Source organism: Winogradskyella aurantiaca (genome assembly GCF_003362725.1).
Classification (GTDB): domain Bacteria; phylum Bacteroidota; class Bacteroidia; order Flavobacteriales; family Flavobacteriaceae; genus Winogradskyella_A; species Winogradskyella_A aurantiaca.
On sequence record NZ_QKTV01000005.1, the window covers coordinates 57672 to 115342 of the forward strand.

Annotated in this window: 66 protein-coding genes and 1 tRNA gene (1 of these 67 only partly in view); 40 read left to right on the top strand and 27 right to left on the bottom strand. The window is 36.7% G+C overall.

The genetic code is table 11. The features are described from left to right. Together nusB and DN064_RS09425 are read right to left on the bottom strand one after the other, a co-directional pair. On the bottom strand, window positions 1-642 hold the 5' portion of the coding sequence (nusB, locus tag DN064_RS09420) for a transcription antitermination factor NusB (protein ID WP_115462612.1). It extends 270 nt beyond the left edge of the window; only the first 642 of its 912 coding nucleotides appear in the window; the start codon lies at window positions 640-642; its stop codon lies off the left edge, out of view. Window positions 643-764: 122 nt separating this feature from the next. After that, entirely contained in the window at window positions 765-1868 is a 1104-nt protein-coding gene (locus DN064_RS09425; protein ID WP_115462399.1) for a Glu/Leu/Phe/Val family dehydrogenase, read from the bottom strand. 132 nt (window positions 1869-2000) lie between these two features. On the opposite strand from DN064_RS09425, the gene DN064_RS09430 reads away from it, so the two are divergent. The 3 genes from DN064_RS09430 to DN064_RS09440 all read left to right on the top strand — a co-directional run bounded on the left by DN064_RS09430 (window position 2001) and on the right by DN064_RS09440 (window position 6794). Beyond that, window positions 2001-3752 (top strand): ABC transporter ATP-binding protein, encoded by a 1752-nt coding sequence (locus DN064_RS09430; protein WP_115462400.1) that lies wholly within the window; start codon window positions 2001-2003, stop codon window positions 3750-3752. Between the two features lie 69 nt (window positions 3753-3821). Further along, window positions 3822-4202, top strand: a complete 381-nt coding sequence (locus tag DN064_RS09435) for a PUR family DNA/RNA-binding protein (RefSeq protein ID WP_115462401.1) — start codon at window positions 3822-3824, stop codon at window positions 4200-4202. 84 nt (window positions 4203-4286) lie between these two features. Next, window positions 4287-6794 carry a M14 family metallopeptidase gene (locus DN064_RS09440; protein WP_115462402.1) on the top strand — a complete coding sequence of 836 codons (2508 nt, stop codon included), beginning with the start codon at window positions 4287-4289 and terminating at the stop codon, window positions 6792-6794. Here the strand turns inward: DN064_RS09440 and DN064_RS09445 are convergent, their stop codons facing one another. Both DN064_RS09445 and DN064_RS09450 read right to left on the bottom strand, forming a co-directional pair. Beyond that, window positions 6795-7127, bottom strand: a complete 333-nt coding sequence (locus DN064_RS09445) for a tRNA-binding protein (RefSeq protein WP_115462613.1) — start codon at window positions 7125-7127, stop codon at window positions 6795-6797. It lies immediately after the preceding gene. A 9-nt stretch (window positions 7128-7136) separates the two neighbouring features. Continuing rightward, window positions 7137-9452, bottom strand: a complete 2316-nt coding sequence (locus tag DN064_RS09450; protein WP_115462403.1) for a patatin-like phospholipase family protein — start codon at window positions 9450-9452, stop codon at window positions 7137-7139. A 117-nt stretch (window positions 9453-9569) separates the two neighbouring features. Between DN064_RS09450 and DN064_RS09455 the strand changes: the two genes are divergently transcribed. Continuing rightward, entirely contained in the window at window positions 9570-10130 is a 561-nt protein-coding gene (locus tag DN064_RS09455) for a thioredoxin family protein (protein ID WP_115462404.1), read from the top strand. Between the two features lie 58 nt (window positions 10131-10188). Here the strand turns inward: DN064_RS09455 and DN064_RS09460 are convergent, their stop codons facing one another. Further along, on the bottom strand, window positions 10189-10914 hold the full coding sequence (locus DN064_RS09460) for an energy transducer TonB (protein ID WP_115462405.1): 726 nt from the start codon (window positions 10912-10914) through the stop codon (window positions 10189-10191). A gap of 92 nt (window positions 10915-11006) precedes the next feature. Continuing rightward, window positions 11007-13157: a TonB-dependent receptor gene (locus DN064_RS09465; RefSeq protein ID WP_115462614.1), complete on the bottom strand. Its 2151-nt coding sequence runs from the start codon at window positions 13155-13157 to the stop codon at window positions 11007-11009. Window positions 13158-13285: 128 nt separating this feature from the next. Here DN064_RS09465 and DN064_RS09470 point away from each other — a divergent pair, with 128 nt between their 5' ends. The 3 genes from DN064_RS09470 to DN064_RS09480 are packed head-to-tail and all read left to right on the top strand — an operon-like array spanning window position 13286 to window position 15136. Then, on the top strand, window positions 13286-13972 hold the full coding sequence (locus DN064_RS09470) for a lysoplasmalogenase (protein WP_115462406.1): 687 nt from the start codon (window positions 13286-13288) through the stop codon (window positions 13970-13972). A 33-nt stretch (window positions 13973-14005) separates the two neighbouring features. Continuing rightward, a complete protein-coding gene (locus tag DN064_RS09475; RefSeq protein ID WP_115462407.1) occupies window positions 14006-14500 on the top strand; it encodes an RNA polymerase sigma factor in 495 nt (164 codons plus the stop codon). A 3-nt stretch (window positions 14501-14503) separates the two neighbouring features. Next, on the top strand, window positions 14504-15136 hold the full coding sequence (locus DN064_RS09480) for a hypothetical protein (protein ID WP_115462408.1): 633 nt from the start codon (window positions 14504-14506) through the stop codon (window positions 15134-15136). Here the strand turns inward: DN064_RS09480 and DN064_RS09485 are convergent. Continuing rightward, a complete protein-coding gene (locus tag DN064_RS09485) occupies window positions 15133-15942 on the bottom strand; it encodes a lysophospholipid acyltransferase family protein (protein WP_115462409.1) in 810 nt (269 codons plus the stop codon). The genes DN064_RS09480 and DN064_RS09485 overlap by 4 nt on opposite strands. Window positions 15943-15986: 44 nt before the next feature. After that, window positions 15987-16550: an NUDIX hydrolase gene (locus DN064_RS09490; RefSeq protein ID WP_317047367.1), complete on the bottom strand. Its 564-nt coding sequence runs from the start codon at window positions 16548-16550 to the stop codon at window positions 15987-15989. A gap of 62 nt (window positions 16551-16612) precedes the next feature. Here DN064_RS09490 and DN064_RS09495 point away from each other — a divergent pair, with 62 nt between their 5' ends. After that, window positions 16613-17338, top strand: a complete 726-nt coding sequence (locus DN064_RS09495) for a peptidylprolyl isomerase (protein ID WP_198659432.1) — start codon at window positions 16613-16615, stop codon at window positions 17336-17338. On the opposite strand, the gene DN064_RS09500 is transcribed toward DN064_RS09495, so the two are convergent. Next, a complete protein-coding gene (locus DN064_RS09500) occupies window positions 17335-17946 on the bottom strand; it encodes a trimeric intracellular cation channel family protein (RefSeq protein WP_115462412.1) in 612 nt (203 codons plus the stop codon). The genes DN064_RS09495 and DN064_RS09500 overlap by 4 nt on opposite strands. Before the next feature lie 14 nt (window positions 17947-17960). After that, on the bottom strand, window positions 17961-18674 hold the full coding sequence (locus DN064_RS09505) for an RDD family protein (protein WP_115462413.1): 714 nt from the start codon (window positions 18672-18674) through the stop codon (window positions 17961-17963). A 36-nt stretch (window positions 18675-18710) separates the two neighbouring features. On the opposite strand from DN064_RS09505, the gene DN064_RS09510 reads away from it, so the two are divergent. The 7 genes from DN064_RS09510 to DN064_RS09540 all read left to right on the top strand — a co-directional run bounded on the left by DN064_RS09510 (window position 18711) and on the right by DN064_RS09540 (window position 25405). Continuing rightward, entirely contained in the window at window positions 18711-19691 is a 981-nt protein-coding gene (locus DN064_RS09510) for a stage II sporulation protein M (protein WP_115462615.1), read from the top strand. A 10-nt stretch (window positions 19692-19701) separates the two neighbouring features. Continuing rightward, window positions 19702-20589 (top strand): hypothetical protein, encoded by an 888-nt coding sequence (locus tag DN064_RS09515; protein WP_115462414.1) that lies wholly within the window; start codon window positions 19702-19704, stop codon window positions 20587-20589. Beyond that, a complete protein-coding gene (locus tag DN064_RS09520) occupies window positions 20590-21324 on the top strand; it encodes a DUF4129 domain-containing protein (RefSeq protein WP_115462415.1) in 735 nt (244 codons plus the stop codon). Beyond that, complete coding sequence (locus tag DN064_RS09525) at window positions 21321-22523, top strand: DUF4350 domain-containing protein (protein WP_115462416.1); 1203 nt, start codon at window positions 21321-21323, stop codon at window positions 22521-22523. Before DN064_RS09520 ends, DN064_RS09525 begins: the two co-directional genes overlap by 4 nt. Beyond that, window positions 22523-23524 (top strand): AAA family ATPase, encoded by a 1002-nt coding sequence (locus DN064_RS09530; RefSeq protein WP_115462417.1) that lies wholly within the window; start codon window positions 22523-22525, stop codon window positions 23522-23524. The genes DN064_RS09525 and DN064_RS09530 overlap by 1 nt, the downstream gene beginning before the upstream one ends. 11 nt (window positions 23525-23535) lie before the next feature. Continuing rightward, window positions 23536-24870 carry a DUF58 domain-containing protein gene (locus DN064_RS09535; RefSeq protein ID WP_115462418.1) on the top strand — a complete coding sequence of 445 codons (1335 nt, stop codon included), beginning with the start codon at window positions 23536-23538 and terminating at the stop codon, window positions 24868-24870. Between the two features lie 118 nt (window positions 24871-24988). Beyond that, window positions 24989-25405 (top strand): DUF2141 domain-containing protein, encoded by a 417-nt coding sequence (locus DN064_RS09540; RefSeq protein WP_115462419.1) that lies wholly within the window; start codon window positions 24989-24991, stop codon window positions 25403-25405. Window positions 25406-25434: 29 nt separating this feature from the next. Here DN064_RS09540 and DN064_RS09545 read toward each other — a convergent pair whose 3' ends face one another. Next, entirely contained in the window at window positions 25435-25914 is a 480-nt protein-coding gene (locus DN064_RS09545) for a Dps family protein (RefSeq protein ID WP_115462420.1), read from the bottom strand. Between the two features lie 108 nt (window positions 25915-26022). Between DN064_RS09545 and DN064_RS09550 the strand changes: the two genes are divergently transcribed. Beyond that, window positions 26023-26961, top strand: coding sequence for a hydrogen peroxide-inducible genes activator (locus DN064_RS09550; RefSeq protein WP_115462421.1), 939 nt, complete (start codon window positions 26023-26025; stop codon window positions 26959-26961). Between the two features lie 24 nt (window positions 26962-26985). Here the strand turns inward: DN064_RS09550 and DN064_RS09555 are convergent, their stop codons facing one another. The 3 genes from DN064_RS09555 to DN064_RS09565 all read right to left on the bottom strand — a co-directional run bounded on the left by DN064_RS09555 (window position 26986) and on the right by DN064_RS09565 (window position 28680). Beyond that, window positions 26986-27183, bottom strand: a complete 198-nt coding sequence (locus tag DN064_RS09555) for a hypothetical protein (RefSeq protein ID WP_115462422.1) — start codon at window positions 27181-27183, stop codon at window positions 26986-26988. A 134-nt stretch (window positions 27184-27317) separates the two neighbouring features. Next, entirely contained in the window at window positions 27318-28145 is an 828-nt protein-coding gene (locus DN064_RS09560) for a TIGR00266 family protein (protein WP_115462423.1), read from the bottom strand. A gap of 79 nt (window positions 28146-28224) precedes the next feature. Further along, window positions 28225-28680, bottom strand: coding sequence for a DUF4442 domain-containing protein (locus DN064_RS09565; RefSeq protein ID WP_115462424.1), 456 nt, complete (start codon window positions 28678-28680; stop codon window positions 28225-28227). Between the two features lie 147 nt (window positions 28681-28827). Here DN064_RS09565 and DN064_RS09570 point away from each other — a divergent pair, with 147 nt between their 5' ends. The 5 genes from DN064_RS09570 to DN064_RS09590 all read left to right on the top strand — a co-directional run bounded on the left by DN064_RS09570 (window position 28828) and on the right by DN064_RS09590 (window position 33323). Then, window positions 28828-29274, top strand: coding sequence for a DUF4870 domain-containing protein (locus DN064_RS09570; protein ID WP_115462425.1), 447 nt, complete (start codon window positions 28828-28830; stop codon window positions 29272-29274). Window positions 29275-29362: 88 nt separating this feature from the next. Continuing rightward, complete coding sequence (locus tag DN064_RS09575; protein WP_115462426.1) at window positions 29363-29704, top strand: PadR family transcriptional regulator; 342 nt, start codon at window positions 29363-29365, stop codon at window positions 29702-29704. After that, window positions 29701-31512: a PspC domain-containing protein gene (locus tag DN064_RS09580; RefSeq protein ID WP_115462427.1), complete on the top strand. Its 1812-nt coding sequence runs from the start codon at window positions 29701-29703 to the stop codon at window positions 31510-31512. The genes DN064_RS09575 and DN064_RS09580 overlap by 4 nt, the downstream gene beginning before the upstream one ends. Window positions 31513-31638: 126 nt before the next feature. Then, a complete protein-coding gene (locus DN064_RS09585; protein ID WP_115462428.1) occupies window positions 31639-32364 on the top strand; it encodes a head GIN domain-containing protein in 726 nt (241 codons plus the stop codon). A gap of 122 nt (window positions 32365-32486) precedes the next feature. Then, window positions 32487-33323 carry a GIN domain-containing protein gene (locus tag DN064_RS09590; protein ID WP_115462429.1) on the top strand — a complete coding sequence of 279 codons (837 nt, stop codon included), beginning with the start codon at window positions 32487-32489 and terminating at the stop codon, window positions 33321-33323. Between the two features lie 43 nt (window positions 33324-33366). Here the strand turns inward: DN064_RS09590 and trxB are convergent, their stop codons facing one another. From trxB to DN064_RS09615, 5 genes are all read right to left on the bottom strand, one after another. Further along, window positions 33367-34338 carry a thioredoxin-disulfide reductase gene (trxB, locus tag DN064_RS09595; protein WP_115462430.1) on the bottom strand — a complete coding sequence of 324 codons (972 nt, stop codon included), beginning with the start codon at window positions 34336-34338 and terminating at the stop codon, window positions 33367-33369. Between the two features lie 110 nt (window positions 34339-34448). Then, entirely contained in the window at window positions 34449-34655 is a 207-nt protein-coding gene (locus tag DN064_RS09600) for a DUF6327 family protein (RefSeq protein WP_115462431.1), read from the bottom strand. Next, a complete protein-coding gene (locus tag DN064_RS09605) occupies window positions 34655-34999 on the bottom strand; it encodes a hypothetical protein (protein WP_115462432.1) in 345 nt (114 codons plus the stop codon). Before DN064_RS09605 ends, DN064_RS09600 begins: the two co-directional genes overlap by 1 nt. Then, entirely contained in the window at window positions 35000-35335 is a 336-nt protein-coding gene (locus DN064_RS09610; protein WP_115462433.1) for a YtxH domain-containing protein, read from the bottom strand. A gap of 131 nt (window positions 35336-35466) precedes the next feature. Next, window positions 35467-35541 (bottom strand) — tRNA-Pro (locus tag DN064_RS09615). A 90-nt stretch (window positions 35542-35631) separates the two neighbouring features. Here DN064_RS09615 and DN064_RS09620 point away from each other — a divergent pair. From DN064_RS09620 to DN064_RS09690, 15 genes are all read left to right on the top strand, one after another. After that, window positions 35632-36732 (top strand): PQQ-dependent sugar dehydrogenase, encoded by a 1101-nt coding sequence (locus DN064_RS09620; RefSeq protein WP_115462434.1) that lies wholly within the window; start codon window positions 35632-35634, stop codon window positions 36730-36732. Then, window positions 36729-37151 (top strand): c-type cytochrome, encoded by a 423-nt coding sequence (locus DN064_RS09625; RefSeq protein ID WP_115462435.1) that lies wholly within the window; start codon window positions 36729-36731, stop codon window positions 37149-37151. The genes DN064_RS09620 and DN064_RS09625 overlap by 4 nt, the downstream gene beginning before the upstream one ends. Window positions 37152-37200: 49 nt before the next feature. Beyond that, complete coding sequence (udk, locus tag DN064_RS09630) at window positions 37201-37806, top strand: uridine kinase (RefSeq protein WP_115462436.1); 606 nt, start codon at window positions 37201-37203, stop codon at window positions 37804-37806. Continuing rightward, window positions 37806-38132, top strand: a complete 327-nt coding sequence (locus DN064_RS09635) for an FtsB family cell division protein (protein WP_115462437.1) — start codon at window positions 37806-37808, stop codon at window positions 38130-38132. Before udk ends, DN064_RS09635 begins: the two co-directional genes overlap by 1 nt. After that, window positions 38125-39465 carry a methylmalonyl-CoA mutase subunit beta gene (locus DN064_RS09640; protein ID WP_115462438.1) on the top strand — a complete coding sequence of 447 codons (1341 nt, stop codon included), beginning with the start codon at window positions 38125-38127 and terminating at the stop codon, window positions 39463-39465. Before DN064_RS09635 ends, DN064_RS09640 begins: the two co-directional genes overlap by 8 nt. 45 nt (window positions 39466-39510) lie before the next feature. Continuing rightward, a complete protein-coding gene (gene scpA, locus DN064_RS09645) occupies window positions 39511-41625 on the top strand; it encodes a methylmalonyl-CoA mutase (protein WP_115462439.1) in 2115 nt (704 codons plus the stop codon). Continuing rightward, entirely contained in the window at window positions 41622-42026 is a 405-nt protein-coding gene (locus tag DN064_RS09650) for a hypothetical protein (protein WP_115462440.1), read from the top strand. The genes scpA and DN064_RS09650 overlap by 4 nt, the downstream gene beginning before the upstream one ends. Window positions 42027-42036: 10 nt before the next feature. Next, complete coding sequence (locus DN064_RS09655) at window positions 42037-42915, top strand: SDR family oxidoreductase (protein WP_115462441.1); 879 nt, start codon at window positions 42037-42039, stop codon at window positions 42913-42915. A 103-nt stretch (window positions 42916-43018) separates the two neighbouring features. Then, window positions 43019-43801 carry a ParA family protein gene (locus DN064_RS09660; protein ID WP_115462442.1) on the top strand — a complete coding sequence of 261 codons (783 nt, stop codon included), beginning with the start codon at window positions 43019-43021 and terminating at the stop codon, window positions 43799-43801. Then, entirely contained in the window at window positions 43785-44687 is a 903-nt protein-coding gene (locus DN064_RS09665; RefSeq protein WP_115462443.1) for a ParB/RepB/Spo0J family partition protein, read from the top strand. Before DN064_RS09660 ends, DN064_RS09665 begins: the two co-directional genes overlap by 17 nt. Continuing rightward, window positions 44677-45264 carry a DUF5683 domain-containing protein gene (locus DN064_RS09670; RefSeq protein WP_115462444.1) on the top strand — a complete coding sequence of 196 codons (588 nt, stop codon included), beginning with the start codon at window positions 44677-44679 and terminating at the stop codon, window positions 45262-45264. Before DN064_RS09665 ends, DN064_RS09670 begins: the two co-directional genes overlap by 11 nt. Window positions 45265-45267: 3 nt before the next feature. Further along, window positions 45268-45969, top strand: a complete 702-nt coding sequence (gene dapB, locus DN064_RS09675; RefSeq protein ID WP_115462445.1) for a 4-hydroxy-tetrahydrodipicolinate reductase — start codon at window positions 45268-45270, stop codon at window positions 45967-45969. A gap of 64 nt (window positions 45970-46033) precedes the next feature. Continuing rightward, window positions 46034-47782, top strand: coding sequence for a signal peptidase I (lepB, locus tag DN064_RS09680; RefSeq protein ID WP_115462446.1), 1749 nt, complete (start codon window positions 46034-46036; stop codon window positions 47780-47782). Window positions 47783-47792: 10 nt separating this feature from the next. Beyond that, entirely contained in the window at window positions 47793-48410 is a 618-nt protein-coding gene (locus tag DN064_RS09685) for a WbqC family protein (protein WP_115462447.1), read from the top strand. Further along, entirely contained in the window at window positions 48407-48715 is a 309-nt protein-coding gene (locus DN064_RS09690; protein ID WP_115462448.1) for a DUF6122 family protein, read from the top strand. Before DN064_RS09685 ends, DN064_RS09690 begins: the two co-directional genes overlap by 4 nt. On the opposite strand, the gene DN064_RS09695 is transcribed toward DN064_RS09690, so the two are convergent. From DN064_RS09695 to DN064_RS09730, 8 genes are all read right to left on the bottom strand, one after another. Continuing rightward, window positions 48704-49726: an endonuclease/exonuclease/phosphatase family protein gene (locus DN064_RS09695; protein WP_115462449.1), complete on the bottom strand. Its 1023-nt coding sequence runs from the start codon at window positions 49724-49726 to the stop codon at window positions 48704-48706. The genes DN064_RS09690 and DN064_RS09695 overlap by 12 nt on opposite strands. A 3-nt stretch (window positions 49727-49729) precedes the next feature. Beyond that, window positions 49730-50581, bottom strand: coding sequence for a rhomboid family intramembrane serine protease (locus DN064_RS09700; protein ID WP_115462450.1), 852 nt, complete (start codon window positions 50579-50581; stop codon window positions 49730-49732). A 6-nt stretch (window positions 50582-50587) separates the two neighbouring features. Next, on the bottom strand, window positions 50588-51340 hold the full coding sequence (locus DN064_RS09705; protein WP_115462451.1) for a rhomboid family intramembrane serine protease: 753 nt from the start codon (window positions 51338-51340) through the stop codon (window positions 50588-50590). 3 nt (window positions 51341-51343) lie between these two features. Next, a complete protein-coding gene (mutL, locus tag DN064_RS09710) occupies window positions 51344-53197 on the bottom strand; it encodes a DNA mismatch repair endonuclease MutL (RefSeq protein ID WP_115462452.1) in 1854 nt (617 codons plus the stop codon). Next, window positions 53197-53478: a riboflavin synthase subunit beta gene (locus tag DN064_RS09715; RefSeq protein WP_115462453.1), complete on the bottom strand. Its 282-nt coding sequence runs from the start codon at window positions 53476-53478 to the stop codon at window positions 53197-53199. The genes mutL and DN064_RS09715 overlap by 1 nt, the downstream gene beginning before the upstream one ends. A gap of 10 nt (window positions 53479-53488) precedes the next feature. Further along, window positions 53489-53701 (bottom strand): hypothetical protein, encoded by a 213-nt coding sequence (locus tag DN064_RS09720; protein ID WP_115462454.1) that lies wholly within the window; start codon window positions 53699-53701, stop codon window positions 53489-53491. 164 nt (window positions 53702-53865) lie between these two features. After that, window positions 53866-54348, bottom strand: coding sequence for a 6,7-dimethyl-8-ribityllumazine synthase (ribH, locus tag DN064_RS09725; protein WP_115462455.1), 483 nt, complete (start codon window positions 54346-54348; stop codon window positions 53866-53868). Between the two features lie 3 nt (window positions 54349-54351). Beyond that, a complete protein-coding gene (locus DN064_RS09730; protein WP_115462456.1) occupies window positions 54352-55116 on the bottom strand; it encodes a tetratricopeptide repeat protein in 765 nt (254 codons plus the stop codon). Between the two features lie 133 nt (window positions 55117-55249). On the opposite strand from DN064_RS09730, the gene recF reads away from it, so the two are divergent. The 4 genes from recF to DN064_RS09750 all read left to right on the top strand — a co-directional run bounded on the left by recF (window position 55250) and on the right by DN064_RS09750 (window position 57639). Further along, the gene (gene recF, locus DN064_RS09735) at window positions 55250-56329 is read left to right on the top strand and encodes a DNA replication/repair protein RecF (protein ID WP_115462457.1); all 1080 of its coding nucleotides are present in this window, start codon (window positions 55250-55252) and stop codon (window positions 56327-56329) included. Further along, window positions 56326-56745 carry a lipocalin family protein gene (locus tag DN064_RS09740; protein WP_115462458.1) on the top strand — a complete coding sequence of 140 codons (420 nt, stop codon included), beginning with the start codon at window positions 56326-56328 and terminating at the stop codon, window positions 56743-56745. The genes recF and DN064_RS09740 overlap by 4 nt, the downstream gene beginning before the upstream one ends. Then, on the top strand, window positions 56742-57041 hold the full coding sequence (locus DN064_RS09745) for a DUF721 domain-containing protein (protein WP_115462459.1): 300 nt from the start codon (window positions 56742-56744) through the stop codon (window positions 57039-57041). Before DN064_RS09740 ends, DN064_RS09745 begins: the two co-directional genes overlap by 4 nt. A gap of 67 nt (window positions 57042-57108) precedes the next feature. Then, window positions 57109-57639 carry a CIA30 family protein gene (locus tag DN064_RS09750; RefSeq protein ID WP_232827467.1) on the top strand — a complete coding sequence of 177 codons (531 nt, stop codon included), beginning with the start codon at window positions 57109-57111 and terminating at the stop codon, window positions 57637-57639. Window positions 57640-57671: the final 32 nt, after the last annotated feature.

The following is a 57671-nucleotide window of genomic DNA, read 5'->3' on the forward strand; positions in this document are numbered from 1 at the left end:
AACCTGGTTCAGCACTGTTTTCCTGAAAAGTTGCTTCCCAAATTCAAGATCCTCATCATCTTTAAACAAATCTGGCAAAAAATAGGTTTCTGGTTTGCTTTCCTTAAACTTTTTAAACAGCCTGACTAAAAACGTATTAACTACCGATATATCATCTACCCATGTTAGCTTTTTATCCTCGAAATACTCATAAAGCTTATCATTTGGAGCAATGATTTCGGTAAATAGATCGATTAATAAATATTTATCCTCTTGCACACTAGAAGTTCTAGTGGCCATATAATTTTCATATAAGTCACTATCAAGAATCGCTTTAAAAAGAATTTCAACATACTCAAAATCCAGTTCCCATGAATCTAACTTCTTCTTCGTAATAGTTTCGTTAAGCAACTTATTACTTCTTAAACTTTTGAGGATAGCATTATTAATAAACTTATAACTAGGGTTCTTGTCTCCCTCTGAAGCTAATTTTTTTTGCTGTGTTTTTTCAAGATGTTCTTCCGCTTTTTTATGTACCGCTATGAGTAAGGCTAAAACATTTAAATAGAGATCATACATGCCGTTCATACTGTGCAATAAAAACGACTCGGACTTTGCTAAGTCATCCCCTTCACCACCTTCATAAGAAAAGATAGCCTGCATTACTTTGATGCGAATATGCCTGCGGTTTAACATGTTTAAGAACTTGTTTTAAGTATGTTACAAAAAAAAGGTGAAATCAACTTTCACCCTGCAAAAATAATATTTTTAGTATCTGAAAAAAACTATTGAAGGTTTTCCTTTTTACGATTTTCAATGCGCTCAGTTGCAATTCTCATGGCTGCATCATTAGTAGTGATTTGATTGGCTTTAGCACGATCTAATATCTCCAAGGTGGTATTGTAAATATTCTCTGTTTTTCTCATAATTTCCTGACGACCATAATCTTCTAATTCCGCATATACATTTATGATTCCACCAGCGTTAATTAAGAAATCAGGAGCATATACAATATTTCTTTCTTGCAGAATTAAACCATGCTTGTCCTCATCTGCCAACTGATTGTTAGCAGCACCAGCAATAACTTGAGCTTTGATTTTGTCTATCGTATTATCATTAATTGTAGCACCAAGAGCACAAGGTGCATATATATCCATCTCTTCAGAATACAAATCATGACCGTCATAGATTTTGACATCGTACTTATCGCGTATCATTTCTAGCCGCTCTCTGTTAATATCTGATATAGTTACGTTGGCACCCTCATTAACCAAATGCTCCACCAATGCTTCACCAACATTTCCAATTCCCTCAACATAAACAACTTTGTCCTCGAGAATGTCTGAACCAAACTTATACTGAGCGGCTGCCTTCATCCCCATAAATACCCCATAGGCTGTTATTGGTGAAGGATTACCAGCACCACCTTTACTCTCAGATATGCCTGTCACATAAGGTGTAACCTCACGCACCAAATCCATATCCTCAGTTTCCATACCAACATCCTCAGCCGTAATGTAGCGACCGCTTAATGAATGCACAAACTCACCGAAACGCTTCATTAACTCTGGTGTTTTTTGCGTTTTAGCATCCCCAATAATAACAGCTTTACCACCACCTAAATTTAATCCAGTAATCGCTGATTTAAAGGTCATTCCACGCGAAAGCCTTAAAACATCATTTAAAGCTTCCCATTCGTTGGAATAATTCCACATGCGAGTTCCTCCTAGTGCTGGTCCAAGTACGGTGTTATGAATTCCAATGATTGCCTTTAAACCTGTATCTTTGTCGTTGCAAAAAACAATCTGTTCGTGATTGTCAAATGAAAGTTGACCAAAAACAGGGTCTTGTTTAGTATTGTTCATTGTGCTTATTACGTCTGATAACATGAAAGATAAATAACAGGGCTGTTTGAATTATTTTTAAAAGCAGCGCGCAAAAATAAACCTTTACTAGAGGATTAGCAAAATATTAACGATTTAATAGGTTTATGACAATATTTTTGTCCAAGCCTTATTTCAATGAAATCCCTTCAGCACCTTAATAAATACTTTTTCAAATACCGCTACAGACTCTTGCTCGGAATCTTTATAACGGTAGTTGCTAAGATTTTTGCATTATTTACCCCAAGATTAATTGGAATGTCTATAAATGTTGTTTCTGAACGGTTGGAGGGCAATATAAGCGAAGAAATATTTCAGCAGCAATTAGTACTTAATATACTCTACGTGATAGGAGCTGCTGTTTTGGCTGGTGGATTCACTTTTTTAATGAGACAAACCATTATTAATGTATCCAGATATATCGAATATGATTTAAAGAACGAGGTCTATGCCCATTATCAAAAACTTTCACTGAGTTTTTATAAGGCCAACAGAACTGGTGACTTAATGAATCGAATTACTGAAGATGTTAGTAAGGTTAGAGAATTTGCTGGTCCCGCAATCATGTACAGTATTAATACAGTAACCCTTTTCGTTGTTGCTCTAATCTATATGTATCAAAGATCCCCGGAATTGACATTATATACCGTATTACCACTCCCAATTTTATCCATCTTCATTTATAAAATAAGCCAGATTATCAATAAAAGGAGTCGCATTGTTCAGGAATCATTATCTACGCTTTCGGCTTTCACTCAGGAACGCTTTAGCGGAATTTCAGTGATCAAGTCCTACGGAATTGAACCCCTTACCAATACTCGCTTTGAAGTTTTGTCTAACGATAACCGCGCCAAGCAAATAAATCTTTCAAAAATTCAAGCACTGTTTTTTCCTTTAATGATATTAATTATCGGATTGAGTAATATTATTGTTGCCTATGTTGGTGGGTTATTATTCATGAATGGTGAGATTAAAGAAATTGGTACAATTGCTGAGTTTCTTATTTATGTTAATATGCTAACATGGCCTGTCGCTGTTATCGGTTGGGTGACTAATTTGGTACAGCAGGCCGAAGCTTCACAAAAACGCATCAATGAATTTTTGAAACAGGAACCAGAGATAACTAATACAGTAACAGACCGTTTTATAATTAATGGCGAAATCGAGTTTAAAGATGTTTCATATACCTATCCAGACACTAATATCCAGGCTATAAAATCTCTAAGTTTTAAAATCCCAAAAGGAAAAACACTGGCCATCCTTGGCAAAACAGGTGCAGGGAAATCAACAATTTTAGACTTAATTGGTCGACTTTATGATGTTAACAAGGGTACGATACTAATCGATGGTCAACCGATTGATAAGGTTAATCTTTTGGATCTACGAGAGAATATTGGATATGTACCTCAGGATGCCTTTTTATTTTCAGACACCATACGTACCAATATCAAGTTTGGTGACGAAACAGCGAGTGATGAGGCAGTTATCGAAGCAGCTAAAAATGCCAAAGTTCACAAGAATATTGTTGGTTTTAAAGACGGTTATGAAACGGTCTTAGGAGAGCGGGGTATTACATTATCTGGAGGTCAGAAACAGCGAATTAGTATTGCACGAGCCATTATAAAAAACCCACAAATCTTGTTATTTGACGACTGCCTATCTGCCGTGGACACAGAGACTGAGGAACAGATTCTTAGAAATCTAAATAAGTTATCTTCAGACAGGACTACAGTGATTGTGAGCCATCGTGTATCCTCAGCTAAAAATGCCGATCAAATTATTGTTTTAGATGATGGTCAGATTATTCAATCTGGAAATCACCAAGAATTGATAAATTCTGATGGGTACTATAAAGATCTCTATCTTAAACAACTCTCTGAAAAAGACTAATCTTCGTTTGGTGGCGTTAGTTTTTTTTTACATTTTTGGATGATAATTACAAATTGAACGCAGAGAATTATGAGCGACTACAGCATGAGTGATAAAGAGGAAATATATTCGAAAGTTCTAAGAGCTGGACGACGAACCTATTTTTTTGATGTAAGAAGCACCAAAGCAGGAGATTATTACCTAACTATCACAGAGAGTAAAAAGTTTACTAACGAAGACGGATCTTTCCATTACAAAAAACATAAGATTTACTTGTACAAAGAAGATTTTGTTGAGTTTAGAGATATTTTGTCTGAAATGACTCAATACATCATTGACGAAAAAGGTGAAGAAGTCATAAGTGAGAAGCACCAAAAAGATTACCAGAAGGAGTCTGATTATAATGGAGCAGCAGTTGAAACTTCAAATTCATCAGATAGTTTTACGGATATCAATTTTGAAGATATCTAAATCTTTTAGTGTTAAATAAACATCAAATCCACTACCCCTAAGTAGTGGATTTTTTATTTTTAGCGACCAACCAAAATTTAGACCATGCGCTACATTAAAGCTTTTACCTTACTTCTGTCCATCTTAAGTTTTGGACAAGAAACAGTTTCTTTAGATTACTATTTACCACAAGGAATTACTTATGACCAAAGTATTCCCACTCCTAAAAGTGTTATTGGACATGAGGTTGGTGAATGGCACATAACTCACGATAAGTTGGTGCAGTACATGTATGCTCTTGCAAAAGTCTCGGATCGTATTTCCATAGAAAACAGAGGAAGTACTTTTGAAGGTCGTCCATTACTGTTACTCACAATAACATCACCTGATAATCATACAAATATTGCTCAAATTCAAAAGGATCACATAGCGGCCACAAATGGAGAATTAACAAACTTTGAAGATCGCCCAAGTGTGGTATATCAAGGATTTTCAATACATGGCAATGAACCTAGTGGTGCCAATGCTGGATTAGCAGTAGCCTATTATTTAGCTGCTGCTGAAGGACCTGAGATAGAAGAACTGCTGAATAATATGGTTATTCTATTTGATCCATGCTATAACCCGGACGGCTTACAGCGTTTTGCTTATTGGGCCAATACCAATAGAAGCATGAATCTCAATCCAGATCCCAATGATCGTGAATACAGTGAAGTTTGGCCTGGAGGAAGAACCAATCACTATTGGTTCGATATGAATCGAGATTGGCTTCCTGTGCAACTTCCCGAGTCCAGAGCACGAATTAAATCCTTCCATAGTTGGCTACCCAACATTCTTACCGATCACCATGAGATGGGCACTAATTCAACGTTCTTTTTTCAACCTGGAATTCCATCAAGGACACATCCATTAACGCCAAAAATGAATCAGGAACTAACCAAGGCAATTGGCCAGTACCATGTAAAGGCCTTAGATAAGATTGGATCGCTTTATTACAGTGAAGAAAGTTTTGATGATTTTTATTATGGTAAAGGATCAACCTTTCCTGATATTAATGGAAGTATTGGTATTTTATTTGAACAAGGAAGCTCTAGAGGTCATATTCAGGAAAGTATTAATGGCTTACTTACCTTTCCGTTTACCATACGAAATCAATTTACCACTGCCTTATCCACTCTAGAAGCTGGTCTTAGGTTAAAATCAGATCTTTTAGAATACCAGTTTAACTTCTACGAGAATGCAAGAAGTGAGGCAAATAAGGCTGGAAATAAGGCCTTGATCTTTGGTGATGAAAAAGATGCGGCAAAAACCTATCACCTTGCCGAAATTCTCAATCGACATCAAATAAAAATTCATGAGTTAAAGCAAGAAACCACCATTAATGGTAAAACCTACAAACCAAACTACAGTTATGTAGTGCCCAAAAATCAAAAGAACACAAGGTTAATAAACGCTATGTTTGAAAAACGTACGACCTTTCAGGACAGTTTGTTTTATGATATCTCAGCATGGACCTTTCCACTAGCTTTTAATCTTGATTATTCCGAAACCACTACCTCTGTAGCTGGTTCAGAAATAAAGGAATTGAGCAGAAAAACAAGTTCTGTATCTAGTAAAAGTAATTATGCCTATTTAATGGAATGGCATGAATACTACTCGCCTAAAGCAGTGTATGCTATTCTAAAAAAAGGTCTTAGAGCAAAGGTGAGCATGAAACAGTTCAAGTCTGGAGAGCTTACTTTTGATTACGGAACCATCATGATTCCTGTTCAAAATCAAAAATTAAACTCTAATGACATTTTTACCGAACTCAATTCTATTGCTGAGGAAACTGGGGTGAAATTTAATCCTGTTGGTACTGGCTATAATGAGGGTATTGATCTTGGCAGCAATAACTTTAGACCATTAGAGCTCCCTAAAATAGCCTTATTGGTAGGAAATGGCATTACTTCCTACGATGCGGGTGAAATATGGCATCTCTTAGACACACGTTATGATATTCCAGTAACCAAATTGGATGTAAAAAACTTTAATCGAGCCGATCTGGACAGGTATAATACCATAATCATGGTCAATAATTATTCGGCCTTATCAAAAAATCAATCCAAAAAACTAAAAGAATGGGTTGAAAACGGTGGAAGCTTAATTGCCTATAGAAATGCATTGCGTTGGCTAAAATCCAATGAGTTTTTTAAACCAGAATTTAAATCTTCTTCTTTAACGGCTAAAAATATCAGTTTTGAGGAACGAGGAAATTTTAGAGGTGCCCAAGTTATAGGTGGTGCCATTTTTGAAGCAGAAATGGACCGTTCTCATCCGGTAAACTTTGGTTATAAGAATAATAAAATAGCCATGTTTAGAAACACCACCTTATTTATGAAAGCTGATAAGAATAGTTACAACAATCCTATTAGATATTCAACAAACCCACTGCTTAGTGGTTACATATCTAAACCCAATCTCGACAGCATAGCTAATAGTGTTCCCCTTAAAATAGCTGGTTTAGGCCGCGGGACTGTTATTGGCTTTACAGATAACACTAATTTCAGGGCCTTTTGGTATGGTACCAATAAGCTCCTTATGAATGCCATTTTCTTTAGAGAAGAATTCTGATTAGGAAACCTGAGCTCCATTTGAGACCCAGCTTTCAGGTTTTAAAAGAACAACATTGTCATTATCAACAGCACCCAGCACTAAACATTCGCTCATAAAATGAGCGATTTGTTTTTTGGGGAAATTTACAACAGCCAATACCTGACGGTTGAGTAAATCTTTTTTTTCGTACAATTTTGTAATCTGGGCTGAGGTTTTATTAATTCCTAAAGAACCAAAATCTATGTGCAATTGATAAGCAGGTTGTCTAGCTTCAGGAAAATCATCAACTTGAATTACAGTGCCAATTCTTATATCAATTTTTTGAAAGTCTTCAAATGAGATTTGTGCCATAAATACCAATTATTTCTGAAGATTAATATTAAGTCCAACACCAAAATACACTTCCAATCCGGCTCGAGCACTTACATAGGCCAAATCCAAGTTTACTGGTCCTAAAAGAGAATTATAAGAAAACGTAGTACCTAATGAATAAACAAAGCTTGTCTCAGCAGCTTCTTGCCAATTGTGATTGGCCTTAAAAATATTTTCAAAAAATTCATTTACATCATCAAATCCAACCACAGCACCATCAAAATATGGGGTAGCATAGAACTTTCTAAAGGGGCTAAGTTGGTAGCCTACAAAAACACGTGCAAATTGAGAAGTTAATAAATCTCCATTAGCCAAACCTTTAAATGTATAAGCGTAGCGTTTGTTTGGGGGCAACTGCCCTCCAAGTTGATAAAAATTAAGTTGGCCATAGTTGAAATATTCAAATTGATTTTGATTCAATTTGTCTTCAAAGGTCAATCCAACTGTACCTCGCAGAATAAAGGCATCATGATTTAAAGCAAATCGTTTTTCAGCATCAATGGTAAAACGGGTAATATTATTAGTTGACCCCTTAGCATTAAGATCGGTATTTTGTTGAAATTCAACATCCATATCATTGTGCAGAGCTCGTGAAACTCTTGCTATAAGATATGTACCTCTTGTTGGAAAGAAAACCTTATTAAAAGTGTTACGGATATAATAAGCTGATACATTAAAACTTTCATACTGAGCATTTCGCAAGTCGTAGACATTATTATTCACATCCGGACTAACTATTGGTTCGGCGCTTTGATAGTTGTGAGATACATCTAACCCAAAATAATCTTTTAAAGGGTTAATATTACTGTTGATTTGTGCATATGCCTGAATGTATCTTGTCTTTAATAATTCACCCAAAAGGCCATTATCATAAAAGTTTTGCTTCAGGTTTTCAGTAAAAAACTGCAAGTTTAACCATTGCATGCGCTTGGTTCCAAAATGCTTCTGGTATTGTACCCGAAGCTTTGGCTGTTCAGCAATATCAATTCCAACTAATAGTCGCGATGCCTTTCCCAGGATGTTTCTTCCCGTATAGTTTAAAACCAACCCTACTCCTTGATAGGTATCATAATGTATGGAACCCCCGATCTGATTATTGGCCTTTTCAATACCTGTAAACTCAACTTTAGTATAATTACTATTTCCAGTTGCTCGAAAAGTCATTTGCTCAAAAATCTCAGTCCCCATTGCTCTATCCACAGCCTCCTTAAGCTCCTCTATAGAATAGTCAACACCCGTTTCCAGGTCCATTCGCGCTTTAATAAAATCTAAATTATTTTTACTAATTCCTTTATAATCTAGTGCATCAAAGCTCACTTTATCTGCAAAGTTCTTTTCGCGGGGAGTCGATTCAAATTGCTGTAAATATTCTGCTAATTCTTCAAGGTCTTTTCTACTTTGATTGGTTCCAATACGCCCTTGCTCATAAATCTCCCTAGCCTTAACAAAATCTTGGGTTGAATATGTTAAGTGCTCATTATGGGTAATTAAAACACCACATAATTCTCGGTTCGAGTCAACTTTTAAACTACTGGTCAACATCGATGTTTGAAATAAAATCGCTGGTAAATTATCAAGCTTCTCTTCTGGCAACAATCCTTCACCAACATCACTACCAATTATTATATCGGCACCAAGTCGTTTTGCTACATCAGTTGGAAAATTATTCACCACCCCGCCATCTACCAAAAGTGTCCCATTATGCTTAACAGGTTCAAATACTCCTGGTATAGATATACTGGCTCTAATCGCCGTACTCAAGGATCCACTGTCTAAAACCACCTCTTTACCATGCACCAAATCAGTTGTAACGGCCCGAAAGGGGATATAATAATCGTCAAATTTATCAATCTTATAAACCGGATAAACTAATGAAGTTAAGAATTCACGAAGGTTCTGGTCCTTTATGAGCGCATTTTTAATTTTTGGTTGGCCTTTTACAATATCTAAGTTGACAGTATATCTGCGGTATTCCGATTTTTCGGCAACCTCAACATCAGTTAAAGATGTTTCTCCTGATAGAATTAAATCCCAATTGGCTTCTTGGGCAATTTTAGCAATACTATCGCCAGAATATCCAATAGCATAAAGCCCTCCCACAGCAGAGCCCATACTTGTCCCAACAATAAGATCAGGAACAATACCTAGACTGTCTAAAGTTTGTAATAGAGGTACATGAGCAATTCCTTTTGCCCCGCCACCACTCAATACTAATGCCACCTTTGGTTTCTTTTGTTGAGCAAACATGAATTGAAAACTCAATAATGACACCATTAGAAAGCTACAAATGAGCCTTATCTGCATAAGTGAAGAAATTTTATTACAAAGTAAAACTTTATAACGTATTGAAATCAAAATAATAAAATCAATATTATCTGGATCAGTGAAGATTGGTTAATTTTAATTTTTAAAGACAATATAATGGCACTTACCCCCTCAAATATGATGGATCTTGGCACAGAAGCTCCAGAATTCAATTTACTTAATGTCCTAACAAACGAGACTAATTCATTAAGTGACCTAAAAGGAAGTAGGGCTACCTTGATCATGTTTATTTGCAATCATTGTCCCTTTGTGAAACACATTAATAACGAATTGTCCAACATTGGCAAAGATTACCAATCTTCTGGAGTTAATCTGATAGCAATTTCAAGTAATGATATTGTAAATTACCCCGATGATGCCCCTCACAAATTAGCTGCTCAGGCAAATGAATTTGACTTTGTATTCCCATATTTATTCGATGCAACTCAAGAGGTAGCAAGAGCGTATGATGCTGCATGTACGCCTGATTTTTTTCTATTTGACCATCAACTTAAACTCCAATACCGAGGGCAACTAGACGACTCAAGGCCCGGGAATGGCATTCCTGTTAGTGGTCGGGATCTTCGTAACGCTATTAAAGCTCTTATTGAGGGTTCACAACCTACTACAGTACAAAAGCCAAGTATTGGTTGTAATATAAAATGGAAGACAACATAAAAAAGGCCTTAGAAACTTCTAAGGCCTTTTCATCAAATTAGATTAGATACATAACCGACTATTGTTCTCTTAGCTGGAAATTAATAGGTAAGCTATAAGGCACACCAACCGGTTTATTTCTTTGTTTTCCAGGCTCCATTTTAGGTAATTTAGAGATGATGCGCTCTGCTTCTACCTCTAACATTCGGTCTGGACCCCGACTTTGTATTCTTGAAACGTTTCCATTTTTATCAATTAAGAAGAATACAAATACTTTTCCTTTGATCCCCATTTCGGCTGCTACTTCAGGATATCTGAAATTCTTTTGAAGGTGTTCTTGCATCTTCCTTTGGAAACAAGCTCTTAATTGATCATTATTTCCTTTACATCCAGGGAAAACAGGAACACTTTCAATCACTGCAAAGGGCACCTCTATATCCTCTTCTACTTCTTCTACCTCTACATCTTCAACAGCCACAACTCGCTCTTCTATAGCATCATCCTGGGTGATTTCAGTACTTTCAATTGCGGTTTCCTCTATTTCCTCAACGTCCTCTACAATGGTGATTGCTTCAGTAACAACTACTTTTGGTGGTGGCGGAGGCGGAAGTTCTATGTTAGTTATAGGAATATCCTCCTCAATCTGATCAGCCATCATCAAAATATCCATTTGAGTATCTGTTCTTTCGTAAGTCTTATGTTCAAGTCCAAAGTATGTTAGGACTAACATTACGTTTAAGCCAACAGCAAAATAAAGACTGCTGTTTCGACCTACATCGGCTTTTGGGTTCTTTTTGACTTCCATGACGCATAATTTTATAATATAAAGCTAACACCATCACAGGAGAAAAAGAATGATATAAATCATGTTTAAAAAATTGTTAATTCTTTTAACATTTATAGATTATTAAGTTGATTGTCGGTTCCTCGTTCACTAATAGTCCAAAAGAATCCAATAAAAAAGAATTGATCTGCGGCAGGCAATAGAGGTCGTCTTGCAAATACACCATTGTCATCCGGTGTGTTGGCATACTGATAGCCATTGATGTTTTTAAATCCTAATACATTATTAACCGAGAAGTAAAGGATTTTTTGCTGACTTATTAGGTAGGCCCAATTAAGGCTTAAACTATTAAAATTTTTTGTTCGTTCTGTTAAAAAGCCACCTTTATTTGGATCTGTATAGGGTCTTCCGGACGAAAATCCATATGCCAAGCCTAATTGACTTTTTAAGCCATCAATCCAATATTTTCCAACAACAGATAAATTATGTTTTGTGGCAAAATTGGGTTGTGCAGCCATCGGGAAGTTTAGATGATCGCGTTGGGTATCCAGATAAGAGTAACTTACCCAATAGTCCAGATTATCAATACCAGTATTATCACGCCAAAACAGATCAAGCCCCTGTGCATAGGCATAACCTGTTGAGTTAAAATCAGAATCAAAAGAAGCAAATTCCGTGTCGTACTTAACCAGATAATCATAGTTCTTACGATATAACTCAGCTCTCAATAGCTTACCATTATTCACATATTGATAATTAAAAATAAAATGCTGTGTATATTGAGGTCTCAGGTTTTGTTCAAATTTTAAAATGGCTGAACTAGGATTTTGATAAAAATCACCATAGGCTAAAGACAATTGTCCATTCGTTGATATTTTATATGCCAAGGACAGGCGCGGTGATACATTAAAACTTTTAAATATGTTGCTATACTCTCCCCGCAATCCAGCTTTTAAGGCGAAATTCTTAGAAAAAATAAAATCGGCCTCAGAATAAACTGTAGAAATTGGATTCTGGTAACCATAGGTGTCCTGGAAAAAATCGTTTTCAAAATCCTCTTCAAAATCGGTTAGAAACTGTTCCAATCCAAAACTTAATTTAAAACGACTATTGAATCGTTTTCTCAATTTCAGTTTCAAATGGGTAGAGTTTTCTGTATCCTTTATAGAATTCTCAATAACATTGACCTTAGTTCTGGCATATGTATAGCTCAAACCCGTATCAATGCTCCAATTATAATTAAGAATTCCTTTATAAGACGTATTCAAATAGAAGTTTTGATTATTGAGTTTGTAGCGTATGCCCTCCTCGATATTAATATCTTCTTGAGTCAATTCAAATCTTGTTACGTCAAACGCTCCGTAAAACTTGAGCAAACCCTTATTGAATTTCTGTCTAAATACAGCCTCACCTTGAGCTCCTTCAAAAGGTCTATGCCAATTATTTCTATCTTCAAAAACAGCTAAATATGGTGCTAGATTAATGTAATTAACATTTACACTGAGCGAATTGTTTTCCCATTTTTGGGTATTACCAACATTAGCACCGACGGTCATAATGCCTATATCCGTTTTATTTTGATCTGGTTCGTTAACTGTATTCAATAATAAGACTGAAGATAAGGCTTGACCAAACTCTGCGCTGTAACCACCTGTTGAAAATGTAATCCCATCAAACAGAAATGGGGAATACCTACCCCTGGTAGGAATGTTATTGGTTGTAGGGGTGTATGGAGTAAACACACGAATTCCGTCTATAAATATCTGTGTTTCATCGGCCGATCCACCGCGTACGAACAACCTACCATCTTCTGCTACATTTGATGTGCCGGGAAGTGTTTGTAAAGCTCCAACAAAATCCCCCAGTGCACTGGCCGTTGTAACCACATCTAAAGGCTTTAATACTGAAACCTTGCTATTATCATTGGCCTCAAAGGACCCAGCAGAAATTACAACCGTATCTAAACTATTAACATCTTCTCGTAAAATGATGTTGAGTTTATTGAGTTGGGACACCTCATTAGTAATGGTTTGAGTCTCATATGACAAAAAAGACACCACTAGAGAATGTACCCCCTTCTCCATAGTTGAGAACTCAAATTGCCCATTTGCTTTTGAGGTAGCCCCATCGTAGGTTCCATCAAGATATATATTGGCACCTTCAATAGGATCATTATTCTTATCGTGCACAAACCCTGTGATGACAGTTTGTGATAAACCTAAATAACAATTTAACGCGGCCAAAAAGAGGATTATTCTTTTCATAATGATTTGCTGTTCGTTTTTTTGATGATACAAACATCTTATGCTTCAAAAACAATCGAAAGTCTTAGTGACCGAACTGTAATATTTAAGTTCTGAATTGAATATATTTGAGTTCTATCTTATTTATCATGTTAAATCCCACCTTGAAAAAGTTCTCCATTATTTATGTTGTTATTGTCATTATTGAATTGATAACAGCTCATATTTCCCAATTAGAGTTTGCACATTATATCGCCAAACCAGCTATTGTGTTTTCGCTCATAATGTTGGTAGCCAATCAAGGGCAGCACTTAAAAATCACGCACCGATTTCTCCTTTTAATGGCTTTAGGTCTATCTGTGACCGGTGATATTCTATTAATGTTTGTACCACGATCTGAATGGTTTTTCATTTTTGGACTTATTGCCTTCCTTTTAGGACATATTTGTTACCTCATTCTTTTTTTTAGACAGCGACATAAAAAAACTAAGCCCTTTCTAGCGATAATTTGTTTGTACTTATATTCCTTATTATTTGGATATGTTATTGCAGATTCATTAGGGGACATGTTATACCCTGTAATTCTGTACGAGATTGTAATTTTACTAATGGCGTCTGCGGCATTTTTAAGAAAATTTGCAGTGTCTAAGCTCAGTTACTTGCTTGTGGTCTTTGGAGCTATTAGTTTTCTGCTTTCTGACAGTATCCTTGCAGTTAACAAATTCTATATGACCATTCCTTTAAGCGGTATTTGGATTATGGTTTCTTATGCCTTAGCTCAATATCTTATTGTTCTTGGAATTTTGAATTCAAATTCTGTAACATCCAATAACTAATCGCTACTTATAAGCCGTTAAACCAACCAACTATTGAATAAAGCGTTAGAACATAGCTTTGTAGAGCAGCTTAAAGAAAATCAGAACATCATTCATAAAGTATGTCGGCTGTATACGAATAATAAAGACGCCCATAACGATCTATTTCAGGAAATAACCATTCAATTATGGAAAGCCTATCCAAAATTCAGGGGCGATTCCAAATTTAGTACCTGGATGTATCGTGTGGGGTTAAATACTGCCATCACACTCTATAGAAAAAACAAACGCCGAATTCAAACATCAGAATTCGATGCCTTACAATTTAAAATCAAGGCAGAAGAATATGACGATACTGAGGAAGAGCAACTAAAACTCATGTATAGTGCCATCCATCAGTTAAATGATATTGAGAAGGCCCTGGTCTTTTTGTATTTAGAAGACAAGGACTATAAAGAGATTAGCGCAACTCTTGGTATCTCAGAAGTTAACGCAAGAGTTAAAATGAACCGTGTTAAAAACAAACTAAGAACCATATTAAACCCATAAAATATGGATGAATTAGAATTATTAAAAAAAGATTGGAACCGCTCAGAAACGTCGTATACAAACTACAGCGAAGCTGAGATCTACCCTATGATTAAAAAGAAGTCCTCTTCAATAGTCAAGACTTTATTCTACATAAGTATTGCTGAAATGGTCTTTTGGATCTTAATCAATGTCGTTCCCTATTATCTATCCAGTAATTATAGAAAAGAAATTGAAGAACTATCCCACCACACCTGGTACATCCTTTTAACGGTATCGGGATATTTCATAATCGCAGGTTTTATTTGGTTTTTATATAAGTCCTACACTACTATTTCGGTAACTGATAGTGCTAAGAAATTGATGGAAAGCATTTTACGAACTCGAAAAATCGTTAAGTACTACGTTATCTATAATTTATTTCTAGCGTTTATAAGTATTCCACTATCCTTCTATTTAATGCTCCAAGAAGATCAGCAATTGGCTACTGAAGTAAGTAATATGAACTCAGGTCAAATGGCCATCCTTATTGCTCTAATAACTGCGGTTACAGGACTCTTTATATTTGTATTCTGGATCTTTTATAGAATACTTTATGGTATTCTTCTTAAACGCTTAAATAGGAATTATCAAGAATTAAAGAAACTGGAAGACTAATACCCGTCCCAATCGCGTAGTTCTTTGTTAAGACGTTCTTTTTCGAGAAGATCTTCTTGAGGGACCACTTTTAGAAACGACGGATGTTGTTCTATCGCGTATTCGATTTTCTCCACAATATCCTGGATACTGTCATTCTCATAATCAATCTCAAGCGGTGCCTTAATTTCCATTGATTGATAGATATTCTTCTTTTTAACTCTCAATCCTTTTTTATCAAAGGATCGCCTGAAACCATCGATTACGATTGGTACGACTATAGGTTGGCAGGACTTGATAATATGTGCTGTACCTTTTCTTATAGGTTTAAAGGGTGTCGTGGTACCTTGTGGAAATGTGATCACCCATCCATCATCTAGAGCCTTTTTAATATTGGAGATGTCACTCATCTTAACCTGTCTATTAACATCCTGACCTTTCGCACGCCAAGTACGTTCAATACTTATTGAACCGGTATAGGCAAATATCTTAGGTAACAAACCTGATTTCATGGTCTCTTTTGCGGCTACATAGTAGATGTTCAATTTAGGATTCCACAAATATCCCACGTTTTTAATACTGTCAAGTCTTCCCTTAAGACTAGCATTAAATACGTGCAGCATGGCAATAACATCTGCAAAATAGGTTTGATGATTAGAAATGAAGAGTACATTGGTTTCGGGAAGATTCTTGATAATATCTGATCCCTCAATTTGCAATTCGTTCCAGCCTCTAAATCTGCGATGGGTAGCAACACCTAGCAATCTGATGAGCCATTTTTTTACAAAGAGAATATGTCCAAAAGGGTTTTCCTTAAATAGACTCATGATTTAATTATAGTTAGTCGACAAAGGTATCAAAAACAAGTAATTCAAAGGATTTCATTTAACACCTCTTTAATTTCACTTAGCATCATGGCCGTGGCTCCCCAGACTATAAAATTGTTTAATAGAAACGCAGGCACCTCTACCTCAACATCATAGCTTGTAGGAACATTGGTGCTAATAATAGTGCTAGGACTTAAAAAATCATTTAAACTAACTTCAATAATCTCTTGTACTTCATTAGGGTCTTTTATAAAGCTTGGTGTCTCATTTAAGATTCCCATAAAGGGATAGACTAAGAAGTTACTTGGTGGAATGTACAAGGGCGACATGGTTTTTACCACATTTATTGATTTTGTTGGAATACCTATTTCTTCTTCTGTTTCTCTTAAAGCCGCAAACTTAATCGAAGGGTCGGTGGGCTCTATACGACCGCCTGGAAATCCAACTTGAGCAGAATGCACTCCAGGATATGTATTTCTTAAAATGAGTACAAGATTGGTTAGCCCTTGAGTATTGGGATAAAACATTGCTAATACAGCTGCCCGTTTAGCAGTCTTGGATTTCTCCATCATTTTCTTTGCCAAGTGCTCACGAAAAGGTGGTGACATGATTCTATGTGCTGCTTCACCAGGTAATTTAGAGTTTTCTATTTTTGTTATTATTTCTAGAAATGAATCAAACGTCAAAATATATAGGGCTCTTACTTATTGCTACACTTATGATATGGGCCTGTGAAGATAACCAATCTAAAAAGAAGATTGAAGCGGAAATAGTAACTGAAAAGAAAGAATCTATTCCTCAACCAAATAAAGGAGCGCCAAAGAAGAAAAATACAGCAAAGTACCCGGTACTAAATGATAAATCAGCAATGGAATTCTTTTTGGAATATGACAAGCATCACAAAGAGAATAAAGTTCGAATCTATACTGATTTTGGTAACATTGACATACTTCTTTATAATGAAACCAAATTCCACCGCTCTAATTTCATCTATTTAACAAAGCGGGAGTATTTTGATAGAACTCAGTTTTATCGTGTGGTGCCAAATTTTGTTATTCAAGGAGGAAGTAGTGATGATTTCATGATTGCAAAGCGTAGGAAACGTATTGGTAAATATCTTTTACCGCCTGATACCAAGCGGGGCTTTAGTCATAAAAGAGGTGCTGTTTCCATGCCAAGTAGTGAGATTGAAAATGCCTATAAATTAGCATCACCCTATCAATTTTTTATTGTCCAACAACAAGGTGGGGCGCTTCATCTTGACGGGGAATACACCGTTTTTGGAGAAGTTATTTCGGGAATGGATGTTGTTGATAAAATAGCCCAAGTGGAAACTGATGAAGGTGAATGGCCTATAAAAAATGTCTATATCGATAAAGTTAGGATCATCGACTAATTATCCTTATACAAGCTAGGTAAGCTAATTTTAAAGGCTACTGCTAACAAGCGAATAAGGATTACTGTGAGAATTGAAATCAAAACCAACCATTGATTTCCTAAGTTGAAATAACTGAGTCCAAAATACACCACCCCCCCTGCAACGCAGGCAGTGGCATAAATTTCTTTTTGAAAAATAACTGGTATTTCGTTGCAAAGTGTATCTCTAATAACCCCACCAAAACTGGCACTCATCGTTCCAAGCGCAATACAAACAATGGGATGCAAATCTACTAAAAGTCCCTTTTGTATGCCCACAACAGTATATAAGCCTATTCCTATTGTATCAAACAGAACTAAGGACTTTCTTAAACGATTTAAATGCTTTCTGAAAATGATGGCCAGAATGGTAGTAATAATTATGGCATAGACAACCACTAGATTTTCCATCCAAAACACCGGTGTTTCCCCAATTAGAATATCTCTCAAGGTTCCACCTCCAACTGCCGTAACAAAAGCAATAATAAATACACCAAATGTATCCATTCGCTTTTCAAGGGCTTCCAACATACCTGATACAGCAAAGGCCATGGTGGCTAAAATGTCTAAAACGGTTAAATAGGACATATTTAATTTTCAGTCTATTGTTGGGTGTAATAATTATAGTCCCTAATAACTTGAGCTACAAAATCAACAGGTTTCTCTTTTGGATCAACTTCCAACAACGTTACTAATCGCGATTGTAAATGCAAAATAACGTTATGTTGGCCATTTCTAATGGCTTCATCATATAGATTCTTTACAGTTTGTAAATCTTTATCATTTAAGACTGTTACCTGAGAATACACCGGTTGGTAATTCAATGGAAGCTCTTCTAAAATAGTATCCGAAATACTAACCCTTTGGCGTTCACTGATTACGGTAGTTCCTGCCGCAATATCACCAAGTCGTTGACCATTTCCTTTAATAAGGATTGATAATACTGCTGCACCTCCGAAAGTTATTACCACATCCACTATTCTCAAAATCCAGCGCACAAAGTAATTAGAAAACCCGGGCTTAGAACCATCAAGTTTTACGACTCTGGTGCCTTGAACATATTTCCCTATTGTTTTTCCATCCCAAAAGGTCTCTAATAGTACATAGTATAAAAATGCAGGTAGTGACATGAGCAAATAGACTGCCCAGGAATCCCCAAAATCAAGATTTATCAATCCGAGCAAAATAAAAACCATAATGGTATAACCCCAAATAATGAGACTGTCAATTATATAAGCAATCATACGGTCTCCAATGTTCGCGACGTTCTGGTTAATGCCTACATTTTGGGCAGTTTCTATTTGAAATTCATTCATATTTTATTTTCTTTGAAATCCTCAAGAAGTCTGGGTATGCGTGAAGCTGCTTTCGTAAAGCAAAATAAAGATAAATGGAAACAATTTGAAATTCTTCTTACAAATAATAAGAACGTTTCCCCCGACCAACTTTCTGATCTTTATATTGAAGTAACGGATGATTTGAGTTATGCTAAAACTTTTTACTCAAACTCCAATACGGCCCAATATCTTAATCAACTAGCCTCAAAGGCTCATCAATTAATCTACAAAACAAAAAAAGAACCAAAAAACAGGCTTTTAAGCTTTTTTAAAACAGAATTTCCAGAACTGATGTATCACCATCAAAGAGAACTTCTTATTGCCTTTATGGTCTTTATTTTGTTTGTGTGCATTGGCATCTTTTCTGCGGCCAACGAGGGTGATTTTGTCAGATCTATTTTAGGGGATAGTTATGTAAATATGACAATTGAAAATATTGATAGGAATGACCCTATGGCCGTTTATAAACAACAAGGTGAATTTAATATGTTCTTAGGCATTACCATTAATAATATTAAAGTAGCGTTATTTGCTTTTGCATATGGAATTTTCTTTGGTATTGGTACAATTTATATTCTTATGCAGAATGCCATTATGCTAGGGAGTTTTCAATACTTTTTCTATGAAAAAGGCCTACTATGGGAATCTGCAAGAACCATATGGATTCATGGAACCATTGAAATATCGGTAATAGTAATTGCAGGTGCCGCAGGATTGGTTTTGGGCAATGGTATCTTGTTTACAGGAACCTACCCAAGGATTGAATCCTTTAAAAAGGGTGTGAAAAATGGTTTGAAAATCCTAATAAGTACCATTCCGTTTTTTATAGTCGCAGGATTCCTGGAAGGCTTTGTAACTAGACATACTGAAATGCCTGATTGGCTTGCCATTTTTATCATCATAAGTTCCTTAGGTCTTATTGTATGGTATTATGTCATTTATCCGCGAATTATACATCGAAGAAAACTGAATCTGACCTCAAACATATCAACATAACATTTAACTGATGCAACAACCATTTATCGAATTTAAGAGACAACGCGACTTTGGCCAAATACTTGGTGACACTTTTGGCTTCTTAAGAAATGAGTTTAAATCTTTCGTCTCAATCTACTTCAATATTTGCGGACCTGTGCTTCTAATGTTGGTGCTCTCGATTGGGTTCTACACTTATATTGTTGGAGATATGGCTGTATTCGATCCATTCAGTGATGAGACTTTTGGATTCTCAGATCCCCTGCTGTTTATTCTATCAGCCCTAGCATACATGGGTTCTGCATTAACGGCCTATGTCTTTTCAATTGGAACAACCCTCTTCTATATTAGATCTTATATAGAGAATAATGGCGAGGTCAATAAAGATGAGGTTAGAACAAATGTCCATGGTGCCTTCTGGAGTATTCTTGGTCTTAGCATTCTCAAATGGATCACGCTATTTTTTGCGATGATGCTGTGTGGTCTGCCTGTTCTTTACGCCATGGTTCCAATGGCTATCGCCTTTAGTATATATATCTTTAATCCTAGAAAGTCAGTTACCGATGCCTATAGTGATAGTTTCTATTTGGTCAATCAAGACTTCTGGTTGGTCTTTGGAACATGGATTGTTCTGGGAATTATCTATTATATTATATCGTTTGTATTTTCATTGCCAACTGTTCTCTATAGTTTTATTAAAGTGGGTATATCCGCCAATGAAATTGACCCTTCTGATTTAAGCAGCTTTTCAGATCCCTTTTATGTGTTTCTCAATGTTATGAGCTCATTTGTTCAATTTCTATCAAATATTATTATGGTTATTGGTGGGGCCTTCTGTTACTTTCACCTTAATGAAAAAAAGAACTTTACAGGAACATACGAACGGATTGGAAGAATTGGTGAGAATCTGGAGGATTAGATGGCTTTATTAAGAATCCTAATATTATTTTTTGTCATCACTACATCGTTGTGCGCGCAAGAAGAAACGGATGGGTTAGTTCTTGATGACAGTTCTTTATACAAACAAAGCATTACTGAAAAAGACTTAGAGCCCTATACAACTGATGATGACTTTAATTATGAAGCAGAGACATCTAAAGAAAATGCCTTAGACAGATTTATTAACTGGTTAAAAAATGCCCTGCAAAGTTTCTTCGAATCGATATTTGGAGTTGAAGCTGCCACGGGAATCATACTTTTTATTTTCAGGATTCTCCCCTACCTTCTTCTTGGAGTTCTAATATTCCTCCTTTTAAGATTCTTTTTAAAGGTAAACTCTAACAGTCTAATCGGTAAATCGCAGCCTCAAGGTCAGGTACTACTATCCGATGAAGAACATATCATTAAAAATGAGGATATAATAGCGCTAATAAAAACCGCTATAGCTAACCGTGATTACAGGCTAGCTATTAGGTATTATTACCTCTTAGTCTTAAAGCAACTGACTCATAACAAGCAAATTGACTGGGAACCTCAAAAAACAAATGATGATTACCTAAACGAACTTGAAAATTTAGACCTAAAAAAAGACTTTGAGACAATAACGCGAATTTATGATTACATATGGTATGGGGAATTTGAAATTGATGCCAAAGGGTTCGATAATCTAAAAATGAGCTTCGAAAATTTAACTTCCAAAATTCAAACGTCATGAGTAAGCGAAATAAGTTATACGTCTTGCTCATTGGTCTAACACTTATTGGAATTGTTTATGCTGAAATGTCTAAACCAAAGCAATTAAATTGGTTTGCATCCTATACAAACCATCATAAAATTCCTTTTGGAGCTTATGTTTTTAGTGATCTTATCGAAAGTCGGTATGACTCAGTAATAGCAGTAAATAGACCCCCCTACGAATATCTTAAAGACAATGATATTCAGGGAACGTATCTGTTTTTTAATGATGGGCTTGGTTTTGGGGAGGCTGAATTTGAACGTCTTTTGGATTGGACCTCAAGAGGCAACAACCTATTTTTAGCCTCAAGTGATTTTAGCTATAATGTTCTTGACACTCTCAACCTCGAAACCAGTTTGGTAAGTATACCAGGAAATTTCAACAATGAATTTCAATTTAAGTTAATCAACAACAGACTCCACATAGAAGATCCAATTGTTTTTGATAAGGCCTTAAGCCTTTATCACTTTTCAGAAATTGATAGTAGTACAAGTGTAGTTGGTATTTTAGATAAATACCAGGAAGGTCCTTCTCAAATAAAAGATACCTTGATTAATATAATTAAGAAGCCCTTTGGAGAAGGACAAATTATACTGTCTACAATTCCTCAAGCATTTACTAACTATTTTATCCTTGAAGGAACCAACAGGGAATACACTGCTGGTCTAATGTCCTATATCAATCCAGGTGAGCCGCTTTATATGGACAGCTATTATAAATCAGGTAAAACCTTTTATGCCTCGCCACTCTATTTATTTCTTAGTAATCCTAATTTAAAATGGGCTTATTACCTTTTACTTTTCGGTGCTTTGGTGTACGTGGTTTTTGAAGGCAAACGCAAACAAAGAGCTATTCCCATCATCGAGCCACTTAAGAACCAAACAGTTGATTATACCAGAACTATTGCAAATATGTACTATGAGCGAAGCGCTCATAATGAAATTGGGCGTCACGTTATTCAACATTTTTTAAACTATATAAGAGTTCATTTTCACCTCCAAACCGCTATTATAAACGATCTGTTTTTGCAGCAATTGGCGAGCAGAAGCAATAATACACTCGAAGACACTAAAAGGCTATTTGGTTTTATTGAAAATCTCGAAAAACAAAATTTTGTTCGAAAAGAAGAGCTTGGACGTTTAAACACGCTAATCGAAAAATTTAAATCTCAGACCTAATGGAAAACGAAGATTTCAACAATGAAGAAAATCTCAATTTTAACTCAAGAATAGATCTTGAAGGGTTAAAAAACGCAGTTGTCAATATTAAGACCGAACTAAGAAAGGTTATTGTAGGCCAGGATAATTTTGTGGAATTACTTATCGCAGCATTGTTAGCCGATGGTCATGTATTAATAGAAGGGGTTCCTGGCATTGCCAAAACAGTCACAGCCAAGCTTTTTGCTAAAGTGTTGGAAACAGACTTTAATCGAATCCAATTCACCCCAGATCTTATGCCAAGCGATGTACTAGGTACCTCGGTTTTTAATATGAAGACCTCCGATTTTGAGTTTAAAAAGGGGCCAATATTTTCGAACGTAGTCTTAATTGATGAAATTAATCGAGCCCCAGCCAAAACGCAAGCAGCATTATTTGAAACCATGGAAGAACGTCAGGCCACGATTGATGGCAAGACCTATGAGTTACATGCTCCATTCATGGTCTTAGCAACTCAAAACCCCATAGAACAGGAAGGTACTTACGCCTTACCAGAGGCACAATTAGATCGGTTTATTTTTAAAATAAAGGTAGGCTACCCTAGTTTAGACGAAGAGGTCAAGATTATTGAGTCACATCACAAACGTCAGGGAAAACTGCCTCAAACCCTTATTGAAGCTGTTTTAAATACACAATCATTGGAAGATTACAAGGCTAAGACCCAGGCAATTCTAGTTGAAGAAAAGATAATTAAATACATCGCTGAAATTGTTTCTAAAACCAGAAATCATCCGCACCTATATCTTGGAGGCTCTCCTAGAGCTTCAATTGCTATATTAAATACAGCTAAGGCCTTTGCAGCGATGAATGGAAGAGATTTTGTGATTCCTGAAGATGTTAAAAAAGCACTTAATCCTGTTTTAAATCATCGTATTATTCTTACTCCAGAACGTGAAATGGAAGGTATGACTACTGAAAATGTGGTAGACATGATTTCTCATTCTGTTGAAATCCCCAGATAACACAAGTTGAAATGCTTCAATTTCTAAAAACTTTATACATCCATCATAGATTTTACTGGGTATTATCAGGTATCGCCGTTGGATTTTTAATTTCTTTTTGGTGGAGTATTCTATTTAGTTTGAGCTGGATCGCAATTACCGTTCTTGGAGTGGCATTTGTTCTGGATATTTTATTACTATATCAAAATTCAAGAGGCATTGAAGCCAAGCGAATTGTCCCAGACAAGTTCTCCATTGGCGATAATAATCCTGTTCCAATAACCATTTCCAATTTCTACCGTTTCAATGTACTTATAGAAGTTATTGATGAATTACCTGTCCAATTTCAAGAACGAGATTTTTCTCATAGAGTCCTTATGCGAGGTGAATCATCATACCAGTTTGAATACCTGATAAGACCAACGGAACGCGGCACCTATTATTTTGGAAATCTAAATATTTATGCCTCAAGTGCTTTAAAATTAATTAAACGGAAATATCAATTTCAAAATGAAGATATGGTTTTGGTTTATCCATCCATTATTCAAATGCAGAAATATGATTTTTTAGCGCTTCACAACAATCTACTAGATTCAGGCCTTAAGAAAATTAGACGTCTAGGACATACTCAGGAGTTTGAGCAGATCAAGGAATATGTTCAGGGAGACGACTTCAGGACGGTTAACTGGAAGGCAACTGCCAAACGAAATCAGTTAATGGTTAACCAGTATCAAGATGAAAAGTCACAACCAATTTATGCCCTAATCGATTCTGGAAGGGTTATGAAAATGCCGTTTAATGGCCTTAAGTTATTAGATTATGCTATTAACGCTACTTTAGCCTTTAGTAATGTGGCTTTAAAGAAACACGATAAGGTTGGTTTAGGTGTTTTCTCTAAACAAATAGATCAATATATTCAAGCCACATCTGGGCTGCCACATTTAAATCGAATATTAGAGAGCCTTTACAACATTGATACTCGATTTCATGATAGCGATTACAGTCTATTGTATGGGCAGCTGAAACGTAAGGTAACACAACGTAGTCTATTGTTACTATTTACAAATTTTGAGCATAGCTCTGCTTTGAAAAGACAAATACCCTATTTACAAGCCATGGCTAAAAAACACATGCTGGTTGTAATTATTTTTGAAAATACCGAATTGGATGTAATTGTTTCAGAACCGGCTCAGTCACTTCAAAATATTTACCATAAAACTATTGCCCAAAAATTCTCATATGAAAAAACCTTAATGATTAAGGAACTTCAAAAACATAAAATACAATCGATTCTCACAGCACCAGAAGAGCTTACCATAAATACCATTAACAAGTATCTTGAAATCAAAGCGAGAGGTTTACTATAAAATTAGGATTCCACAATTCATCCTCAATTTATAACAATTGGGTAAGTTCTGATTTGTAGACAATGGTACATTCATGATTTTTGAAGTGTAATTAGAAACCATCAAAAAACACAGTATTATGAAAACCTTAATTTTAAAACTAGCTCTAGTATTAATTTGCTCAATCTCTTATGCCCAAAACGCTGGTCATACTATTACGGTAACTATTGATAACGTTACCAGTGACGATGGAAAAGTGTTATTTGCACTTCATACAAAAGACACCTTTATGAAAGCCGAGGGCGTGGATACCGCTGCATCATCTATTGACAATGGCAAAGTAACCATTACTTTTAAAAACGTACGACCAGGTGAATATGCAATAATGGCCCTGCATGATGCCAACGATAATGGACGTATGGATTTTCAAGAAAACGGGATGCCGCTAGAAGCCTATGGCACCTCTAACAATCCAATGTTTTTTGGCCCCCCACAATATGATGAGGCCAAATTTGAAATAGAAGATAAAGATCTTGAAATGACCATCAAGTTCTAAAACAAAAAAGACGGCTAAGCCGTCTTTTTTTATACTGTTTCATTTAACCAGGCCTTCATCATCCAGACCGTTTTTTCTTGTTCAGTTATAAAATCACTCATCATGGAATTGGTTCCCTCATCATTTGCTTCATCTGAGTGATTCAAAAGCGCCCTTTCAATTTTAAGTAGCCCCGTCAGAGAATCTACAATTAAGCGTACTGCATTCTCATCTTTTGAGACGTCTTTGCCAACCGGCACTTGCGCTTTAGACATATAATCTTCAAAAGTGTGCAATGGTGTAGCTCCTAAGGTCAATACCCGCTCTGCAATTTCATCTACTTTTATATTAGCATCATTATACAATTCTTCAAACTTAACATGTAAATCAAAGAAGGTTTTTCCTTTAATGTTCCAATGAATCCCGCGAAGATTTTGGTAATAAATCTGGAAATTGGCCAATAGAACGTTTAGATCCTTGGCCAGGTCAGCGGCTTTTTTACTGTCTAATCCTATACTATTCAAACTCATAATGTTGCGCTTTTTAAATTTATATAACAAAGATAATTTATATCGTAATTCTTTTTACTATAGTTTTTATTAATAGTTTTTATATTTTTATTGTCACAACGCATACTTATGACAATTACCCAATTAAAATATGTTCTAGCCATAGCGGAACATAAAAACTTTACAAAGGCTGCTGAAAAGTGTTTTGTTACCCAACCAACACTGAGTACGCAGATACAAAAATTAGAGGATCAATTAGATATCACCATTTTTGATCGGGGGAAGAAGCCCATTGAATTAACAGAGGTTGGAAAGAAAATAGTTAGTCAGGCTAGAAATATTGTGAACGAAGCTGACCGAATTCAGGATATCGTTGACCAACAAAAAGGATTCATTGGTGGGGAATTCAAGTTAGGCATCATTCCCACCATTATGCCAACCTTATTACCCATGTTCCTAAAGAACTTCATAAAAAAATATCCTAAGGTTAAACTAAAGATTGAAGAGCTTACGACCGAAGAAATAATTGCACGTATCAACGACGGACATCTGGATGCTGCAATTGCAGCAACACCATTAGAAAATGAGTCCATTAAAGAACGTGCACTTTATTACGAACCCTTTGTAGCCTACGTACCTAACGGCCATAGACTTTCCGAAAAAAAACAGATTGAAATTAATGACCTTGAAATGGATGATATGCTTTTATTGGAAGACGGACATTGTTTTAGAGACGGTGTAATAAATCTTTGCAAAACCTTTAAAGATCACTTAGACGATCAGTTCCAATTAGAAAGTGGCAGTATCGAAACTTTAATAAAACTATCAAACGAAGGACTAGGTATGACTCTGTTACCATACTTACACACAATGGATATGACAGAAGCTCAGAATATAAATCTAAAGCATTTTAGCAAACCCTCACCTGCTCGTGAGGTGAGCATAATTTATCACAAAAGTGAATTGAAGATGCAGATAATTACGGCGCTGCATGAGGTTATTTCAGGAATCATACGAGGAGCTATTGCTTTTCAGGATGTAGAAATTATAAGTCCTTTACCTAAATAAAAAAAGCGGCTTAACGCCGCTTTTTTATGCTTTTAAATAGATTAAACATTGATTTAGTTCCGGGTTCTGATGTATTAAAGACATAATAAAGTCTTCTAGTTCTTCCAATTCATGGGGCAATAAACGCTTTACCGCCTTTTGCACCTCCTTACAAAATAATGTTACATCAAAACTAACCTTGTCGAGTATAGTCTTAGTATACTCCAACATTGCTCTCGCCATAATTAATTAAAAGATTTAGGTTCAACTAAAAAGGTAAAGTTTGTCTATAGGCTTTGTTGATTTCCTTTCAAGATAGGAATTTTTTTTCGTACCCTAATTTGTAACGCTTAAGTTTAACGTCTTATTATGTTAAATTAGAAGTGATTGTCTCCATCTATTAAATTACCTAATCCTCCAAGGACACTACCCTCTCCTTTTCTTTTACCCCCAGTTCTTGGTGCCGAAGCTATAATTCTGTCAGCTAAGCGACTAAACGGTAATGATTGAATATAAACCGTGCCCGGGCCTTCCAGTTTTGCAAAAAATAAGCCTTCTCCACCAAATAGTGAATTTCGTATACCACCAATAAATTCAATATCATAATGCACCGAAGAAGCAAAACCTACGAGACATCCAGTATCCACACGTAAAGTTTCTCCTGGCAACAATGTTCTTTTAGCCATTGTACCGCCCGCATGAACAAAGGCCATACCATCACCTTCAAGTTTTTGCATGATGAACCCTTCTCCTCCAAACAAACCTCTTCCTAATTTCTTCGAAAATTCAATTCCTACGGACACCCCTTTGGCCGCACATAAAAACGCATCTTTCTGACAAATAAATTTCCCATTAAAATGCGTTAAATCTATAGGAATTATTTTACCGGGATACGGCGAAGCAAAGGATACATGACGTTTTCCACTCAACTCATTATAAAAGGCAGTCATAAATAGGCTTTCTCCTGTAAGAATGCGTTTCCCTGCCCCAAGGATTTTCCCAAAAATACCTTGGTCTTTTTGTGAACCATCTCCAAATATGGTCTCCATTTTTATACCCTCATCCATCATCATGAAGCTACCTGCCTCAGCAATTACAGCTTCCTGAGGATCAAGTTCAATCTCCACATACTGCATTTCTTCGCCATAAATATTAAAATCTATTTCGTGTGCATTGCGCTGATTATAATCTGGTAATTGTTCCATGTGTTATATTATTATTTGATTGATACTTATAGGTTGTCAATTACTATAATTCGTTACACAGTTTTAAGAACTTATAAGATCATTCTTTAACCTTTAAGGTCCATTCAAAACTAAAATCTGAAACTTCGTCACCATTTTCATCAATACCCTTGGCATGCATCCAAATAGTCTGACCTTCACCGGTTTCAATAGTTCTGTTGATTGCCTCCCTTACATCAGTTCCCTGATTACACAAAAATGTAATACGACCAGTTGCCTTTTTTGAAAAATGTGCTTTGTTATTAAGAACAAGCATGGATATTTTTTTATCACTAGCACGAATATAGCTCATGACTAATGCACCAGTTGTTAACTCAGCAGCCATCCCTTGCACGGCCCAAAACATGGAGTTAAAAGGATTTTGATTAATCCATCGGTGCTTAACCTTGACTTCACAAAATTCCTCGGTGAGCTTAGTAGTTCTAACACCGCACATGTACGCAGATGGAAGTTTAAACATTAGGTATTTATTGAGTTTAGAAGCTGATATCTCCATGGTTACGATAATTAAGTACGGCTAAATGTAACACAAATCCATCGCTCCTCATAATGTTAATAAAAAGTTAATTTTTAGTACTTTGTATTGCATAATACCTTCTTTTAGATATATATTTGCATAAGAAACTATTATACGTTTTTAAAAATGCAAGATCAACACCAAAAAAACATCGCCACTTTTATACACTTGTCTACCTTTACAAGGTTCATAATTCCGTTTGGTAATTTCATTGGTCCTATAGTACTATGGGCTGCCAATAAAGACAAATCCGATTTTATTGATCAGAATGGAAAACAAGCCATAAACTTTCAAATCAGTATTTTTCTTTATGCCCTAATATTAGGCACCATTAGTGTTCCTTTTTTCATATTTAAACTCTTTGGAGGTATTGATTTTATTGACTTTAACGGGTTCAACAATTTCCATATTAATATAGGTGAGCCCTCACCTCTGCTCTATATAGGTGGTGGTTTAGGAGTCCTGGCATTTTTGGTATTTCTAATAGAATTGGCCTTAATCATTAAAGCCAGCTTATCAGCTAGAGATGGTGAGGTATATAATTATCCATTAACCATCAATTTTTTAAAATAGATCATCAATCAAAAGGTATCTGGTCAATTCCTGATACCAATCATCAATCAATAAACGAACAGTATTAACAAATAAAGCACCTTAGCACATGAAGATAGAAAACACAAAAGCACAAATGCGAAAAGGTGTTCTGGAATATTGCATCTTATCCATCTTAAAAGATGACGATGCCTATGTTGCAGAAATCCTTGGAACGCTTAAAGATGCTAAAATGCTTGTTGTAGAAGGGACCATTTACCCCCTGCTTACAAGACTTAAAAACGCAGGATTGCTGAACTATCGTTGGGAAGAGTCTACATCGGGACCCCCACGAAAGTATTATGGCCTGACCGAAACGGGCAAATTATTTTTAAAGGAGTTAAATACTACCTGGGAAGAATTACAAAATGCAGTAAACTTAGTGACAAGCACAAAAACAACAAAGAAATGAACAAAACAGTCAATATAAATTTAGCAGGAATCTTTTTCCACATCGATGAGGATGCGTATCTAAAATTACAGCGCTACCTAGATGCCATTAAAAGGTCCTTTACAGACTCTCAGGGCAGATCTGAGATCATATCTGATATCGAAGCCAGAATTGCTGAGTTATTTAGTGAACGAATTCAAAATGACAAACAGGTAGTAGGTATTGCACTTGTAGATGAAGTAATTGGCATCATGGGACAGCCAGAAGATTATCATATCGATGATGAGATCTTTGAGGATGAACCCGTACGTCCAAGAAGCAGAAGCACTAGACCTTCCAAGAAACTTTACAGAGATACTGAGAACTCCTACATTGGCGGTGTATCTGCGGGATTATCACACTACTTAGGTATCGATGTGTTATGGATTAGAATTCTTTGGTTGCTTTTTGCCTTTTTCTCTGGTGGTACATTCATTGTGATTTACTTAGTTTTCTGGGCTTTAGTCCCTGAAGCTAAGACCACAGCTGAAAAGTTGATAATGACCGGAGAAGCTGTGAATATCAGCAACATTGAAAAAAAAATTAGAGACGGCATTGATACCGTAGCTGACAAAGTACGTAATGTTGATTTTAAATCCCAAGGCGATAAACTAAAGGAAGGCATAGACAATGTTACCGAAAACATATCTGAAGGGGTTAAAAAAGTAGACCTTCCAAAGCAAGGAAACCGTCTTAAATCAAGTTCTCAAAACTTTTTCGAAGGAATTGGCTCCATCATTATGTTCTTTCTAAAAGTCTTTGCCAAATTTATTGGGGTTATTCTAGTGATTGCCGGTATTGCAACTTTGGTAAGTCTTATTGTAGCATTTTTTACGGTTGGTATTTCAGATGTGGCAAATTTAAACGGCATGGAGTATGTTTATGCGGCCAACACCTCTAATGTGCCTATTTGGATCATCTCTTTACTAACCTTTATCATTGTTGCAATTCCTTTTTTCTTCTTGTTTTATCTAGGATTAAAAATATTAGTCACTAATCTTAAATCTATAGGAAACATTGCCAAGTTCACCCTACTTGGTTTATGGGTGGCAGCCATTATAGCGCTTTCAGTTATAGGAATACGTACCGCAAGTGAATATTCTGTTGAAGGTAAAATTGCTAGTACTGAGACTCTTATGGTTAAACCAATGGATACTCTAAAATTAAAGATGGTCAATTCTCATGAATATGACAATTACTATCGAAGCAGAAATGACAACATAAGAGTTAAAAGAGCAGACAACCAAAATGTTATTGTTAACAATGAAATTCGGTTAATTGTGCGCTCTACCAAAGATTCTATTGGTTCTATAACGGTAGAAAAAAGCTCGAGAGGCAGCAATTATGAATCTGCAGAAACAAGAGCAGAGAACATTAACTATTTCTATGAACTCGTGGATGGTGAACTGCGTTTAGACAATGAACTTACAACCGATCTTAGCAACAAATTCAGAGATCAGGAAGTTACAGTAGTTGTCTATCTACCTGAAGGGTCAGTATTATACCCAGATTATAATGTTCGTAGTTACCATTACCAATCCAGCTATTACAATGACATCCTAGAACGTGGAATGGAAGAACATTATTTATTAGTGGAAGATGGTAAATTGACTTGCCTTGATTGTAATGATGATAATGAGGAGGATGAGGCAAGCATAAACATAACTACAGAAAAAGTGAATGTCAATGTTTCAGAGTCGAAATTAGATGAAAAAGCCTCTAGCATAGAAGTTACCATAGATGACGAGGAAGGCGTTCAAATTTCTTCTGGAGGTAATAACGATAACTAATAATAATTACAATTCAAGAACATAAATCTACAATTGGTCCGTTAATTATTTACTAAATACTTAGTAACCAAGACATTTGTACTATAACTTTAAAAAACCATTATCAATCAATAAACAATCAAATCAATGAGCACATTAGCTAAAATTATCGTATCCACCCTAGTCTCCTTACTTATGATGTCCTGTGTCAATATTAATATGGGGCCAGGTGTAGATGGCAACGGAAATGTCGTTAGTCAAGACCGTAACGTCAGCAACAACTTTGATGCCATTGAGGTTAGCCGTGGCATAGATCTATACTTAACACAGTCCGATAATACACGTGTTACTGTTGAAGCAGATGAAAACTTACACGATATTATTATGACTGAAGTTGAAAACAACGTTCTTAAGGTCTATGCCGATGACAACATAAGACGTTCAAAAAAACAAGCTGTCTACTTAACCTTTGAGAGCATCTCTTCTATTGAAGCTACTAGCGGAAGTGATGTTTATAGCGAAACAGATATTAACGCCAGTTCACTAAGCTTAAAAACTACCAGTGGGGCTGACATGACTTTAAGTGTAACTGCTAATGAGCTGTATTGCAGAGCAACAAGTGGTAGTGACCTTCAAGTATCTGGCTCAGCCGAATATCTTAATGCTGAAGCCACAAGCGGTAGCGATATTAAAGCGCAAAAATTAAACACCACGAGATGTGACGCAAGAGCAACAAGTGGTGCCGACGTCGTTGTTAATACTAGCAGTGAGTTGGTAGCTAAAGCCACTAGTGGTGGGGATATCAGATATTACGGAAATCCAAAAAAGGTAGATAAATCGGATAATGTATCCGGTTCTGTCTCAAAACAATAAATCTTAGAGATTAAGAAGCAACCAAGATCAATCAATCAATCATTCTGGCTGAAAACCATTTCGAGCTCCCACGGAGTTTGGGATGGTTTTTGTATATATTTGTTAAAGACAATTGCCACAGAATGACATCTAAATCTATATTACTGTTTGTACTAGTCAGCCTAAATCTTGGCATTTGGGCCCAGTCTTCCGAAAAGATTAAAGGAAATAGGAATGTAACTATCAAACAAACCTACATCGATGATTTCGAAAGTATTTCTTTAGGAAATGATTTCAATATTGATCTGATATACAATAGCAAACCATCTATCGAGATTGAAACTGATGATAACTTGCACGAGGTTATTAAGTTTGAGGTCATGGATGGTACACTTAGTATAACAACTACCAAACGTATTACATCCAAACGAGCATTGAAAATCACTGTCAATTATGGGGATACCCTTAAAAATATCGAGGTTCGGGATAAAGCTGAAATACGATCTCTTACTTCCATGGAACTTGGTTCTACTAATTTACTTGTTAAGGACAACGCTAGGGCTTATCTTAACATAAAGGCGACAGATTTAACGTTTAAAGCTTCAGGAAGAAGTAAAACTAGATTAAACATCACATCTGAGAGTGCAAAAATTGAACTAAGCGATGATAGCAAACTTGACGCTTTGGTCAATAGTCCTATGACAGAATTCGACTTATATCAGCGAGGTAATGGAACTATTGAAGGAGATACTGAACAGCTGCAGTTGAGAGTCGACAATTCTTCAAAGTTCTTTGGAAATAACTTCACTGCCAAAACCTGTGATCTTCTTGTGGAAGGCAGTTCTGATGTTACTATTGAAGTTACAGATCAAATAACTATCGACGCTTCAGGCAATACCGAGACATTTTTATACGGAGAACCGGCTATTAACATAAAGCGTTTAAGTGGTTCAGCCCGACTACAAAAAAAAGAGCGTTAAACTAACGCTCTTTGTATTTGTGAAATTCTAGTTAGATTTTCATTTAATTAGCCATAGCCAACTCAGATTCTTTAGCTGCTAGATATCGTTCAGCATCCAAGGCTGCCATACAACCTGTTCCGGCCGCTGTTATAGCCTGACGGTAAACATGATCAGCAGCATCTCCACTAACAAAGACACCTTCTACGTTAGTCTTACTTGTTCCCGGAACGGCATTGATAATATAACCCGTTTCATCCAATTCTAAATAATCTTTAAAAATATCCGTATTAGGTTTATGTCCAATAGCAACAAAAAAACCAGTTGCTGGAATATCATAAATATCTCCTGAGACATTATTCCTCACCTTAACACCTGTAACTACCTGTCCATCTCCCAATACCTCTTCGGTTTCAGTATTAAATAAAATTTCAATATTCTCAGTATTTTTAACACGCTCTGCCATAATCTTAGAAGCCCTAAAAACATCACGTCTCACAAGCATAGTAACTTTTTTACACAACTTAGATAAGTAATGTGCTTCTTCGCAAGCACTATCTCCCGCTCCAACAATTACAACCTCTTGGTTTCTGTAAAAGAAGCCATCACAAACAGCACAGGCTGATACACCACCACCCATTTGCAAATACTTCTGTTCAGACTCCAAGCCAAGATACTTGGCAGAAGCCCCTGTTGAGATGATAATTGTATCGGCATGAATCTCTTTTTCGCCATTGACCCAGGCCTTATGCACAGGTCCTGAAAAATCTACTTTTGTAATCCACCCATGTCTTACATCTGTTCCAAATCGCTCGGCTTGCTTCTGAAGCTCAATCATCATTTCTGGCCCCGTTACACCTTCAGGGTATCCGGGAAAGTTCTCCACATCATTAGTGGTAGTTAATTGTCCACCAGGCTGCTCACCTTGATACAACACTGGAAACATGTTGGCTCTAGATGCATAAATAGCAGCAGTGTAACCTGCTGGTCCAGAACCTATAATTAAACACTTAACTCGTTCTATTGTTTCAGACATTTTTTCTTTAATTTTTGCATAACAAAAGTAGGTTTTTTAACCAAAACCTTACAGCTAAGTTATTAACAGAAAGTCATCAAAATAAGCGTGAGAAAGGCTCAAAAAATGGACTACAGTTTTTTAAACAGTCTTTTAATAAAAATCCAAAAGCCGTATTTGTAAAATAGTTTGAAAAAGGTATCCAGCCAGTTCATTGGAGCCAAATCCTCAGAAATTTGATTCTTAGTGAGTTTAAGTTCTTCTAAAGCAATTTGACGTTCGAGATTATGGCGTTTTAAATCTTCATCAATCTCTTCAAAACTTTGATAGACCTTCATTACTTTAAACTTTCGGAAAGATTAATTAATACCTTTTTATCTATAGATTTTCTATTGACATAAATTATGGTACCAGCAATTACAAATAAAGCTCCTACAAGCGCACAAGCTCCGGCCAAACTCCCAATCCAATCACTTAATAAGACCATGAGACTAACAGAAAGAAATAGCAGCGCTGTGAGAAACAAACCACCAATAACCAAAATCTTGATTAAAAAAGTCATTAAAACACCAATATGCTTAAATATTTGAAGCTTCACATAAGCCTCGGTATGCTTAGCATAAGTTTGCGCATTTTCAGCAGCTCCCTGGGCCGTTTGCCCTAACGATTCTAATACAGCCATTTAAGATTGTGACTTTTGGTATTGTTTGTTCTTTTCTTTAAGATTTTTGAGCTTCTCCTCTAGTGATGTAATAATGTCTTCTGCTTTATAACTAGCGTCTGAGATAATCGACTCCATCTTTTCGTCTAAGGTTGCCTTCTCATTGGTAATGGAATCTTTGACTCTAGCCTCTAAATCTGCCACGCGACCTTCAATTTCACCTTTGGCGTTCATTGCTTCAGTCTTCAATCGTTCGCGTGTAACACTTCCTTTCTCAGGTGCAAATAAAACTCCAATTAAAGCACCAATAGCACTTCCAGCTAATATTCCAATTAAGGTATTTCCATTTTGACTCATATCAATAGCTTTTTGTTCAACTTATCACTAAATATAATAATATCCTGATATTTAGCCGGTAACTGAATCTATAATACCAATCAAGACCATAAAAACAAAAAAAAGCCGAGTGCAAAAACACTCAGCTTTTGTCGGGGTGGCAGGATTCGAACCTGCGACCTCCGCGTCCCAAACGCGGCGCGATAACCGGGCTACGCTACACCCCGAATAGCCCAAAAATTGGACTGCAAATATAGCTGTTATTTTTTATTAGCTACTTAGAAATTCATATTTTTAATCTTCTTAACTCGCATTTTATGAGCAAGCTCCAAACCAGTCTTTTATTATTAATTCTGTTCACTTTTGCATGTGCTCAAGACAAGAATGAAGTTAACACGGAATACGACTTTGAATTGATTGTCAAGGACCTCACAAATCCATGGGGCTTTACTTTTTTACCAGATGGTTCAATGCTTATTACAGAAAAGCGTGGAGATCTATTACTTTTTAGAAACAATAACAAGACAACTATCAAAGGTCTTCCTGAGATTTACGTGAGAGGTCAAGGTGGTTTCATGGATATTACTCTCGACCCGAATTATGAAGAGAATGGTTGGGTTTATTTTTCCTTTGTTTCATCAGAGGGTGACGGATATGGTGGAAATACAGCTATTGCAAGAGCAAAACTTAATGGTCATGAACTTTCTAATCTTGAAATATTATACAAGGCAGCACCAAACACTCGGGTTGGGCGTCATTTTGGATCCAGATTAGCCTTTGACAATGATGGGTATTTGTATTTTTCTATCGGTGATCGGGGTAATCGTGATGAGAACCCCCAGGACATTACTAGAGATTGCGGCAAGATTTATCGGATTAACCCTGATGGTTCAATTCCTGAAGACAATCCATTTGTTAACAATAACAACGCCAAATCAGCTATATACTCTTATGGTCACAGAAACCCGCAAGGAATGATCAAACACCCAATAACTGGTAAAATCTGGACACATGAACACGGACCTAAAGGTGGGGACGAGATTAATATTATAGAAAAGGGTAAAAACTACGGTTGGCCTATTATAAGTTATGGGGTTAACTATAGCGGAACTAAGTTTACCGATATCACAAGTAAAAAAGGCATGAAACAACCCCTACATTATTGGGTTCCTTCCATAGCTCCAAGCGGTATGGCTTTCATCAATAGTGCAAAGTATGGGAACTGGAAAGGTAATCTTCTTGTAGGTTCACTGAAATTTCAATACTTAGACATGTGCTACATGGAAAATGAGAGGGTAGTAAAGGAAGAAAGACTGCTGGACGGGATTGGTAGAGTTAGATCTGTAGAGCAAGGTCCTGACGGTTATATTTATGTCGGAGTCGAAAATCTGGGAATTGTAAAATTATTACGTCAATGAAAAAAATATTACTATTGATATTCGGAGTTCTATTCTTGTCATGTGGTAAGAAAAAAGAACAAGACTATTATTCCAAAAATAACGACAGCCTTCGAAAGAGTATTTCGCGAGGTGAAATCATCTATAACGATTTATGCATGACGTGTCACCTGGGAAATGGACAGGGTGTTCCAAGAGCTTTCCCCCCATTGGCTAACTCAGATTATCTCAAAAACAATCAGGAAGCTAGTATTAAAGGCATTAAGTACGGCATGTCTGGTGAAATTGTAGTTAATGGGATTACTTACAATAGTGTTATGGCTACCATGGGTCTAGATGATCAGGAAATTGCTGATGTCATGAACTACATCAATAACTCCTGGGGTAATTCTTTTGGAGAAATGGTAACAGTGGAAAAGGTGACAAAAATCACTCCATGACTTTATTGAAATAACTAAATTTGTTAGGTAACAAAAACCCCATGAATTAATGTTCATCATTGGTATCGCTGGTGGTACGGGCTGCGGCAAAACAACGGTAGTCAATACAATCGTAGAACAACTAAACAGCGATGATATCGTTGTCATCTCTCAAGACTCTTATTACAAAGACACCTCCCATTTGTCCTTTGAAGAACGAGTCGCTATAAATTTTGATCATCCCAGATCGATTGATTTTGATTTATTGGTTCAACACGTTAAGACATTAAAGAAGGACACTGCTGTTAAGCAACCCATATATTCCTTTGTCGAGCACAATAGAACCGGTGAAACAGTCCTTACAGAACCTAAAAAAGTGCTTATCGTAGAAGGAATCTTAATATTCAACAATCAGGAACTCCGAGATTTATTTGATTTAAAGCTATTTGTTCATGCTGATAGTGATGAACGGTTGATACGAAGAATGAAACGTGACATTGGAGAACGAGGTAGGGATATGAACGAAGTTCTGGACCGCTATCAGAATACTTTGAAACCAATGCATCAACAGTTTATCGAACCTACTAAAGAATTTGCAGATTTAATAATTCCATATAACAACTACAATGCTGTTGCCATTGATGTCGTTAAAACAATAATAAACAACCTCATCTAATGGCTATAAAACTCCCAAAATACCTTAAACCATTTAAAAATTTATACGTCTTAGCGCTTATCGTCTTTGCAGTTTGGATGTTATTTTTTGATACGCACTCGTATTTGTTACATCGCGAATTAAATGAAGAAATTGAAGATCTTGAAAACGAAAAGACCTATTACAAAGGTGAAATGACAAAGGACAGGAAGGCCATAAAGGAGTTAAGCACTGAGGCTGGTGTAGAAAAAACGGCTCGAGAGACCTACTACATGAAAAAGCCCAACGAAGACATATATATCATTGAATACGAAGATAGTATTCCCAAAAAGAAAACAAATGAGTAAACCCTTATTTCAAGAATTTGATAGTGCAAGTTCGAAATCTTGGAAACAAAAAATCCAAGTCGATCTTAAAGGGGCCGATTACAACGACACCCTTGTTTGGCAGTCACCAGAACAAATCAATGTAAAACCGTTTTACCATCCGGATGAGTTTGAATCAGGAGATTATAACCAACCCTTAGCTGAGGGTCATGATTGGAACGTTGGACAGTCAATTACTGTAAAGGATTCCTTGGAAGCCAATCATACTGCTAAAGACGCTATAGTTAGAGGAGCTGAGAGTCTTGTATTCGTAATCCAATCCAACGAGGTTGATTATTCAAAACTTCTTCAAAATTTAGAGAATATACCAGTGACCATAAAGGGTGGTAAGTACACTGATCTTCCTGTAAAAAATATTCGTTGGGAATTTGACCCCATAGGTCAGTTGGCTTCTTCGGGGAATTGGTTCCAAAATATGGATGCAGACTTAAATGAATTAAAGGTTTTAGTAAGCAAAACAAATCAATTAAATATTGATGTTAGCTTTTATCAAAATTCAGGAGCAACAATAACCCAAGAACTCGCCTATATAATGGGTCATTTCAATGAGTACTTAAACACATTTCATAACGCACAGCAAGATGTTTCAAATATTGATGTACAGGTTTCAGTTGCTATTGGAGGTAATTACTTTTTTGAAATTGCGAAACTCAGAGCATTGCGTCTTTTATGGTCAACATTGGCCAAGACCTACGGAGCTAATAGCAAATGCATAATTACAGCACAACCATCACGTCGGAATAAATCAATTTATGACTATAATGTCAACATGCTGCGCAGCACGACAGAGTGCATGTCTGCTGTTTTAGGAGGGGCCGATATTATTTACAATTCCGCGTATGATTCATTGTATCATGAAGCGAACGAATTTGGTGAGCGCATTGCACGAAATCAATTACTCATATTAAAACACGAGAGCTATTTTGGTCTTGTCGAAAATCCAGCGGATGGCTCATATTATATCGAATCGTTGACGGAGCAATTGGCTGATAAAGCCCTGGAAATTTTTAAAGGAATTGAAACCTCAGGTGGGTTTATACAACAATTAATGTCAGGAACCATCCAAAGAAAAATCAAGGAAAGTGCTAAGACTGAACAAAAGAAATTTGACGATGGTGAATTGGTACTTTTAGGGGTAAACACCTTCCCAAATGAGGCTGATAAAATGGGAGGAAATCTTGAATTAGATCCTTTTTTAAAGTCTTCTTCACGAAAAACATTAATTAAACCAATTATTCAAAAAAGGTTATCTGAACAACTGGAAAAGAATCGTTTAGAAAATGAAAAATCTTAACTATAGATTTTTTCTATAGTTGATTTTTACGAAAAATTTGATGTCATGAGAAAAGATTTAGAACATCTGAGCTTAAATAAATTAAGCCACAAGAAATATAACGAGAAAGAACATAGTACAGCCGAGGGTATTAGCGTTAAAAACAGATACAATCCTGAGGATATTCAAGGATTCGAGCACCTCGATTTTGCGGCAGGAATTGCACCAAATTTAAGGGGCCCCTACTCGACCATGTACGTTAGACGTCCGTGGACGATACGCCAATATGCAGGCTTCTCCACAGCAGAAGAAAGTAACGCTTTTTACAAAAGAAATCTTGCAGCCGGGCAAAAAGGGTTGTCAGTAGCCTTTGATTTAGCGACACACCGAGGTTATGACTCAGATCACGAACGTGTTGTTGGTGACGTAGGAAAGGCGGGGGTAGCTATAGACTCAGTTGAAGACATGAAAATTTTATTTAATGACATTCCATTGGATAAAATGTCAGTGTCCATGACCATGAATGGCGCGGTATTGCCAATCATGGCCTTTTATATTGTGGCAGCTGAAGAGCAGGGAGTAGCACCTGAGCAATTAGCAGGCACCATACAAAATGATATTCTTAAAGAATTTATGGTGAGGAATACTTACATCTACCCACCCACCCCTTCGATGAAGATCATTTCTGATATATTCAAATACACCAGTAAAAACATGCCTCGTTTTAACAGCATCAGTATTTCGGGATATCATATGCAAGAAGCTGGTGCTACATGCGATATTGAGTTGGCCTACACACTTTCCGATGGACTGGAATACATTAGAAAAGGATTGGAAGCAGGTATGGATATTGACGCGTTTGCACCAAGACTTTCGTTTTTCTGGGCGATCGGGATGAACCACTTCATGGAAATAGCAAAAATGAGAGCTGCACGAATGCTTTGGGCTAAGTTGGTAAAACAGTTTAATCCAAAGAATCCAAAATCATTGACCTTAAGAACACACAGTCAAACATCTGGATGGAGTCTAACAGAGCAGGATCCTTTTAATAATGTAGCAAGGACCTGCATTGAAGCAGCAGCAGCTGCGTTTGGAGGAACCCAGAGTTTGCATACTAATGCTTTGGATGAGGCTATAGCCTTACCAACAGATTTCTCCGCCAGAATTGCCAGAAATACACAAATCTACTTACAAAAGGAGACCCACATTACAAGAACAGTCGACCCCTGGGCAGGCAGTTATTATGTCGAAAGTTTAACTAAGGACATTGCCGATAAAGCCTGGGAACATATCCAGGAAATCGAGTCCTTAGGCGGTATGACCAAAGCAATTGAGGCCGGAATACCTAAGCTAAGAATTGAAGAAGCAGCAGCAAGAAAACAAGCTAGAATAGACTCTGGACAAGACATTATTGTTGGCGTAAACAAATACCGCTTAGATAAAGAGGATCCAATACAAACCCTCGAAGTAGACAACCAGACAGTAAGGAAACAACAAATTGAAAGAATTGAAGCCGTAAAAAACAGTAGAAATTCAAAAGCTGTTATGCAGGCTTTACAAAATTTAACTAGAGCCGCTAAAACAGGTGACGAAAACCTCTTATCTTTAGCGGTAGAGGCAGCCAGATTGAGAGCAACTTTGGGTGAAATTAGTGATGCCTTAGAATCTGAATTTGGACGTTATAAGGCTCAGATTAAATCATTTTCAGGAGTGTATAGTAAAGAGATTAAAAATGACAAGAGTTTTGCCACAGCCCGCGAATTGGCAGACAAGTTTGCCGAACAAGATGGGCGTCGACCTAGGATTATGATTGCCAAAATGGGACAAGACGGCCATGATCGTGGTGCTAAAGTTGTAGCAACAGGGTATGCGGATGTTGGATTTGATGTTGATATAGGCCCCTTGTTTCAAACTCCTCAAGAAGCTGCAAAACAGGCCGTAGAAAATGATGTTCATATATTAGGCGTATCTTCGTTAGCAGCTGGCCACAAGACGCTTGTTCCTCAGGTCATTGAAGAATTAAAATCATATGGTCGTGACGATATCATGGTCATAGTTGGTGGAGTCATTCCTAAACAGGACTATCAGTATTTATTTGATGCTGGTGCCGTAGCGGTTTTTGGTCCAGGAACAAAAATTAGTGAAGCCGCAATTGAAATCTTAAATATTTTAATTGAATGATAATTTTAGGTTATCATCATCTAATCAATAAAAGAACTTGGTTCACCAGACCCTTAACTGTATTGGCATTAGTACTCTTATTTTCAAGTAGTTTCAGCTGTAAAAGTGAAGACGCAGGCAATGAAAATCGAATTGAACAATGTAGAGACGGAATTGATAACGATAATGATGGGTTTATTGATTGTGACGACGACGATTGCAACGGATCAAACAATTGTTCTGAAGTGTGCAATGATGGTATAGACAATGATAATGACGGATTTATAGATTGTGATGATGGTGATTGTGAAGACTTTGATGATTGTTTAATTGAACGCTGTATTGATGGTGTTGACAATGATGGGGACGGTCTTGTAGATTGCGAAGATCCGGATTGTGCAACCAATCCCAGTTGCGAATAAAACTTAAGATATGACAAACCAGAAAATGCTTAGAGATGATGCCTTAAAAGGCAAGACCATAGTTGTAACAGGCGGTGGTAGTGGATTAGGTAAAGCCATGACCAGATACTTCCTCGAATTGGGCGCACAGGTTGCCATCACCTCAAGAAACTTTGAGAAATTAGAAGGCACGGCGGCAGAACTAGAGTCTGAAACAGGTGGAGAATGCCTTCCTGTACAATGTGATGTCCGTGAAAACCATCAGGTTGAATCCATGCTTAAGACAGTAGTAGAGAGATTTGGAAAAGTAGACGGACTGCTGAATAATGCTGCAGGTAATTTTATTTCACCTACTGAACGTTTATCACCGCGTGCGTTTGATGTTATTATAGATATAGTTCTTAAAGGCACCAAAAACTGCACCTTGGCATTTGGTAAACATTGGATCGAAAAACAACAAAAAAACACCACCGTACTTAACATTGTTACCACCTATGCCTGGACGGGCTCGGGTTATGTGGTGCCAAGTGCGGCCGCAAAAGCCGGGGTCCTAGCAATGACGAGAAGCTTGGCTGTGGAATGGGCCAAATATGGTATGCGTTTTAATGCCATTGCACCAGGACCATTTCCTACTAAAGGAGCCTGGGATCGGCTAATGCCAGGAAATCTTCAGGAAAAATTTGACATGTCTAAAAAGGTGCCGCTTCAGAGAGTTGGCGAACATCAGGAACTAGCCAATTTAGCTGCTTATCTTATGTCTGATTTCTCAGCTTACATCAATGGTGAAGTTGTTACTATTGATGGAGGTGAATGGCTTATGGGTGCAGGAGAGTTTAACATGCTCTCTGAAATTCCTGAATCCCTATGGGACCAACTAGAAGCAATGATTCGAGAAAAGAAGAACAAATAAGACTGCTTTCGACGCATATTAAACAGCTGTTCTTGTTAACAAAATACGTTTTTATTCCACACAAATAATTGTATTTTTACCCTGATTTAAAGCAAAATCTTGCATGGGTAAAATCATAGCCATTGCCAATCAAAAAGGTGGGGTTGGCAAAACCACAACCTCGGTAAACTTGGCGGCGTCACTAGGTGTTTTAGAAAAGAAAGTATTACTGATCGATGCAGATCCCCAGGCAAATGCCAGTTCGGGTTTAGGCATTTTGGTTGAAGAAGTTGAAAATGGCACCTATCAGGTTCTAGAACATACTGCACCCGCCAGAGATGCTATAACAAAAACCAACGCTCCTAATGTTGATATAATTCCATCACATATCGATCTAGTAGCAATTGAAATTGAACTGGTAGATAAAGAAGCTCGTGAATACATGCTTAAGACAGCAATAACAGAGCTAAAAAAGGAATATGATTTTATATTAATAGATTGCGCTCCTTCCCTAGGCTTATTGACATTAAATGCCCTTACAGCCGCAGATAGTGTCATAATCCCTATACAATGCGAGTACTTTGCCCTAGAAGGATTAGGAAAATTATTAAACACTATTAAAAGTGTTCAACGCATACACAATGAGAGTCTTGATATAGAAGGCATGCTGCTTACCATGTACGATTCGCGGTTACGACTGTCAAATCAAGTAGTTGAAGAGGTACAAAAGCACTTTAGTGATATGGTGTTTGATACTATTATACAACGAAATGTAAGGCTTGGTGAAGCTCCAAGTTATGGTGAGAGTATTATAAACTACGACGTAAGTAGTAAAGGTGCTACTAATTACCTTAATTTGGCGAAGGAGATTATAGTAAAAAATCAAACTAATGGCGAAGGCAACTAAAAAACAAGCGTTGGGACGTGGGTTATCAGCTTTGCTGAAAGATCCTGCTAATGACATTCAATCTGCGTCAGATAAGAATGCGGATAAGGTAGTTGGCAATATTATTGAAATATCCATAGAGGATATTGAGGTGAACCCGTTTCAGCCCAGAACCAAATTTAACGAAGACACCTTAAAAGAACTCGCTATATCCATTAGAGAATTAGGAGTAATTCAACCCATTACAGTTAGAAAAGTTGCTTTTAACAAATACCAGCTCGTTTCTGGTGAACGTCGCTACCGCGCTTCTAAATTAATTGGACTTAATACCATACCTGCCTATGTGCGCATCGCTAATGACCAGGAATCACTTGAGATGGCCCTCGTTGAAAATATTCAACGCCAGGATCTGGATCCCATTGAAATTGCGCTTTCCTATCAACGATTAATTGATGAAATCAATTTAACACAAGAGCAAATGAGTGATCGTGTTGGAAAAAAACGATCAACTATTTCTAACTATCTCAGATTATTAAAGTTAGACCCCATTATTCAGACCGGTATGCGTGATGGATTTATTTCCATGGGTCATGGACGAGCAATGATCAATATTGATAAAACAATTGATCAATTGGAAGTTTATGAGAAAATCATTAAGAATAAATTATCAGTAAGAGCTACAGAATCCTTAGTTAAGAATTTAAACAATCCTTCAACTGAACCAAAAACAGAAGGAACATCTGAATTACCCAAACACATCAAGAAAGGGATCAAAGAAATCTCAGAATACTTTGGTCATAAAATAGACGTTAAAGTCTCTAAGAATGGCAGTGGCAAAATAACAATCCCATTTCATTCAGAAGAAGATTTTAATCGTATCAAAAAATTGGTAAAAAGTGCTAAGTAAGCATCTATGTTCACTGGTCTGTTTTTTAACATTCAGTTTATTAAGTTTTTCCCAAACCCAAATAGACAGTACGGCTCTTGGGGATACTCAAGATTTTAAGCTTGAAACAACCGTTGAAAAAAGACCGCCAATTAATCCCTTATCCCCTTCAAAAGCAGCTTTCTATTCGGCTGTTTTACCTGGTTTAGGTCAAGCCTATAACAAGAAATACTGGAAAATTCCAATTGTATACGCTGCCATAGGAACCGGTGTATACTTTTACATTAGTAACAATAATCTTTTGAATAGTTATAGAGATGCTTATAAACGCCGTCTGGCCGGCTACGAAGATGACGAATATTTTGGGCGGGTTTCAACTGATGGTTTAATACGAGCACAACAGGTTTACCGACGCAATCAAGAACTTGCCCTATTAATTACAATTGGTCTGTACGCTCTTAATATCGTCGATGCAAATGTTGATGCTCACCTACTTCAATATAATGTAGATGAGAATCTCGCTGTTAGACCTCATGTGAAATACAATCAAATGGAAAATGCTACAGACATGGGGCTTACGGTAAATTTTAAATTTTAAATTATGAATATTGGTCTCTTGGGATACGGGAAAATGGGTAAAACTATTGAAAGGCTAGCTTTAGAACGACAACATAATATTGTGCTTCGGGTAGACCAGCCTTCTAATACCATTGATTTTAACAATGTGGATGTCGCCATAGATTTTAGTCTCCCAAATGCCGCTGTTTCAAATATAAAATCGGCCATTGATGCAGGAGTTCCTATTATTTCGGGAACTACCGGCTGGCTCGACAGTTATTCTGAGGTAGTGGACTATTGCCAATTAAAAAATGGGAGCTTTCTATACGCCTCAAATTTTAGTCTTGGAGTCAATATCTTCTTTGAAATCAATCGCACCCTAGCAATGCTCATGGGTGGTTTAAAAGATTATAGTGTAACAATGGAAGAAATCCACCATACTCAAAAGCTAGATGCCCCCAGCGGTACAGCAATTTCACTTGCTGAGCAGATTATAGAAAACACAGACTATGAGGACTGGAAATTAGATGAAGAGGCTGATCACAGTATCCCCATAACTGCGAAGCGCATTGCAAAAACCCCTGGAACACATAGCGTAACTTATAATTCTGAAGTTGATACACTTCAAATTTCACATGAAGCGCATAATCGAGATGGATTTGCGCTTGGAGCTATCATAGCTGCTGAATGGATCCAGAATAAAAAAGGAGTGTTTGACATGAAAGATGTGTTAAACATTGGTTAATTTGCCCATGCCTTGAAACAATTAAAGATAATTTCCAACTCACAGTAAATCATAATATCAGGTCATGAATCAATCACAGTGGCTCATTTTATTTTTAGCAATACAAATTATCCATGGTTTAGGTACCTGGAAATTATATATCAAAGCAAAACGGCAGGCCTGGGAAGCTTTCGTTCCAGTTTATAATGCTATTGTTTTGATGAAAATCATTAACAGACCCTGGTGGTGGACCATTTTAATGATACTCCCCATTGTTAATCTCATAATGCTTCCAGCTGTATGGGTCGAAACTGCGAGAAGTTTTGGTAAAGATTCTAATCTAGATACATTTCTCGCAATTGCAACCTTAGGGTTTTACGCGTTTTACCTGAATTACATTGCAGAGGTAAGCTACATAGAAAATAGAGATCTTAAACCTAAAACATCTGCTGGAGATTGGATCAGCTCCATTTTATTTGCTATAGTGGCGGCCACAATCGTCCATACCTACTTCTTTCAACCATTTGTAATCCCATCTTCCTCATTAGAAAAATCACTTCTTGTGGGAGATTTTTTAATCGTGAGCAAAATACATTACGGTCCAAGAGCTCCGATGACGACAATTGCAGCACCAATGGTTCACGATACCATTCCAGTAATCAAGAAAAAATCATACCTCTACAGTGACAAGATAAATGAAAAAGAGAGCTCATGGAAAAACTGGTTCCAGCTCCCTTACTTTAGGATTCCGTCCTTCCAAACCATCAAACGCAATGAGATAGTGGTCTTTGGTCAGCCTGCAGATACCTTAAGGGACATGAATGATTTCACACCTGACAGAAACTACTACAAACCAATAGACAAAAAGACAAACTTAGTTAAACGCTGTGTAGGTATAGCAGGCGATACTTTAGAGATACGTAATGGTGATATTTTTATTAATGGGGTAGAGACAGTTTATCCAGATAGAACCGATTTAATGCACAATTATGTATGGACATCACGAAGCCAAATTACTCAGCGTATAATTGACAAGTTCGAAATTGAGAATTTTATGTACTTCTTTGAGGTCGATCCTAAAACCTGGGATGATGAAGGATTAAGGCAATTTATTGAAACCAACCCTGGTTTAGCCTATTTAAAGGAGTATCGTCGTGATTCAACCAAGGTTGAAATTTTTGGTCAAGCTGCAGAAAACGTTTTAAGTCAATTAAATGTAAAGGCCATACCCAATAAATACATGATCAACATTAGTAAGAATTTTAGTGAAGGGTTGGCAGTGCGTACAGAGACCATTACAATTGAGCGATTTGCCAATACGGTTCCTGAACGAAACATTTTCCCAAGAGATGCAATGTACTCATGGAATTACGATAATTTTGGCCCCTTGTACATCCCTGAGGCTGGTAAAACCATAGCTATAAATGTATCTAATTATAACTTATATAAGCGCGTTATTTCAGAATATGAAGGTCATAAAATCGTTGCGAAAGGAAATCAGGTTTTTATAGATGATAAACTAGCAGATAGTTATACTTTCAAGCAAGATTATTATTGGATGATGGGCGATAACCGTCACAACTCTATAGACAGTCGTGCATGGGGATTTGTTCCATTTAACCACGTCATTGGTAAACCCGTTTTTATTTGGATGAGTATTGACGGTATTAATGATGGCTTATCTAATTGGAGGCCACGAACCGATCGTATTTTTACTACTGTAAGCGGTGATGGTGGCCGAATTTCATATTTCTGGCCTTTCGTTGTTGTGGTAGCCGGAATTAGTTTTTATAACCGCAGACGAAAAAAGAAAAAGGCTGCTAACAAGTCTTAATGTTCATTCAATGGGAGTTCTTCTGACACCTTGCTACTTTGGAAGCATCTCATTTTGGACTGCCCTTTTAAGTAACCATGAGGTCTTTTTTGAAATATGGGGATCTTACCAGAAACAAACCCTCAGAAATCGAAGCAACATTTTGGGTGCTAATGGCAAACTAGGACTTACCATTCCCGTCAACTATTCTCAAAAAAATCGCCAGTTGCTTAAAGATGTTCAAATTGCCAACACCAGCAATTGGCAGGAACTGCACCTAAAATCTTTAGCTTCTGCTTATCAGATGTCCCCTTTTTATGAGTATTATATTGATGCAATAATTGAGCTCTTTGATGAGAAATGGGATTCTCTATTAGAATTAAATTTAGCCACAATAAGGTGTGTTTTAAACTGTCTAGACCTTGACCTGGGTTACCATCTTACCACTCATTTTGAAAAAAGTCCTGAAAACAGTCAAGACCTAAGGTATTTGGCTGGAAAAAACGCCCCATCTCCGTTTATCCTGAAGTCTTATACACAAGTATTTTCTCAAAAGTTTGGTTTTACTGAAGAGCTTTCGATCCTCGATTTACTATTTAATGAGGGCCCAAACACGGAAAACATATTGCTTAGTCAATTGAACGGATGATACAAGGACTCATACACTACGGATTACATTTTGGATTGCCATTGCTCGTAGCTTTAATCTTCTACAGGCCAGTCTGGCTAAAAGCCTATGGTATTATGCTCCTTGGCCTATTCATAGATCTGGATCACTTATTAGCAACACCGATTTTTGATCCCAATCGCTGCAGCATTAATTTTCATCCTTTACATACCTATTGGGCTATAGGTGTTTATGTGTTACTCTGCATTCCAAAGAAGACACGATGGCTAGGTCTGGGACTTTGTATACATATCATTGCAGATATCTCTGATTGTCTATTGATGTAAGGTTAGTGTAGTCTTAATTGGGTAGTGATCGGAATACTTGACCTTGTAAGTTCGGCACTTATTAACGGTTACCGAGTCGTCGGCTAAAATAAAGTCAATTCTAAATGGAAAGAACTTAAAATCATAAGTACGCCCAAATCCTTGTCCTGCCGTTTCAAAAGTATCCTGGAAGCCGTCTAACAACTCATTATAAACATAGGAATATGGTGTGTTATTAAAATCACCGGAAATAATGACGCGATAAGGTGAATCTTTCATGTGCTCTATAACCTGCTCTACCTGTTGTTGCTGGGCTTGAAACGTTTTACTTATTCGCTTCAATAAATTTTCAGAAGATTCTTTTTTTAAGGACTCTACTGAAGTGTTAATCTTAGAACTTTGCAAATGAATATTATAAATACGCATGGTATCCTTTTGATTAACCACATCGATATAAATAGCATCATTATAGGTGTCTGGAAATGCAATTGCACCCGAATTAATTATCGGGAACTTGGAAAAAATCGCCTGTCCGTTTTTTACCCGATTGCCAGACAATGATTCATATTTATAATAGTCCGGCAAATCAAAATCCTCGTCGATATGGTACTCTTGTATAGCTAAAATATCAGGAGACTCATCTAATATAAAATCTTGAATTTTTTTAGCGATCCCTTCTTCCTCTATCCACCCGAATAAATTAAAAAGGCGCACATTGTAGCTCATGACCGTAAAACTTGTTACAGTTTCTGGAAGCTCTTTTCCTGAAAACTGATACATAGAAGTTAGGTAATTAAATCCAAGAAGAAGAACAACCACTGATAGGAGCCATTGCTTTTTAAATTTTATAAACCAATAAAGTGCGAAAAGTAAATTTAAGATGATAAAAATTGGCACTCCCAAACTAAGGACCGATAGTATTCCAAATTGCTTCGGCGGAAGAAAGCTTAAGCCATAAGACAACAGCAATAGCAAGGCTGCCAAACTATTAATTGTAAAGATGATTTTTTCTAAGAAACTTAGACCTTTCATTAATTAGTCTTTTCCGGCCTCAAACAAAAACTTCTTTTCCTCATCCGAAAGGCTATCGTAGCCACTCTTACTTATCTTGTCAAGAATCAAGTCTATTTGCTTTTGTTTGTTGAATTTATCGAATTCTTTTTTAGAAGTTCCTGCGAACCCCTTGCTTTTATTTGAACGTCTGTGAACTGTTTTTAGTTTGGACTTTCTTGAAAACAAGCTCATAAACAAATCCATGAGGCGCTCAAATCCTTCACCAATGTCATTTCCTTTCTGGAACTGGGTGGCGTACAAATACCCCAAAGCATAGCCACCAAAATGAGAGATATAACCACCAACATTAATTCCAGAGGAAATTCGAATTAGATCCAAAACGATCATGGTGATACCAATATATTTCCATTTAATATTAAAAGTGAAGAACCGTATCTGAGAATCGGGAAGGAAAGCTGCCGTAAACATGAGGAGGGCACCAACCCCAGCCGAAGCACCCACCAGAGTAGAGCTTCCTGAAAAAAGAAGCGTTTGCGCTAAAATGTAAAACAGACCGCCTAATATGACACCTAAAAAATAGATGTTTAATACCTTCTTGACAGGTAGTAAATTCAATAGTACTTCAGACAAATAGAATAACAACAGCATGTTAAACAATAAGTGCCAGATACCACTGTGCAGAAAGCTATAGGTAATAATTGACCAAGGTTGCAACAAGGCATCCATCCCATCCCCTGGCAGACTAAAATACTGGAGAACATTCCATTTGAGGATTGCACTTAATAAAATTCCAAGTACAAAAACAATTGCATTAACGGCAATGATTTTACCAAATGCACTTAATCTTTGAAACCTAAGTTTAAGATCCTCCATAATTACTTAATTCCAACGGTATTTATCCGTTTCATTTTTCTTCCAAAACCACATTAGTAAAAATCCTGTCAAGGCACCTCCTACGTGCGCAATAAAAGCCGTATTACTCGGACTAAAGAACGAAGTTCCTGTAAGTGCAGAAATCAAATCTAAAGCAATTATTCCAGGTATGAAATACTTTGCTTTAATTGGTATCGGCAGAAAAATAAGCATGAGCTTTGATTCAGGAAACAACATACCAAACGCAACTAAAACACCCATAATAGCGCCTGAAGCCCCAACCATTTGGGAGAAGAATGCGCCTAAAAAAGTATTAAAATCAGTCCCTAATATAGATCGCCAAGCTTCGTTATATTTTCCTTCATTTAGCAAATTCATAATATCTACATCCGAAAACCCAGCTTCAATTAAAGTCGTAAACCCACTATTAAACTGAAAATACAAGAAGGCAATTTGAATGATGGCAGCTCCTAGTCCCGATAATAAATAAAACGTTAGAAACTTTTTAAAACCAAAAACCTGCTCAACGGTGGTGCCAAACATCCAAAGGGCGAACATATTGAAAAATATATGGCCAATACTTCCATGCATAAACATATGTGTCAACACCTGCCAGGGTTGAAACATTTCATTTTTTGGAAAATACAGGGAAAACAACTGATAAAATAGCTCACCTCCACCAATAGCCAGAGTTCCAATAAACATTAATACATTAATGATCAGCAAATGTTTTACGGCATCTGTAATTCCTAACCTCATAGCTTATTTAAATTTCTTTTCAATATCATTGACTCCCATTATGTAATAGGCTAATTGCCCATTAGGAGATAAATTAGACTCTTTACATGCAAAAAGACTGTCCACAAGATGCATCTGCTCAACTGCACTTAATTGCTGCCCCGTCTTAATAGCCAAACTTTTTGCAATGGACTTAGCCATCAAATCAGCCAAGCTGAAGTTTTGTTCTGGAACCTGGTTCTCCACATCGCTTATCAACTGCTCAAATACCAATTTCAGTTCAGCTTCTGGAATAATGGCGGGTATGCCATTTAAAATTACTTGTTCCTCCGCTGTGGATTCAAAACTAAATCCGGCATCCTCTAAATCGGTTTTTAGATCTTCTATAATTACCATTTCCAATTTAGAAAAATGCAAGCTCACGGGAAATAAGAGTTGTTGAGACACTGAGGACTTAATTGTAAACTGCTTAAGAAACTTTTCGTAGAGCACACGCTGATGCGCCTTATTCTGATCCACTATAAGGATCCCTGAGGCCATTGGCTTAATAATATACTTTCCTTCAAGTTGGTGACTATTAACTTCTCTTGCAATTTCCTGATTCTCAAATAAATCTGCGTTAACCGATTTACTCTCGAAAGACTGAATTTCTGAATGGCCATCCTTTTCTTGAGACTCTAAGTTAAGCTCAGTGTATAAGGCCTCCCAAGAGGAATTCTGAGATTTACTCGAGCTAAAGCCCACCTTATGGGATTGCGTGGCCCCGTCTGACTTGAAAGGGTTAAAACTTCGGTCAACCTCAATTTTTGGGTTTATCGCTGAACGATCCTTGTAAGCATAAGGTGTATCCATACTCGAGTCTTTATCAAAATCAAGAATAGGAGCAATATTAAATTGCCCCAGACTGTGTTTTACGGCAGATTTTAATAAGGCATAAAGTGTATGTTCATCTTCAAACTTTATTTCAGTTTTCGTTGGATGAATATTAATATCAATACTTTTAGGATCAACCGATAGGTTTAAGAAGTAACTAGGATGGTAGCCTTCTTTTAGTAATCCTTCAAAAGCGGAAACCACCGCGTGATTCAAATAAGCACTCTTCACAAAGCGTTTATTAATGAAGAAGAACTGTTCGGAACGTGTTTTTCTGGCAAATTCAGGTTTTCCAACAAAGCCTTCTATTTGTAATACCTCGGTACTTTCGGAGACTGGAACAAGTCGCTCATTGGTTTTTGATCCAAAAATATGAACTACGCGCTGTCTGTAATTGCTCACTGGCAATTCGAACAATTCACTTTCGTTATGATGCAATGAAAAGGCCACTTCTGGATGGGCCAAAGCAACACGATGAAATTCATCCACAATATGACGCAGTTCTACTGCATTGGATTTTAGGAAGTTTCTTCTAGCAGGTATATTATAGAATAAATTTTTAACGGATAATGATGTTCCAACTGGAGTAACCGTAAACTCTTGAGATTTAACGTTACTGCCTTCTATGGTAATTGCCGTGCCTAACTCCTCCTGATGCTGTTTGGTTTTAAGGTCTACATGAGCAATGGCAGCTATACTGGCCAGAGCCTCACCTCTAAATCCTTTGGTATTGAGATCAAATAGATCTTCTGCAACCTTTATTTTAGAAGTGGCATGACGCTCGAAACTCATTCGTGCATCTGTAGTACTCATACCTACCCCATCATCGATCACCTGGATGAGGGTCTTTCCTGCATCCTTAATAATCAATTGAATTTTTGTGCTTTGAGCATCAATAGCATTTTCTAAAAGTTCCTTAACAACAGAAGCAGGCCGCTGCACCACCTCACCCGCAGCGATCTGATTGGCTACATGATCTGGTAAAAGTTGAATGATATCTGACATTAGCCTTTGAAGAAAATTGAAAGGTCAAACTCGATTATAACTAAAAAAATAAGGATGAGAATACCAATAATGATTAAAACTCGGCGATTTGCGTTCTGATCTGGATTGTATTTATAGTCATCCACTGCCTGATTCAACTTAGCCTTAATCCCCTTTGGAGGAGCAACCGTTTTACGGTACTCATCAAATTTGTGCTTTAACTCAAAAGGACTACCCTCGCCTTTGTAATAACGAGGTTGGTAACTATATTTCTTATTTTTTCGTTGCTTAAATATTCCCATCAGAATTTATTTACATGTAACCATTTAGGATGTACATTAAAACAATTATGGCAACCAACATAATGATTAGTACTGGAAGCGATAAAATTCGTTTACCTCGTTTTTGTGAATTTAAACGTGCTTCTTTCCAATTATTCTCAAAACGCGACTCATGTTCATCAGCATCGTTATCCTGAAATCGTGGGCGATAGTTAAATTGTCTGTTCTTTCGTTGTTTAAACAAACTCCGCTTTTTTATGCATCGTTGCCTATCAAAAATACTTAAATTCAATTCATCAACTCACGGACACATCCTAAATTTTGTTAACAAAAAGGATGCCAAGCTCAATAAAACAAATGGATGGACGCCACAGTCTAAAAAACTGGACGACTCAATAAGTAAACCTGTTAGTTAGTCCTAAGTTCTGCCATTTTGATGGCAGCAATCGCAGCCTCCATGCCCTTATTACCATGCTTTCCTCCAGAGCGGTCTATGGATTGCTGCTTGGTATTATCGGTTAGCACACAAAAGATAACAGGGGTATCATATAGGATGTTGAGATCTTTAATGCCTTGAGTAACTCCTTCACATACAAAATCAAAGTGCTTGGTCTCACCTTGAATCACACAACCTATTGCTATCACGGCATCAAAACTTTTAGACACCAAATGCTTGGCCCCATAAATAAGCTCGAAACTTCCTGGCACATCGACTCTTTCAATATTCTCCTTAAGGGCACCACAATCAACTAAGGCATCAATAGCCCCGTTATACAGGCCTTCAGTGATTTCTGAGTTCCACTCAGAAACAACAATCCCAAACCGAAAGTCTTTCGCGTTTGGGATTGTGCTTTTATCGTAATTGGACAAATTATGATTTGCCGTTGCCATATCTTATTGTTTTGCTTCGGCCATACCTATAAGGACATCAGCCTCACTCGCTTCATTAGATGATGCAAATTCGTCTTTTATTCTATTTAAATAAGTTAAAGCTACCTCATAAGACCCTAAATCTATAGCTACCTTGGCTGCCTTTAATAAGTATAAAGGGGTCGTAAAATCATTGGTGTTATCCTTTATAGCTTGTTCATAATAATCTAAGCCATCTTCCAGTTGATTTAATTGAACAAACGCATCACCAATACCTCCTTTAGCAATAGGAGATAACATTTTATCGTCACTTGAAAAATTGCTTAAGTATGTAATGGCATTCTGGTAATCCTTAAGATTTAGATAGGCCATACCTGCATAATAGTTAGCAAGGTTACCAGCTGGAGTACTACCATATTCGTCAATGATGTCAAGCATTCCATACTTACCTTCACCACCATTTAGAGATAAGGTAAACAACGAATCTTGGTCAGAACCATTTACTGCTTCATTAAAGTAAGTCTGAGCTTGGTACATTTCATTCATGGCTTCCTTAGCGGCAGGTTCCGATATGAACCTGTTATAACCCATGATTCCTAGAACCACAACTGCAACGATACCAACCACACCAAAAATATAGTTCTGATTTTTAATGACCCATTCTTCAGTCTTCGAGGCAGACTCATCTAGCGTGTTAAATACCTCAGCTGTTGTTGAATTGTCCTCAATGGCCTCTATCTTTTCTTTCTTATTTTTTGGCTTGTAGCCGCGCTTCTTATATGTAGCCATAATAACTGCGTTTATTGCGACCGCAAAAATATAATTTTTATCGGTAATTAAAAGGCTTAATATTTGTTATTTTTCAATATTTTGCAACTCAATTTCCGATATAATTTCTAGAAAAAAAGGCCTTATTTCCAGTATGAACCTTCAAGCGTTATCCCTTGTAAATTATAAGAACTTTGAAAGTCGTGAGTTTCAATTCGACGCTAAGATCAACTGCTTTGTAGGTGCTAATGGTGTAGGTAAAACCAATATCCTGGACGCCATTTACCATTTAGCCTTTGCAAAAAGCTACTTTAACCCTATAAGTACTCAAAACATCCATCACGGACAGGATTTCTTTCTAATTGACGGATTCTTTAGCAGAAATGGAAAAGGGGAACGGGTACAAGTCTCACTTAAGAAAGGTCAAAAGAAAAAAATCAAGCGTAATGGCAAAGACTATGACAAGTTTAGTGACCATATTGGCTATATACCATTGGTAATTATTTCGCCGGCCGACCGCGATCTTATTAGTGAAGGAAGTGAGACACGTCGTAAATTTATGGACACAGTCATATCCCAGAAAAACAAAAGGTATCTGTCCACACTTATTAGTTATAACAAGGTCTTATCACAACGGAATTCGCTGTTAAAGTATTTTGCGGCTAATCATACATTCAATGTTGAAACCATTACCATATACAATCAGCAATTGGAAGAATATGGAACTTATATTTATGAAGAGCGTAAAAATTTCCTTGAGATATTCATTCCTATTTTTAAATCGCGCTATGCTGTTATTAGTGGTGACAAGGAGGTCGTTAATTTAAAATATAAAAGTGACCTTTTTGATGGTTTATTGTCCAATCTCTTAGACGATGCCATCAATAAGGACAAGGCATTGCAATATACAAGTGTCGGCATTCACAAAGATGATTTGAAGTTTGAAATAGGTGAGCATCCCATTAAAAAATTTGGTAGCCAAGGACAGCAAAAATCATATTTAGTTGCTCTAAAACTGGCACAATTTGAATTCTTAAAATCCCAAAGTGGGGTTACCCCAATTTTATTATTGGATGATATATTTGATAAATTGGATGATGATAGAGTTGGACAAATTATCTCATTAGTGCAGGACGATAATTTTGGACAACTATTTATCTCAGATACACACGAGGAACGCACAGAACAAGTTGTAAAACAGGTTCATCAATCCTATAAAATATTTAGTTTATGAAAAAACTAGTTGTGCTTATAGTATTAGTTCTCCTCGTATCCTGTGCTCAAAGCCCTGAGGAGAAACTCAGCTATCTCAATGGCTATTGGGAAATCAAAGAAGTTATTTCAGAAAATAGTGTTGCCAAATCTTACAGCTACAACACGACTATTGACTATATTTACGTTGAGAATAATAAGGGTTTCCGGAAGAAACTTCAACCAGCGTTCAATAATCAATATAGCACTTCGGATGATGCTGAAGGTTTGACAGTGAAAATTGAAAACGATAGTTTAAATCTCTATTACAAGACTAACCTGACGAATTGGAAGGAAACCGTATTAAGTGCTACGGAAAAAGAATTGAGAATAGTAAATCAAGATCAAGTGGTCTACGTATATGAGCGCTATGAATCTGTTGAATTTGAATTGGAATGACGGCCAGACGTAAAAATGAACATTCACCAATTGAGGATATCTTAAAGGAGTTTGTGGAGACAAATCGCCTACAGGAAGGATTGGACAAAGTCAATGTTAGAGAAGCCTGGCAAAGTTTAATGGGTAATGGAGTAAATAACTACACCACGGCCATTGAACTCAAAAGAGAAACGCTTTATGTTAGACTTAGTTCTAGCGTGTTACGTGAGGAACTGAGCTATGGTAAAGAAAAAATAATAACCATGCTCAATGAATCCATTGGTAAGGATATTGTTAAAAAAATAGTGTTGAGTTAATACGCTGTATTGAGTATTTACAAGATTGGTCTCAAATTAATAAGTATAAAATTAAATCACCTATCAGATGTACAGAATCCTGCTTCTGGCCATAGTCCTTATAATGTTTCAAGAACTGTTTGTACTAGTTGACTTTAATTCGCAATCCAAGGAAAATTGGGAAATTGTTGATGATGTTGTTATGGGCGGAGTATCTCAAGGTAACTTTGAGATTAACGAAGAAGGCCATGGCTTCTTTTCTGGAGAGGTATCTTTGGCCAATAATGGTGGCTTCTCTTCTGTACGCTTTGATCTACCTACCTTGAAAGTCGACAACTATTCAGGCGTGATTTTAACCTTAAAAGGTGATGGTAAACCTTATCAATTTAGAATTCGCAATTCCTATCTGAACCGTTTTGCTTATACAGCCAAGTTTTCTACCAATGGGGATTGGCAAACTATAGAGATTCCTTTTTCCTCAATGATAGCCACTTTTAGAGGGTATCGACTGGATCTCCCAAGGTATAGCGGAGATAAAATTGAAGAGATCACCTTTTTAATTGGCAATAAGCGTGATGAGAACTTTGAATTGCTCATCGATAAGATTGAATTATACTAATTGAATAAAACGTTCAATTTTAGTATTTTCAT

Bases quoted from the DNA above. Each gene is read 5' to 3' on its own strand.
- DN064_RS09425 (WP_115462399.1), bottom strand. From the start codon at position 1,868: ATGTTATCAGACGTAATAAGCACAATGAACAATACTAAACAAGACCCT.
- DN064_RS09430 (WP_115462400.1), top strand. From the start codon at position 2,001: ATGAAATCCCTTCAGCACCTTAATAAATACTTTTTCAAATACCGCTAC.
- DN064_RS09435 (WP_115462401.1), top strand. From the start codon at position 3,822: ATGAGCGACTACAGCATGAGTGATAAAGAGGAAATATATTCGAAAGTT.
- DN064_RS09440 (WP_115462402.1), top strand. From the start codon at position 4,287: ATGCGCTACATTAAAGCTTTTACCTTACTTCTGTCCATCTTAAGTTTT.
- DN064_RS09445 (WP_115462613.1), bottom strand. From the start codon at position 7,127: ATGGCACAAATCTCATTTGAAGACTTTCAAAAAATTGATATAAGAATT.
- DN064_RS09450 (WP_115462403.1), bottom strand. From the start codon at position 9,452: ATGCAGATAAGGCTCATTTGTAGCTTTCTAATGGTGTCATTATTGAGT.
- DN064_RS09455 (WP_115462404.1), top strand. From the start codon at position 9,570: ATGGCACTTACCCCCTCAAATATGATGGATCTTGGCACAGAAGCTCCA.
- DN064_RS09460 (WP_115462405.1), bottom strand. From the start codon at position 10,914: ATGGAAGTCAAAAAGAACCCAAAAGCCGATGTAGGTCGAAACAGCAGT.
- DN064_RS09465 (WP_115462614.1), bottom strand. From the start codon at position 13,157: ATGAAAAGAATAATCCTCTTTTTGGCCGCGTTAAATTGTTATTTAGGT.
- DN064_RS09470 (WP_115462406.1), top strand. From the start codon at position 13,286: ATGTTAAATCCCACCTTGAAAAAGTTCTCCATTATTTATGTTGTTATT.
- DN064_RS09480 (WP_115462408.1), top strand. From the start codon at position 14,504: ATGGATGAATTAGAATTATTAAAAAAAGATTGGAACCGCTCAGAAACG.
- DN064_RS09485 (WP_115462409.1), bottom strand. From the start codon at position 15,942: ATGAGTCTATTTAAGGAAAACCCTTTTGGACATATTCTCTTTGTAAAA.
- DN064_RS09490 (WP_317047367.1), bottom strand. From the start codon at position 16,550: ATGTCACCACCTTTTCGTGAGCACTTGGCAAAGAAAATGATGGAGAAA.
- DN064_RS09495 (WP_198659432.1), top strand. From the start codon at position 16,613: ATGAATCAAACGTCAAAATATATAGGGCTCTTACTTATTGCTACACTT.
- DN064_RS09500 (WP_115462412.1), bottom strand. From the start codon at position 17,946: ATGTCCTATTTAACCGTTTTAGACATTTTAGCCACCATGGCCTTTGCT.
- DN064_RS09505 (WP_115462413.1), bottom strand. From the start codon at position 18,674: ATGAATGAATTTCAAATAGAAACTGCCCAAAATGTAGGCATTAACCAG.
- DN064_RS09510 (WP_115462615.1), top strand. From the start codon at position 18,711: ATGCGTGAAGCTGCTTTCGTAAAGCAAAATAAAGATAAATGGAAACAA.
- DN064_RS09515 (WP_115462414.1), top strand. From the start codon at position 19,702: ATGCAACAACCATTTATCGAATTTAAGAGACAACGCGACTTTGGCCAA.
- DN064_RS09520 (WP_115462415.1), top strand. From the start codon at position 20,590: ATGGCTTTATTAAGAATCCTAATATTATTTTTTGTCATCACTACATCG.
- DN064_RS09525 (WP_115462416.1), top strand. From the start codon at position 21,321: ATGAGTAAGCGAAATAAGTTATACGTCTTGCTCATTGGTCTAACACTT.
- DN064_RS09530 (WP_115462417.1), top strand. From the start codon at position 22,523: ATGGAAAACGAAGATTTCAACAATGAAGAAAATCTCAATTTTAACTCA.
- DN064_RS09535 (WP_115462418.1), top strand. From the start codon at position 23,536: ATGCTTCAATTTCTAAAAACTTTATACATCCATCATAGATTTTACTGG.
- DN064_RS09540 (WP_115462419.1), top strand. From the start codon at position 24,989: ATGAAAACCTTAATTTTAAAACTAGCTCTAGTATTAATTTGCTCAATC.
- DN064_RS09545 (WP_115462420.1), bottom strand. From the start codon at position 25,914: ATGAGTTTGAATAGTATAGGATTAGACAGTAAAAAAGCCGCTGACCTG.
- DN064_RS09550 (WP_115462421.1), top strand. From the start codon at position 26,023: ATGACAATTACCCAATTAAAATATGTTCTAGCCATAGCGGAACATAAA.
- DN064_RS09555 (WP_115462422.1), bottom strand. From the start codon at position 27,183: ATGGCGAGAGCAATGTTGGAGTATACTAAGACTATACTCGACAAGGTT.
- DN064_RS09560 (WP_115462423.1), bottom strand. From the start codon at position 28,145: ATGGAACAATTACCAGATTATAATCAGCGCAATGCACACGAAATAGAT.
- DN064_RS09565 (WP_115462424.1), bottom strand. From the start codon at position 28,680: ATGGAGATATCAGCTTCTAAACTCAATAAATACCTAATGTTTAAACTT.
- DN064_RS09570 (WP_115462425.1), top strand. From the start codon at position 28,828: ATGCAAGATCAACACCAAAAAAACATCGCCACTTTTATACACTTGTCT.
- DN064_RS09575 (WP_115462426.1), top strand. From the start codon at position 29,363: ATGAAGATAGAAAACACAAAAGCACAAATGCGAAAAGGTGTTCTGGAA.
- DN064_RS09580 (WP_115462427.1), top strand. From the start codon at position 29,701: ATGAACAAAACAGTCAATATAAATTTAGCAGGAATCTTTTTCCACATC.
- DN064_RS09585 (WP_115462428.1), top strand. From the start codon at position 31,639: ATGAGCACATTAGCTAAAATTATCGTATCCACCCTAGTCTCCTTACTT.
- DN064_RS09590 (WP_115462429.1), top strand. From the start codon at position 32,487: ATGACATCTAAATCTATATTACTGTTTGTACTAGTCAGCCTAAATCTT.
- trxB (WP_115462430.1), bottom strand. From the start codon at position 34,338: ATGTCTGAAACAATAGAACGAGTTAAGTGTTTAATTATAGGTTCTGGA.
- DN064_RS09600 (WP_115462431.1), bottom strand. From the start codon at position 34,655: ATGAAGGTCTATCAAAGTTTTGAAGAGATTGATGAAGATTTAAAACGC.
- DN064_RS09605 (WP_115462432.1), bottom strand. From the start codon at position 34,999: ATGGCTGTATTAGAATCGTTAGGGCAAACGGCCCAGGGAGCTGCTGAA.
- DN064_RS09610 (WP_115462433.1), bottom strand. From the start codon at position 35,335: ATGAGTCAAAATGGAAATACCTTAATTGGAATATTAGCTGGAAGTGCT.
- DN064_RS09620 (WP_115462434.1), top strand. From the start codon at position 35,632: ATGAGCAAGCTCCAAACCAGTCTTTTATTATTAATTCTGTTCACTTTT.
- DN064_RS09625 (WP_115462435.1), top strand. From the start codon at position 36,729: ATGAAAAAAATATTACTATTGATATTCGGAGTTCTATTCTTGTCATGT.
- udk (WP_115462436.1), top strand. From the start codon at position 37,201: ATGTTCATCATTGGTATCGCTGGTGGTACGGGCTGCGGCAAAACAACG.
- DN064_RS09635 (WP_115462437.1), top strand. From the start codon at position 37,806: ATGGCTATAAAACTCCCAAAATACCTTAAACCATTTAAAAATTTATAC.
- DN064_RS09640 (WP_115462438.1), top strand. From the start codon at position 38,125: ATGAGTAAACCCTTATTTCAAGAATTTGATAGTGCAAGTTCGAAATCT.
- scpA (WP_115462439.1), top strand. From the start codon at position 39,511: ATGAGAAAAGATTTAGAACATCTGAGCTTAAATAAATTAAGCCACAAG.
- DN064_RS09650 (WP_115462440.1), top strand. From the start codon at position 41,622: ATGATAATTTTAGGTTATCATCATCTAATCAATAAAAGAACTTGGTTC.
- DN064_RS09655 (WP_115462441.1), top strand. From the start codon at position 42,037: ATGACAAACCAGAAAATGCTTAGAGATGATGCCTTAAAAGGCAAGACC.
- DN064_RS09660 (WP_115462442.1), top strand. From the start codon at position 43,019: ATGGGTAAAATCATAGCCATTGCCAATCAAAAAGGTGGGGTTGGCAAA.
- DN064_RS09665 (WP_115462443.1), top strand. From the start codon at position 43,785: ATGGCGAAGGCAACTAAAAAACAAGCGTTGGGACGTGGGTTATCAGCT.
- dapB (WP_115462445.1), top strand. From the start codon at position 45,268: ATGAATATTGGTCTCTTGGGATACGGGAAAATGGGTAAAACTATTGAA.
- lepB (WP_115462446.1), top strand. From the start codon at position 46,034: ATGAATCAATCACAGTGGCTCATTTTATTTTTAGCAATACAAATTATC.
- DN064_RS09685 (WP_115462447.1), top strand. From the start codon at position 47,793: ATGGGAGTTCTTCTGACACCTTGCTACTTTGGAAGCATCTCATTTTGG.
- DN064_RS09690 (WP_115462448.1), top strand. From the start codon at position 48,407: ATGATACAAGGACTCATACACTACGGATTACATTTTGGATTGCCATTG.
- DN064_RS09695 (WP_115462449.1), bottom strand. From the start codon at position 49,726: ATGAAAGGTCTAAGTTTCTTAGAAAAAATCATCTTTACAATTAATAGT.
- DN064_RS09700 (WP_115462450.1), bottom strand. From the start codon at position 50,581: ATGGAGGATCTTAAACTTAGGTTTCAAAGATTAAGTGCATTTGGTAAA.
- DN064_RS09705 (WP_115462451.1), bottom strand. From the start codon at position 51,340: ATGAGGTTAGGAATTACAGATGCCGTAAAACATTTGCTGATCATTAAT.
- mutL (WP_115462452.1), bottom strand. From the start codon at position 53,197: ATGTCAGATATCATTCAACTTTTACCAGATCATGTAGCCAATCAGATC.
- DN064_RS09715 (WP_115462453.1), bottom strand. From the start codon at position 53,478: ATGGGAATATTTAAGCAACGAAAAAATAAGAAATATAGTTACCAACCT.
- ribH (WP_115462455.1), bottom strand. From the start codon at position 54,348: ATGGCAACGGCAAATCATAATTTGTCCAATTACGATAAAAGCACAATC.
- DN064_RS09730 (WP_115462456.1), bottom strand. From the start codon at position 55,116: ATGGCTACATATAAGAAGCGCGGCTACAAGCCAAAAAATAAGAAAGAA.
- recF (WP_115462457.1), top strand. From the start codon at position 55,250: ATGAACCTTCAAGCGTTATCCCTTGTAAATTATAAGAACTTTGAAAGT.
- DN064_RS09740 (WP_115462458.1), top strand. From the start codon at position 56,326: ATGAAAAAACTAGTTGTGCTTATAGTATTAGTTCTCCTCGTATCCTGT.
- DN064_RS09745 (WP_115462459.1), top strand. From the start codon at position 56,742: ATGACGGCCAGACGTAAAAATGAACATTCACCAATTGAGGATATCTTA.
- DN064_RS09750 (WP_232827467.1), top strand. From the start codon at position 57,109: ATGTACAGAATCCTGCTTCTGGCCATAGTCCTTATAATGTTTCAAGAA.